This is a genomic window from Moorena sp. (genome assembly GCF_982860115.1).
Genome location: NZ_CEYLVT010000002.1, coordinates 57,672 through 106,444 on the forward strand (window position 1 = coordinate 57,672; position 48,773 = coordinate 106,444).

Annotated in this window: 38 protein-coding genes and 2 tRNA genes (1 of these 40 only partly in view); 25 read left to right on the plus strand and 15 right to left on the minus strand. The window is 43.8% G+C overall.

From position 1 onward, the window contains the following. Positions 1-51: the start of a single-stranded-DNA-specific exonuclease RecJ gene (gene recJ, locus AC4II3_RS00765; RefSeq protein WP_488010345.1), read on the minus strand. The gene continues 2,028 nt to the left of window position 1, outside the view; the window shows 51 of its 2,079 coding nt (coding positions 1-51); the start codon lies at positions 49-51; its stop codon lies beyond the left edge, outside the window. Between the two features lie 341 nt (positions 52-392). Here recJ and AC4II3_RS00770 point away from each other — a divergent pair, with 341 nt between their 5' ends. After that, entirely contained in the window at positions 393-863 is a 471-nt protein-coding gene (locus tag AC4II3_RS00770; RefSeq protein ID WP_488010346.1) for a GNAT family N-acetyltransferase, read from the plus strand. Here the strand turns inward: AC4II3_RS00770 and AC4II3_RS00775 are convergent. The 6 genes from AC4II3_RS00775 to AC4II3_RS00800 all read right to left on the minus strand — a co-directional run bounded on the left by AC4II3_RS00775 (position 823) and on the right by AC4II3_RS00800 (position 5,598). Then, a complete protein-coding gene (locus tag AC4II3_RS00775; protein WP_488010347.1) occupies positions 823-1,821 on the minus strand; it encodes a sensor histidine kinase in 999 nt (332 codons plus the stop codon). The genes AC4II3_RS00770 and AC4II3_RS00775 overlap by 41 nt on opposite strands. Positions 1,822-2,214: 393 nt before the next feature. Beyond that, a complete protein-coding gene (locus AC4II3_RS00780) occupies positions 2,215-2,817 on the minus strand; it encodes an L-threonylcarbamoyladenylate synthase (protein ID WP_488010348.1) in 603 nt (200 codons plus the stop codon). A gap of 102 nt (positions 2,818-2,919) precedes the next feature. Next, a complete protein-coding gene (gene prmC, locus AC4II3_RS00785; RefSeq protein WP_488010349.1) occupies positions 2,920-3,867 on the minus strand; it encodes a peptide chain release factor N(5)-glutamine methyltransferase in 948 nt (315 codons plus the stop codon). After that, complete coding sequence (locus tag AC4II3_RS00790) at positions 3,864-4,631, minus strand: Tic22 family protein (RefSeq protein ID WP_488010350.1); 768 nt, start codon at positions 4,629-4,631, stop codon at positions 3,864-3,866. Before AC4II3_RS00790 ends, prmC begins: the two co-directional genes overlap by 4 nt. A 308-nt stretch (positions 4,632-4,939) precedes the next feature. After that, positions 4,940-5,013: transfer RNA gene (locus AC4II3_RS00795), tRNA-Pro, on the minus strand. 63 nt (positions 5,014-5,076) lie between these two features. Continuing rightward, positions 5,077-5,598, minus strand: coding sequence for a GNAT family N-acetyltransferase (locus AC4II3_RS00800; RefSeq protein ID WP_070392308.1), 522 nt, complete (start codon positions 5,596-5,598; stop codon positions 5,077-5,079). Positions 5,599-6,622: 1,024 nt separating this feature from the next. On the opposite strand from AC4II3_RS00800, the gene AC4II3_RS00805 reads away from it, so the two are divergent. The 15 genes from AC4II3_RS00805 to ispE all read left to right on the plus strand — a co-directional run bounded on the left by AC4II3_RS00805 (position 6,623) and on the right by ispE (position 22,647). Next, complete coding sequence (locus tag AC4II3_RS00805) at positions 6,623-7,348, plus strand: hypothetical protein (RefSeq protein WP_488014589.1); 726 nt, start codon at positions 6,623-6,625, stop codon at positions 7,346-7,348. A gap of 92 nt (positions 7,349-7,440) precedes the next feature. After that, positions 7,441-8,352, plus strand: a complete 912-nt coding sequence (locus AC4II3_RS00810) for an alpha/beta fold hydrolase (RefSeq protein WP_488014591.1) — start codon at positions 7,441-7,443, stop codon at positions 8,350-8,352. A 386-nt stretch (positions 8,353-8,738) separates the two neighbouring features. Beyond that, the gene (locus tag AC4II3_RS00815; RefSeq protein WP_488014593.1) at positions 8,739-9,743 is read left to right on the plus strand and encodes an RnfABCDGE type electron transport complex subunit D; all 1,005 of its coding nucleotides are present in this window, start codon (positions 8,739-8,741) and stop codon (positions 9,741-9,743) included. 94 nt (positions 9,744-9,837) lie between these two features. Beyond that, positions 9,838-11,151 (plus strand): DUF2330 domain-containing protein, encoded by a 1,314-nt coding sequence (locus AC4II3_RS00820; protein WP_488014595.1) that lies wholly within the window; start codon positions 9,838-9,840, stop codon positions 11,149-11,151. A gap of 577 nt (positions 11,152-11,728) precedes the next feature. Further along, positions 11,729-12,622, plus strand: coding sequence for a hypothetical protein (locus AC4II3_RS00825; RefSeq protein WP_488014597.1), 894 nt, complete (start codon positions 11,729-11,731; stop codon positions 12,620-12,622). A 486-nt stretch (positions 12,623-13,108) separates the two neighbouring features. Next, positions 13,109-13,588 carry a DUF4079 domain-containing protein gene (locus tag AC4II3_RS00830; protein ID WP_488014599.1) on the plus strand — a complete coding sequence of 160 codons (480 nt, stop codon included), beginning with the start codon at positions 13,109-13,111 and terminating at the stop codon, positions 13,586-13,588. Beyond that, positions 13,588-15,948 (plus strand): ComEC/Rec2 family competence protein, encoded by a 2,361-nt coding sequence (locus AC4II3_RS00835; protein WP_488014601.1) that lies wholly within the window; start codon positions 13,588-13,590, stop codon positions 15,946-15,948. Before AC4II3_RS00830 ends, AC4II3_RS00835 begins: the two co-directional genes overlap by 1 nt. A gap of 119 nt (positions 15,949-16,067) precedes the next feature. Then, positions 16,068-16,154: transfer RNA gene (locus AC4II3_RS00840), tRNA-Ser, on the plus strand. Positions 16,155-16,342: 188 nt separating this feature from the next. Further along, a complete protein-coding gene (locus AC4II3_RS00845; protein ID WP_488012671.1) occupies positions 16,343-16,732 on the plus strand; it encodes a DUF3119 family protein in 390 nt (129 codons plus the stop codon). Positions 16,733-16,801: 69 nt separating this feature from the next. Next, positions 16,802-18,043, plus strand: coding sequence for a DUF3086 domain-containing protein (locus tag AC4II3_RS00850; RefSeq protein ID WP_488012669.1), 1,242 nt, complete (start codon positions 16,802-16,804; stop codon positions 18,041-18,043). Between the two features lie 221 nt (positions 18,044-18,264). Then, positions 18,265-18,936 (plus strand): glycerol-3-phosphate 1-O-acyltransferase PlsY, encoded by a 672-nt coding sequence (gene plsY / locus AC4II3_RS00855; protein WP_488012667.1) that lies wholly within the window; start codon positions 18,265-18,267, stop codon positions 18,934-18,936. Positions 18,937-19,280: 344 nt separating this feature from the next. Continuing rightward, positions 19,281-19,646: a dihydroneopterin aldolase gene (folB, locus tag AC4II3_RS00860; protein ID WP_488012677.1), complete on the plus strand. Its 366-nt coding sequence runs from the start codon at positions 19,281-19,283 to the stop codon at positions 19,644-19,646. A gap of 37 nt (positions 19,647-19,683) precedes the next feature. Further along, positions 19,684-20,649, plus strand: coding sequence for a CBASS cGAMP-activated phospholipase (locus AC4II3_RS00865; protein ID WP_488012665.1), 966 nt, complete (start codon positions 19,684-19,686; stop codon positions 20,647-20,649). Positions 20,650-20,879: 230 nt separating this feature from the next. Continuing rightward, complete coding sequence (gene rsmA, locus AC4II3_RS00870; protein ID WP_488012663.1) at positions 20,880-21,728, plus strand: 16S rRNA (adenine(1518)-N(6)/adenine(1519)-N(6))-dimethyltransferase RsmA; 849 nt, start codon at positions 20,880-20,882, stop codon at positions 21,726-21,728. Further along, positions 21,697-22,647: a 4-(cytidine 5'-diphospho)-2-C-methyl-D-erythritol kinase gene (ispE, locus tag AC4II3_RS00875; protein WP_488012661.1), complete on the plus strand. Its 951-nt coding sequence runs from the start codon at positions 21,697-21,699 to the stop codon at positions 22,645-22,647. The genes rsmA and ispE overlap by 32 nt, the downstream gene beginning before the upstream one ends. A gap of 108 nt (positions 22,648-22,755) precedes the next feature. On the opposite strand, the gene mrdA is transcribed toward ispE, so the two are convergent. After that, positions 22,756-24,534 (minus strand): penicillin-binding protein 2, encoded by a 1,779-nt coding sequence (gene mrdA / locus AC4II3_RS00880; RefSeq protein WP_488012659.1) that lies wholly within the window; start codon positions 24,532-24,534, stop codon positions 22,756-22,758. 535 nt (positions 24,535-25,069) lie between these two features. Between mrdA and AC4II3_RS00885 the strand changes: the two genes are divergently transcribed. The 5 genes from AC4II3_RS00885 (at position 25,070) to AC4II3_RS00905 (ending at position 30,428) form a co-directional block, all read left to right on the plus strand. After that, positions 25,070-26,224: an ABC transporter ATP-binding protein gene (locus tag AC4II3_RS00885; RefSeq protein ID WP_488012675.1), complete on the plus strand. Its 1,155-nt coding sequence runs from the start codon at positions 25,070-25,072 to the stop codon at positions 26,222-26,224. A gap of 221 nt (positions 26,225-26,445) precedes the next feature. Further along, positions 26,446-27,570, plus strand: coding sequence for an ABC transporter substrate-binding protein (locus AC4II3_RS00890; protein WP_488012657.1), 1,125 nt, complete (start codon positions 26,446-26,448; stop codon positions 27,568-27,570). A 313-nt stretch (positions 27,571-27,883) separates the two neighbouring features. Further along, positions 27,884-28,747 carry an ABC transporter permease gene (locus AC4II3_RS00895; protein WP_488012673.1) on the plus strand — a complete coding sequence of 288 codons (864 nt, stop codon included), beginning with the start codon at positions 27,884-27,886 and terminating at the stop codon, positions 28,745-28,747. 701 nt (positions 28,748-29,448) lie between these two features. Continuing rightward, entirely contained in the window at positions 29,449-30,294 is an 846-nt protein-coding gene (locus tag AC4II3_RS00900) for an ABC transporter permease (protein ID WP_488029485.1), read from the plus strand. Continuing rightward, the gene (locus tag AC4II3_RS00905; protein WP_488029487.1) at positions 30,261-30,428 is read left to right on the plus strand and encodes a hypothetical protein; all 168 of its coding nucleotides are present in this window, start codon (positions 30,261-30,263) and stop codon (positions 30,426-30,428) included. Before AC4II3_RS00900 ends, AC4II3_RS00905 begins: the two co-directional genes overlap by 34 nt. A gap of 38 nt (positions 30,429-30,466) precedes the next feature. Here AC4II3_RS00905 and AC4II3_RS00910 read toward each other — a convergent pair whose 3' ends face one another. The 3 genes from AC4II3_RS00910 to AC4II3_RS00920 form a co-directional block, all read right to left on the minus strand. Next, on the minus strand, positions 30,467-31,408 hold the full coding sequence (locus AC4II3_RS00910) for a polysaccharide pyruvyl transferase family protein (RefSeq protein WP_488010956.1): 942 nt from the start codon (positions 31,406-31,408) through the stop codon (positions 30,467-30,469). A 46-nt stretch (positions 31,409-31,454) separates the two neighbouring features. Continuing rightward, positions 31,455-32,069, minus strand: coding sequence for a Uma2 family endonuclease (locus AC4II3_RS00915; protein ID WP_488010958.1), 615 nt, complete (start codon positions 32,067-32,069; stop codon positions 31,455-31,457). Positions 32,070-32,281: 212 nt separating this feature from the next. Further along, positions 32,282-33,478, minus strand: coding sequence for a hypothetical protein (locus tag AC4II3_RS00920; RefSeq protein ID WP_488010960.1), 1,197 nt, complete (start codon positions 33,476-33,478; stop codon positions 32,282-32,284). Positions 33,479-33,700: 222 nt separating this feature from the next. On the opposite strand from AC4II3_RS00920, the gene AC4II3_RS00925 reads away from it, so the two are divergent. The 3 genes from AC4II3_RS00925 to AC4II3_RS00935 all read left to right on the plus strand — a co-directional run bounded on the left by AC4II3_RS00925 (position 33,701) and on the right by AC4II3_RS00935 (position 39,222). Continuing rightward, positions 33,701-35,347, plus strand: coding sequence for a hypothetical protein (locus AC4II3_RS00925; RefSeq protein ID WP_488010962.1), 1,647 nt, complete (start codon positions 33,701-33,703; stop codon positions 35,345-35,347). Beyond that, a complete protein-coding gene (locus tag AC4II3_RS00930) occupies positions 35,340-36,674 on the plus strand; it encodes a DUF1822 family protein (protein ID WP_488010964.1) in 1,335 nt (444 codons plus the stop codon). The genes AC4II3_RS00925 and AC4II3_RS00930 overlap by 8 nt, the downstream gene beginning before the upstream one ends. A gap of 73 nt (positions 36,675-36,747) precedes the next feature. Then, on the plus strand, positions 36,748-39,222 hold the full coding sequence (locus tag AC4II3_RS00935) for a CHASE2 domain-containing protein (protein WP_488010966.1): 2,475 nt from the start codon (positions 36,748-36,750) through the stop codon (positions 39,220-39,222). Between the two features lie 394 nt (positions 39,223-39,616). Here the strand turns inward: AC4II3_RS00935 and AC4II3_RS00940 are convergent, their stop codons facing one another. Continuing rightward, positions 39,617-39,805: a hypothetical protein gene (locus tag AC4II3_RS00940; RefSeq protein WP_488010968.1), complete on the minus strand. Its 189-nt coding sequence runs from the start codon at positions 39,803-39,805 to the stop codon at positions 39,617-39,619. A gap of 161 nt (positions 39,806-39,966) precedes the next feature. On the opposite strand from AC4II3_RS00940, the gene AC4II3_RS00945 reads away from it, so the two are divergent. Beyond that, entirely contained in the window at positions 39,967-40,539 is a 573-nt protein-coding gene (locus AC4II3_RS00945) for a helix-turn-helix transcriptional regulator (RefSeq protein ID WP_488010970.1), read from the plus strand. 88 nt (positions 40,540-40,627) lie between these two features. On the opposite strand, the gene hpsE is transcribed toward AC4II3_RS00945, so the two are convergent. The 3 genes from hpsE to AC4II3_RS00960 form a co-directional block, all read right to left on the minus strand. After that, the gene (gene hpsE / locus AC4II3_RS00950; protein WP_488010972.1) at positions 40,628-41,575 is read right to left on the minus strand and encodes a hormogonium polysaccharide biosynthesis glycosyltransferase HpsE; all 948 of its coding nucleotides are present in this window, start codon (positions 41,573-41,575) and stop codon (positions 40,628-40,630) included. A gap of 156 nt (positions 41,576-41,731) precedes the next feature. Continuing rightward, positions 41,732-45,046 (minus strand): choice-of-anchor I family protein, encoded by a 3,315-nt coding sequence (locus AC4II3_RS00955; protein WP_488010974.1) that lies wholly within the window; start codon positions 45,044-45,046, stop codon positions 41,732-41,734. Between the two features lie 1,653 nt (positions 45,047-46,699). Beyond that, complete coding sequence (locus AC4II3_RS00960; RefSeq protein WP_488010976.1) at positions 46,700-48,460, minus strand: esterase-like activity of phytase family protein; 1,761 nt, start codon at positions 48,458-48,460, stop codon at positions 46,700-46,702. Positions 48,461-48,773 lie beyond the last annotated feature (313 nt).

Consider the following 48,773-nt stretch of genomic DNA (forward strand, 5'->3'; position numbering starts at 1 on the left):
GTTGTGCACAGGTGTCGTGATCGAACAACAATAGCCCATACTACCACCCATACTATCAGTTATTGGATTTGACCGAGATAATTACAATAGGTTATAATCTTAACATTTTGTAATATTCAGCTCCCTGGGTTTGTCAAGCCAGAGATAACCTATCGATAGAGATATCTTTAACAGCTATCTGCAAACCCGTTTAATCCTGATTAATTGTCAATTTAAAATTGTTAATTAATCAGGATAAATTGTCTAGTTTCTAGTACTTAAAAGTAGTCAATAGGACAGGCTCTCAACCCTATTTTCCCTTAAACAGTTTTCATTAAAACTCCAGACTAACATCAGGAAAGTAAGTCAATTTCAAGGCACGTTTAACAAAATCAGAAGGAACTTTGGCAACTATGGATTACCGCCATATTCAGTTTTGCGATCGCAAATCTAAAATCGACTATTACCAGCTACAAAAATTGTTTAACCTAGGTGCTTTTTGGGCAAAAGACCGAAAAATCGAGGATTGGCAAGTTGCGATCGCTAAGAGTGATCCTGTCATCAGTGTCTGGGATAACCAGAAGCTGATTGGATTAGCCAGAGCGACCTCTGATGGAATTTATCGGGCAACCATTTGGGATGTCGTTATCCACCCAGACTATCGAGGGGCTGGGCTAGGGCGTAAGCTAGTGGAAACAGTACTCTCTCATCCTCAGATGAGCCGAGTAGAGAGAGTTTATCTGATGACCACCCATCAACAAAGTTTTTACGAACGCATTGGTTTTGAGCTGAACTCCAGTACCACAATGGTATTGTACAATCAGCCTCTAGCTACTCCAGTCCCTAGTAAGGCTCTACAATCTCAGGAATCCCCTGGGGTATAGAAACATGAAACCGGGTAAGATTCTCAGCAGAGGCATCATTGTCAGCTTCTTCACTGGGGACCGCTAATACTTCTATACGCCCCTGCATCACTTCCAAGAGTGTTTGAATCATCAACAAGGTCAGTCCAGATGAAGTGGATACCGTTTCACTGGGCTGTTTTGATTGATCTAGAGGTAATTGCAATAAATCAACAGCTTCAGCCCAACAGCTGATCGCACAGGGCATATCAATCCAGATGGAAACTGTTTCAGATTTAGAGGAGAGTGCAGTCCAAACTTTAATTTGACCACTGTTGATCTGAGTAATTCCAGTATCCACCATCATTACTAATGCTTGTCGAAAACGCCGTGGATCGACTAAAACGTGAATTTGGGGGTCAGGTGGAACTATTTCCAGCTGCAGATTGCGATTGGCAGCTTGCAAATGGGTCAGACGATAGAGGTCTTCAAACAGCTGCTTCAAAGAGACTGAGCAAATCTCCAAAACGTTAGTACCGTGTTCAGTTTTAGCTACAGCAGTCACCTCATCAAGCAGTTTAACCATAGTATGGGCAGAGGCGTTAGCCTGCTGCACAAATTCTCTCTCTTCTTCTGGAGACTCACACAGATCCGACAAAATCAACTGATGTAAACCAATCAACCGACTCAGAGGCGATCGCAACTCGTGGGAAGTTCGTGCCAAAAATCCGGCTTTAAACTGGCTCATTTCCATTGCCATTTGGTAAGCCAATTGATTTTGCTTGAATTCCTGTTTCAGACGCTGGATGTCTTCAGCATCAGTATCAGTTTGATGGCATCCAGAGGTATTTGAGTCTGTGCTTTCATGGAGGTGCGACCCAAGGCCGCGAGCAATCCCTCGCGGCCTTGGAAAGCGCACCTTTAAAAATTTCCTGAAGCGACTCCCCATAACTCCTAACCCAATGCCTACTAGCAAATAGATCAGATCCGTCTCACCCATGCTTATTAAGTCTTGCCACACTAAAAACGTCAGTCAACAGGTGCCCACCAAAGAGGTGCGACCCAAGGCCGCGAGCAATCCCTCGCGGCCTTGGAAAGCGCACCAAAGCGCGAATTTAATTCGCAACGGAAAGCGCACCTAACAAAATTGAAGGATAAAGAATGAAGGTTGAAGCTTATACTGCTGGAAATCGACAAGGATAGAGTTGGGTACACAACCAGGCTAAAAAAAATACCTGTTGCCAAGTAACCAATCGATAGAAGGTTTTCAGGATTCCTTCACAATTCAGAATTCCTTCACAATTCAAACTTCATACTTCACAATTCAAACTTCATACTTTTTTGTCAGATCTTTTTAAGGATAGCTAGTTTTTTTCAAAGGTGAGTAGAACTATTAAAACCCTGAATCGTCTAATTGAATCCCTCCAGCACGCAAAATTTCCCAGCCACTGCTTGTCCATTTAGCAACAGTAGACGGGACGCCAATCTTGTCTGGTTTGATTGCTTCTAACTCAGCTGGCTGGAGCGTCAATACCTCGGGAAACTGCACCTCAACCGCTGCCATTGTTTGTAAAGGTGGCTCGCCTGAGTAATTAGCACTGGTAGTTGCCAACGGACCAGTCTTGGACAAAATTGCGATCGCTACCTTAGAAGCTGGCACACGCACCCCAATCGTAGTCGGGTCAGAAGGATTCATAACGCTAGGTACTTTATCTGAAGCGGGTAACACCAATGTTAATGCTCCTGGCCAATACTTCTGAGCCATCTGTTCCCAAATCGACCTCTGTGCGGAAGTACCTTGAACATATGGCCAAAGAGACTTAGGGGATGCCCCCATCAAAATCAAAGGTTTGTCTTGAGGACGGCGCTTTGCCTCAAACACCAACTCTGACTTGTGCGGTAGCACTGCTAGTGCTGGGACTGTATCTGTTGGAAAACTTACCAGCTTACCTGAGAGAGCCCCAGAAATCAGGGTAGCCATAGAAACTTGGGTCATTGCTCACCAGCACACTAAAAAGTAGAAGCGATAACGTCAAAGGTAAACGTTGGCTGAAATTATCCAAAGCTTTTTACCTATTGGCATCGATGCATACCTTGTTTATACTTCATACTTTCTATAAGCTAGAGCAAAGCGGTCAATACCTGCTAAATCAGGAAATATCTGAATCTGAGAGTAACTGCCCTGGTTTTGCAGTAGTTGAACAACCTTGTCCGCTTGTCCTGCCATCATTTCAATTAACCAAACACCACCGGGGCACAGATAATCCCCAGATATTTCAATCAGCTGTCGGATACAGTCTAGACCATCCCTGCCGCCGTCGAGGGCAATATGGGGTTCATGGTAGTAGATTTCTGGTTGTAGCTGTTTGAGGGAGTTACTAGGTATATAAGGTGGGTTTGCCACTATACCACTGAACTGACCTTTTAAGGCTTCTAGAGGTGAATACCAAGAACCATGGTAGAACTTTATTTTTTCTGCCATGCCCAACTGTTGAGCATTAAGTTGAGCAATCGCAAGGGCTTCTTCAGTGCAATCAACGGCATGAATTGTCCCATGGGGAAATACCTCTGCCAGTCCACAAGCGATCGCTCCACTACCAGTCCCCAAATCCGCCCAGTGTCCTGATGATAAGTCAGGTTTAGAGCTCATAGCTACAGCATTGACCGCCAGATCAATCAGGGATTCAGTTTCTGGACGGGGAATCAGGACAGCTGGGGAAACTCTCAATGAGAAATTACGCCAAGGAGTGACCCCAGCTAGGTATTGAACTGGGCATCGCTGATGGATACGCCTTTGCCACAGTTGGGTAAGTACAGGTAGAGGTTGGGAAAGTTGAATAGTTGAGTTTTCAGTGGCTTGCCCTAACAAGGAACACTGTTGCCATGACTCCAAGCGTAGCACTAATGGGTCAAGCTCAGCTACCTCCTTTAGCAACCAGTCCACTTCAGCTGTAGGTACACCTGCCTCGGCGGCAGACTTGCAGGCATCTTGACGCCACTGCCAGAGTTCTTTTCCCGAGACCACCGACCCCTGACCCATAATCATTGATTTGGACGTTGGAGTTGATTTTGGGACAGACCTTGCAAAAATTTCAGGGATTCCTGGGATGGCACTAGTACGATTTTCTCTAGCTGCTGATCATTGCTCTCCTGTAAGGTTTGAATAACCCCCTCTAGAGGCACTACCTCTATCTTAACCTGGGAGTTAGGGTCTTGCTGCTTATAGCGGTTGACTATATTCTGTAATTGCTCTTTGTTAAAAAAGAACGGAATTGAAGAGACCCCATTTTGTTGAATAGTTAGGTATCCACTGTTGCTAGCTTCTTTGGCAACAAACAGCGGTACCCCCTGAAATGGCTTTTTTTCTTGACCATTTTGGTTCCAGATCGCTTGTGCCTGCTTTACCTGTTGTTGGTTTGGTATGTAGGCAAAATTTAAACCATTGGCAACAGTGCGATTCTTTTGATTTTGCTCATGAACTTCCCCCAAAGATACAGGCACTACTTTTACCTTGTTACCTAGTTCAGGATTCTCCTGCTTTAAACGCTGTACAAAAGCATTAGCATCTTCTTGGCTAATAAACACACCTGCCACTGAGGTAGTCTTCTTTTGATCTTGCTGATCTGGAATTGAGGCTACTAGTGGCGAACCTTGATTATCAGTAACTGCAAATACAGGTACAGGTCTCAACTTTTCTCTTACCTGCTCTTCGGTCAGAGCCAGTGCCGCTAAATTTTCCGCACTCACTGAGCCTAGTAAGGCACTCGCTACTAAACTTAATGTTGTGCCCCAACGGAACAATGATTTCATAGAAATTACCTCGAATTTTAACGAAGAAGAGCCTGTTACAACTAGAATACCCTGCTCACTGAGAGATCTGAACGCACCTCACTAACCTCTAGTAGAGGCAGAGATTCAAATCAAACTTGATCGATCATAGCTTGACCTGGCTTGTTAACTTAGCTGAGCAGTGGTGTTTAATCCCCCTGTAGCTAACTCTTATCAAGTTTGACTGTATCAAGTTTGACTGTACCTGACTGTATCAAGTTCCACTGAGTTTAGCCTGGTGTCTTGACTGATTTACTGATGGACTGATTTACTTATGAATTAATTTAAAATCGGGATGACAGGATTTGAACCTGCGACATCCTGCTCCCAAAGCAGGCGCGCTACCAAGCTGCGCTACATCCCGGATGCTACCTCTAAGTAGTATAACCAGTATAACTCACTTTTGGCGCTTTGTGTGTACTCCAGATTAATCTGGATACCAGAACATGCCTTTTATACCTTCTGGGTCAGGCATAAATCCCATTTTACGGTAAAAACTTACCACTTGAGGATCGGCAAATAAGGTGATATTGCTAATATCCTGGCTGCGCAATTTTTTGATCATATATCTCATCAAAGCTTTGCCCAGTCCCTTGGTTTGGAAATCTGGATGAACTACTACATCCCAGATTGTCGCATTGAAAGCATGATCAGAAGTGGCACGGGCAAAGCCAATTAAGCGCCTCGTGTTACCTCGCTGGTACCACATAGAAGTAACCAAAAAGCTATGCTGAATGGCTTTCCTAACTTTGCGCAGAGGACGGCGAGACCAACCAACAGCATCACAAAGTTCTTCCAATTCGTACAGGTCAATTTCTCGTGTTGTACTGAAAAATACCCGTGAGGTACCGTCGGTGCGATATTTTACACCTTCTACGGTATCTCCTTCAGGTCGTGTTTGAGGCAAAGCAGTGTCAGAACTGCTAAAGAAGCTTTTCCAAAAACCCATGCAGGTGTGACAGTGGCGTTATCATAATTTGGACTGGTAATGGTCTTCTTTCCCTGACGGCTCAGACGTTCTGGGTCTCGGTCAACCAGAGCCAGACTTAAATGTTTGTTTCAAAAAACAGAAAGTGATATTTGATCTATTGGTTTTATTCCACCAGGAAAACTATCATACCCGACCTACCTTGATCTGAAACTAATTCTTTGTGCAAACGATAATACCACAATTAAGCCTCCTATATAAATTCTTATCCTAGCATTCCCATCGGTCGCGCTCATTGAAGTCCCTTGGGTAAGATGCTCACGTCAGAGGGGGCACAGCTGTTTGCTGCCCTTGGGCGAATCTAAATCAACAACCGATGCAGTGGCGTGACGTGGGTTTCCACGGGGCAAACAGCGGTGCGTTCACGTAGTGTCTCCAAAGGAGAATGGCGGTGTTCCCCACACAGCCCCTCCCCACTCGCGCTTTGCATCCACAGGTGCCCTTGACCCGTGGCGAATTTAATTCTTAATGGTAAGAGCGCACCTAACAAGGAAAGTCGGCAAGCTACCGAAGGTGGGGAAGTTGGGGAAGATTAGTTAGACTAGGCTAATCAGCAGAATTGGTGAGAAATGAATCAGATCCGCGCTTGTTGTTGCCTAGGGGGACTGACAGAGTTTTGAGCAAGACAAAAGCCTCAAACCCAGACCAAACCCTTGGAAATACACCAAATAGCCAAAAAGGGCTCAAACCCAGATATATCAATAAATCAAGCAAATCAAGGTGCGCTTTCCAATGGGCGCGAGCAATCCCTCGCGCCCATTGGAAAGCGCACCTCAATGTTAAACTCTATCTATATATACATTTAAGGCTCTTTTCTCAGTATTTTTGTAAGTCCCCCTACAAGCTTACCGGGTTGTGTTAACTCAAAAAGCTTAGGTGCCCTTGACCCATTAAGAATTAAATTCGCACCTTTCGGCAAAGCCGACGCGGGGCGCGAACGGGCGCGCACCTTTTGATAAACAAGAATAGCCACCTACCCCTATCAATGACTGTGGGTTGGAAATCATCCCAACAAGAAACCCTGAAACGCTTCAACCGAGCGTTTCCTAAGTTCTATGAGCAGTTTGTTAGTAGTGAGATCCAACTCCACAACCTCAGACTTGCTTACCGACTCTATAAAACCCAACATGCTGTAATTGAGATCAAACCGGAAGGCTCAAAAAGTGTCCTGCACTTTGCTTACCGGAATGAGTCTTTTCTGCTCAGTGACATTTTTGGCGTTCTGACTGCCTATGGACTGACTATCCACAGTCTTAGTCTTTATGGTCAAATTAGTCCACCAATGCTGGTGTTTATGAAACTAGTGGTGTCTCGTAACCGGAAAGCGCTGACCCACAAAACCTCAGAAAATGTCTGCCGTGCCCTGAGAGAGGCTTTGGCAGGGCGCTTTGAGGTGGAACAAATGCTGGCAGTGGAATTTAATCTCGATGCTGGCTTGAAGCAGGTAGAAACAGAATTTTATGTAGACCCAGTGTTTCATCTACCAGCGCTGTTAATTGAGGCAAATAACCAACCTGGATTATTTTACAAAGTTATGTATGCCATCTGGCAAGAGGATTTACTGGTGGTCAATGCCAACTTGCTGGTCTGGCGGGGACGAACCAGGCTGATTCTTTACCTACTAGGCCCTAACGGAAACTTGATTCCCGATTATTTAGGTCAAAAAATTGCTGAAAGTATTCGGCGGCGATTACTAGGTCAAGTGTTTTAGTCATCAAAAGGTGACAAGCACAGGTGCGACCCGTTGTGATTAAAATCACTGACTAATTTCCTATCCGGTTAATTCTTCGATAAGATCAAGGTATGGCAAGCATTAACATCCTAGGAGTCTCCCATACTTACGAATTAACACCTCCTACCCAATCATCCTGCCCTGTGCTGGTTTTCATCCACGGCTGGCTGTTAAGCCGTAGCTATTGGCAACCTCTAATTTATACGTTGTCACAGCAGTATCAGTGTCTGATCTATGACCTGCGAGGATTCGGTGAATCCCAGTCCCAAATTCATAACACTCAAAGCCCAACATCAAACCGGGACTCGGAATCACCATTTCCTGAGACTGCTACTTCATCCACTGACCGCTATAGCTTAGCTGCCTATGCTCAGGACTTGGGCATCTTGTTAGAAAAACTGGGAATCGAACAGGCGTGGGTTATTGGCCATTCCCTAGGGGGTAGCATTGCTCTGTGGGGTGCCTATTTGCTGCCTCAGAGGATTGAAGGGGTAATCTGTCTTAATGCTGGTGGTGGAATTTATCTTAAAGAAGAATTTGAGCGCTTTCGCCTGGCTGGTGAGCAGTTGGTAAAACGCCGTCCCCGTTGGTTGTGTTATGTCCCTTTACTCGATTTACTGTTTACCCGGGCTCAGGTAGCGCATCCTATTTCCCGGAAATGGGGACGTCAACGGGTTATTGATTTTGTTACTGCTAACGCCGAAGCTGCACTGAGGACGTTACTAGATTCTACCACAGAAGCCGAGGTCCATCGCTTACCTCAGGTTGTTTCTCGACTCAAACAACCTGTTTATTTCATTGCTGGTACTCAGGATAAGGTAATGGAACCGAAATATGTGCGTCATCTGGCTAGTTTTCACAGTCTCTTTCAATCCTGTGGGGAAAATGTGATTGAAATTGCTGAATGTGGACATATGGCGATGGTGGAGAAACCAGAGACTATTGAGGATCAAATTCGTAAAATTTTGGCTAATTATAGTTAATTACAATGGGCAATACTCTGGCCATCTACCGGACATTTGCTTAATGTATAACCTAGATAATTCTCCATTGGTTATTAATGGAATAATTGAGTGAACTGGGTAATCGGTAATGAGTAATCGGTAACTGACCACTGATAACTGACCAGACTATACTTGAGATCATGAATTAACCAATCAAAAACAGTAGCTAGCATTTATCAAGGTATTTGTAAAGGGCTTTGGAAAGTATGTTGCGATCGCTCTCTTATCCTGGTGTTGGTAGCTGGTAAACATTTGTTGACCGCTGTTGCATTAGTCTTGGTAGAGTTAGCGTCTTTTTTTGTGTTAAACCTGAGCCATACAGAGCGCCCTAATTACTTTAACAGTCGGAGCAGAATGCGTAGATAATGTGGCAACAAGACCCCCGAAATAATCAAATTCTGTTTCTCTCGATCTTTCTAGTCTTGGGCATCAGCACTCGGGACTGGACACTAAGACCAGACTTGATTCTAGTCGTAATCATAAGCTGCCTACTAACTCAGTGGTTAGCAGCATTTCTTTGGTCAAATCCCAAACACACATCCGCAATCAAAAACCCTGGGTACCTTGGCCTCTCTTTCCTTGGCCTTCCTTCGGGGTTTAATCCCAAACTCGATTGTAAAACTACCCTTGAATCTACCCTTGAATGGTGCAAAATTCAAACCTTAGAAACAAGTCTTAATCTGCTGAGAAAACAACCAAATTGTCCCCAGGATAATGATGCTACTTTGGCCAGTTCTCCCAAACCGCCTTCCCTAAAAAGTGCTATGATTACAGCCTTAAGCTTGAGTCTGCTGCTGCGAGCTGATAACTATAGCACTATGGTTTTAGCTGGCTCCCTAGGAATTCTGAGTAAATTTATTTTCCGAGTAGAGGGCAAGCATTTTTTTAATCCAGCCAATTTTGGCATTATTGCTGTTCTTATCCTAACCAACGATGCTTGGGTTTCTCCGGGACAGTGGGGGGATGATGGTTGGTATGCTCTATTATTTGCGGGCACTGGCAGTATGGTGTTAAAACGGGTAGGACGATGGGATACAACGGCAGCGTTTTTGGGTGCTTATGCCGTTTTAGAAGGGATTAGAAATCTCTGGCTTGGCTGGAGTTGGGATGTATTTTGCCATCGTTTGATGAGTGGGTCTTTGTTACTGTTTGCCCTATTTATGCTAACCGACCCTCGCTCAATCCCCAATGCACCGATTAGTCGATTGCTCTGGGCGGTGTGTATTGCGTTACTCACTTTTATATTGCGCAATCAATTCTTCATGCCTACTGCTATTTTCTGGGCGTTGTTTGCCCTATCCCCTTTGAGCGTAATTTTGGATTTTATCTGGTCATCTACGAGATTTTCCTGGGATGATAGTGACTCTTAGGTGCGCTCTTACCATTAAGAATTAAATTCGCCACGGGTCGCACCTGTTGAATGACGTTAAGTAACTTAAGTTAAAGACAAAAAAATAAATAGAAATGAAAATTATTCGGGTTATAAGTACTATTTTTATAACGGTTTTCGTGAGTTTGTGCTTGGCTCAAAAAGCCTGGGGTTTTTGTGGGTTTTATGTTGCCAAAGCTGATACTAAACTATATAACCAGACGTCTCAAGTGGTAATTGCTCGGGATGGCGATCGCACTGTTTTAACCATGGCAAATGACTATCAAGGAGATGTTAAAGACTTTGCCATGGTTGTCCCAGTTCCTGTAGTGCTTCAGCGAGAACAGGTGAATGTAGGTGACCCTAAGATTATTGAACGCCTCGATCAGTTTAGTGCACCTCGACTAGTGGAATATTTTGACCCAGACCCCTGTGCCGATAACCGAAGGTATCTCGAAAGTCCGCCACTACCGCGAAGTGGTCCTAGAAGTGGCACAAGGGCAGCGGATGCTTATGATCGTAGTTTAGGTGTCACGGTAGAGGAGCGCTTCTCAGTTGGAGAATATAACATTCTTATCCTCAGTGCTAAGGACTCTAGAGGTTTAGAAACCTGGCTCAGACGCAACGGTTATAAAATTCCACGGGGAGCAAATCGGCTATTGCGACCCTACATCCGCCAGAATATGAAATTTTTCGTTGCCAAAGTCAATCTGGAGGAATTTGACAAAACTGCCTACCAACGGTTGCGACCCCTCCAGATGGCTTACGAGTCTCCCCGATTTATGCTGCCCATTCGCTTAGGGATGATGAATGCTACGGGTGAGCAAGACCTGATTGTCTATGTCTTATCACCCCGAGGTCAGACTGAAATTACAAACTACCGCACGGTGAAGATTCCTTCTAATACTGAAATTCCAGTATTCGTCAAAACAGAGTTTGGTGATTTCTACACTGCTATGTTCCAAACTGCTTACGAGAGTGAAGGTAAAAAAGTAGCTTTTCTTGAATATGCTTGGGATATGGCTAGTTGTGACCCATGTTCAGCTAACCCCCTCAATCGGGAAGAACTCCGGAAATCAGGTGTCTTTTGGCTAAACTCAGGAAGACCCAATAATGTTTATATCAGTCGCCTCCATGTTCGCTATACCCGTGATACGTTCCCAGAAGATTTGATGTTCCAGGAAACGTCAAACCGTGAATTGTTTCAGGGACGATATATCCTTCGTCATCCCTTTACTGGGAAAATGAGCTGTAGCGCAGGAGTTGACTATCAACAATCCTTAAATCGACGATTGAAACAGGAAGCTCAAACTTTAGCTGAATTGACTGGATGGGATATTGATGAAATCCGCAATAAAATCGATTTTCCTGATGTTAAGCCTACTCCTTGGTGGAGAAATCTTTGGTAAACCATGGAAATGGTTACTTGTTATAGGGTTTCCTAGTTAGCTTGAGCTAAAGTAACAGCCATGAGCAAACCCTACCGTAAGTGATCTTAGCGAGGGTTCTTTTAGTCTCAACAGTTACAGATTTTTTTGTAAACTACCATAGTGAATACCATCCTCAAGCATGTCATCAGGGGTGAATAGATTGCGGTTATCAACAAATCGAATGTTCTTGTTTTTATAACTTTCTCCCCTCAGCTGGCTAGATTAGCACTCACAAAGTTTTAGCTTACATTAACGACCCCCATCACGGATGAATCAATCCATCTGTTCGCTGATATTCCCCAACTAAAATACAGGGGCTTTAGCCATCACACTTGTAAAGCAATCTATATCTTAACAAAGATATGTAACACAATCATCATAAATTTGGTGGTTACTTAACATTTATCAATGATAACCTAAAAGTTATCTTAATTATTCGATTTTAGGGATAGTTATTGTGAGATACTTAGTAGTTGATATCAGCCTGTGGGGAGACTCATCCTCCGGCAATTTCGGTAATTTTTTTGAGTAGTCTATGAGCTTAAGGAGCTTTTGAATGTCTTCAAAGCAATTTACTAAATCCCAGGAAGCTCTTCAGGAAAATAACGATGGCAAAATTTTTACTACTAACTTAGGGTTTACTGCACTCTGCTTCTTAATTGCTTTAGCTGGATTTGGCTATATTCTTACCACATTACCCGGAATCGCAGAATCCCCGACAGACCCTTCTAGAACTTGTATAGTCCATGGTTGGAAACTGGGATTAATTATCACCCACGTTCTGGTTTTTGCCATCATCCCTCTGGCGATGAGAATTTTTTACAACAGTTTAAAAAACTTAGGACTGCCATCGAGAAGTATTTTTGCATCCCAACTGGGTCTAGCTTTTGTGATGGTGGCGATCGCTTCAGAAATTGGTTGGCACGTCACCCAATGCTGGTATTATCAAAACGATTTTACGATGTTGAATTTCATGTTTTATTTTTTCTTGATTTCAGCATTTGCGCTGTGGGCCGATGGTTTAGTGCAGAAGACTACTATAATCACCAATTTAATTAACATTGTGTTTGCCATCAGTCTATTAGTTGTTTCAATTTTGTACCCTTTAGGTTATCAAGCCGATAACGATAATTTTAAGATTCCTATTTATATTGCACTTACTCTAGTTTTGGGTGTGTTGACCTATCGAGGGTATAAAGTACTCCAAGATTGGAAAATTATTCTTTTCCCAATTTTTTCAGTTGGAGTCAATTTAACGTTTGTGTTTCTTCTAGATAAGTTTGGAGGGAATCCCTATACTGACCCACAAGTTACTTTTAATGCTTTATTTCATATCCTTCACGATTTAGTAGGAACCGAAGCTGGATTAGTCATTTTTACCTGGCTTGTTTATAGTAAAGGTATTGCTCAAAAAAACGACAAAGCTACCTTAGTGACAGAAAAAAAATAGTAAATACTAATTTTGATATATACCAGTTTTAAATTTCCCAGGGTAATCCTAGCTATTTAGTATTACTCATTTTTTTTTTAAATTATCATTATAAACAGAGTAGTGACAGTGGCAGGGTGAAGAAGTGAGGAGTTAGGAATGTCGGTTATTAATTATTGTAACTAATAAGCTAGTAAGTGTTCGCGTAGCGGAGGCTATGCCGAAGCGCTCTCTAGCAAATAGCTATCTCGAGGAGATCCGCTTACGGGTTTTCTTCAAAGTCTTCGATGCATAGTCTTAGTCATTTGTCAAAAAAAATAAATTTAGATGGCTTTGCCCTGGGGGCTAAAGCCCTGCGTCTCCTTTTAACCAGGGACAAATGTCAAGGAATCTAAACACCCCTATCTGGGCATGCTGAGAGTTTCTTGCCCAATCAAATTCTGAATATGCTACAAAGATGGTTACCTAAGCTAGGTCAACCTTAATCGAGAGGATAGTTTTAAACCGGTGGGAAATTTCAGTCAGCTCTTAGAACCAATCGCTAACCAATTTAGGATTTTAGGGCTTCCTGAGCCAGTGGTGCATTGGGGACACCCATTGATGATGGGAATTGTGGTATTGGTTATGGGTAGCTTTGTGGGAATAGCAGGATGGCGTGGCCGAGTAGTATCTGATCCTGAAATAGCTCTACAGAGTCGCAGTGATCATCGAAAAATAGCACCCTGGATGTTCATTTTTATCGCAGGTGGCTACACTGGTGGGGTTTTGTCTCTGGTAATGCAGTATCAGCCAATTCTAGAAAGCCCCCACTTTTGGACAGGATCAATCGTACTGATTTTGCTGGCTGCTAATGGGGTGATTGCCTTGACTGGCTTTGGCGGGAACAAAGCATTGGTGCGTACCGTTCATGCCTACTTAGGAAGTACGGCACTTTGCCTGCTATTGCTTCATGTTGTTTTGGGCTTAAAGCTAGGTTTATCGATCTGATGAAGCCTGCCAGTGGTACAGTAGTAAGTCTTGCTTATATTCTCGGCTTAGTTTCTACAGGGATTCTCAACTTACCGACTGGTGAGATTCCCTGGCAAGAGTACAGAGCTTTGGTAACAGGATTGGTTGTCACAGGGATAGTGGCTGCGATCGCATTCCCTAGGTTCTGGCGCACAGGACCAAAACCAAGATTATGGGTAGCAGCAGGACTAATCTCTGCCTTAGCGGTGGTCTATTTTCAATTCCGGGTACCACAACCAGAACTAAATGACATTAGCGAATATGTCCCCTCAACCAATAGCATTGCTCCAGAGCAACTGTTTAAAGTTGAAGGCAAAGTGGAGAGTATGCCTCGCCTGACCCGAACTCAGCGTACACAACTTTGGTTACAAACTACTCAGTTAACTGAAATTGAAAGTCGCGAAGATGGGGGAGCGGTCAGTCAAGGCGTGACCGGCAAGTTGTATGTGACTGTGCCATTACTTCAAGGAACTGGTTTATACCCAGGTCAGATAATTAGCGTAACTGGGGTTTTATATAAACCCAAGCCAGTGACTAATCCGGGAGCCTTTGATTTTGGAGCCTATCTTGCCCGTCAAGGGGCTTTTGCTGGTTTGAGTGGGCGTCAAATAAACTTTGATGAGGAAACTATTGACAAACCCTGGGGATGGTGGAGACTGCGACAACGTATTATCCGTTCCCAGGTTCGCTTATTAGGCTCTCCCACAGGTCCGTTAGTCAGTTCCATGGTTTTGGGGCGTCGTGCTGTTGATTTGCCCTACGATATCCGCGATCAATTTATTCAGGCTGGGTTAGCCTATACCTTAGCAGCATCTGGATTCCATGTCTCTTTGCTGTTGGGTTTTGTCTTAGCCCTTACCAGGAGTTTAAGCAAAGGAAAGCAGTTCAGTATTAGCTTGAGTGTACTTTTAATATACGTGGCATTAACTGGACTGCAGCCATCGGTAATGCGGGCGGCTCTGATGGGAGTGGGTGCCCTAATTGCGTTAGTGACTGCACGGAAAGTGAAGCCTTTAGGGTCACTCTTGTTAGCAGCAACACTTTTACTCCTATTTAATCCTTTGTGGATCTGGGATTTGGGATTTCAGCTGAGTTTTCTGGCCACCCTTGGATTACTAATCACTGCACCAGAGATTATCAAACGTTTGGATTGGTTGCCACCTGCGATCGCATCCCTAATTGCTGTGCCAATTGCAGCAGCAGTTTGGACTCTGCCCCTGCAACTGTATGTTTTTCAAGTTGTTGCCACCTACTCTATACCAGTTAGTGTTATTGCTACACCCCTAATTTCTATTATCACTTTGGGTGGAATTGTCAGCGCCTTGGCAGGACTAATTTGGCCAACAGCAGGAAGTAGCCTGGCTTGGTTACTGTATTATCCAACCCATGGACTGATGGGACTAGTGCAATTTTTCAATCAGTTGCCAAGCAGTTCTGTAGCGGTGGGCAAAATTTCCCTAGGGCAACTGTTATTTCTCTACGGGCTAATTGGTATAGCTTGCTTGATTAAATGGTTACATCCTCGTTGGTGGGTGATTAGTATAGTTGCTGTCACTGTGGTGGTGTTGCCCCAATGGCAACAAGCGTCAAAATTGTTTCAAGTTACAGTGCTAGCTACAGGAAATAACCAAATTTTAGTGATTCAAGACCAGGGACAAGTAACCTTGTTAAATAGTGGCAACCCTGATACAGTCAGGTTTACAGTGCTGCCTTTTCTTCAAAAGCAAGGTATCAATGATATTAATTGGGCAGTTGCTCTCGACAAGCAGCCCCAACTCAGAAGTGGTTGGGTTCAGGTTCTAGGTAGTTTACCGATCGAGACATTCTACGATAACACTGATTTACAACGACCATTGTCTCAGGCTCAAAATTGGAACAATATTGTCACCCGTAACTCTATCGCTAGTGCAGTAGCCTCTAGGGAGGGTAACTACCAACCAATTCCAGTGGGGGAAATACTCTCTGTTGGCTCTACTTCAATAGAATTAGTCAACACTGAACCACCAGTGTTGCTGATGCGCATCCTTGACCAAAATTGGTTACTCTTAGGAGATATCAAACCAGGCTTCCAAAAACAGTTAGCCAAAACCATCCGTTTCCCTGAGCTACAAGTACTTTGGTGGTCGGGAAAAAGTCTGAGGCCAGAATTCCTGGATGCCCTGCAACCGAAAATTGCGATCGCATCATCCAATGTCGTGGATGCCTACACCGCGAAGCTAATGCGCAATGCTAAGATGACCCTCTATTGGACAGGCCGTGATGGTGCTATCCAGTGGACACCGGATGGTGGTTTTAAGACTACTGTTGAAGATATTGAGATAGACATTGATGTTCCTTGATAGTGATTCCATCATTGATCACCCAAGAATGGCTGAATTTTCAAGAGCAGGCTTGACAAATTCCAGGGTTTTGTGTTCAAATTTCAGATGAAGTCTGGGGTGCGGTTTGACTAAATCATGGAGGGGTGTCCGAGTGGTTTAAGGTGGCAGACTCGAAATCTGTTATGGTGTCAAAGCCATCGGGGGTTCGAATCCCCCCCTCTCCGTACAAGGATTTAACTCAATTTTTGGTAAATCTTACTCATAAATGTGCTAAATACTGGTAGTAGGTAAGATCAGGTAACTGTCATCCCATAGAAGAAGTTGGGAAGATCGAAGAAGTTGGGAATATAGGATTAGAATTAAATTATATTCATATATTCATTCATCTTTATCAGCTCGGGATTTAAGCGAAGTGACTTCTGCTGATTATTCTCCAAAATCAACATCAACAGTTGAACTCTCTCCAAGTTATACACTGCCTATAGTGTTGATTATTGCTGCAGTGACAATAGTGCTCATACAACCCTGGGTAAGTTTAGCGATCGCCTTGTTGGGCTTCTTCTTGTTGTTTCAGGCCGTAACCATACGCCTGCAATTTACTGAAACCGCCTTGGATATTTATCGCTCCGAAACCCTGATCCGGCGTTTTCCTTATCAGGAATGGCAAAATTGGGAAATCTTCTGGACATCAGTACCGATTTTGTTTTATTTTTCAGAAGTCAAAAGCATTCACTTTCTACCAATTCTATTTGATCCAAAGCTGCTACGAACTTGCCTAGAAGAACGCATCCCTAAAGGATAACTGACTTACCTCAAAGTATAGAGTAGAGGTTAGGTAGTTAGTGAATAAGTTATTAAGAAATCAGTTTAAATGAATTCCGAAGACCCACAAAACCCAGAACAAGAGCAAGATAATAACCAAGCAGTTAAGGGATTAGATAATTCACAGGAGTCAAATTGGCCAGATCAAGATAGGGCTACTCCTAGAGATAACTCTCAAGCTCCCAACCTTCCTCCCATTTCTCTGACCCTATCAGACCATGACAAAGCTAAACCAACACAGTCGAGTGAGCCGCTTCAGGAGGATAAAGTTAGTGAAATTCAACTAGGGCAGTCTTCAGATCAAGCCAAAAAAATCGCTAACTTAGCTCAAACTGTGGCTGAACTTGAGCAAAAAGAACAGGAGTTGAGACAGAGAATTGCCAATCTGCAAAACCATGAACAGTCAATGGTTTCAAAGGAATTGGGAACCACCCAAGCAGTTGTGGAGCGGATGATACTTGAAGGTCTGACCGAACTGGAGCAACGCAAGCAAAAGTTGCAAATTTCTATTGAGCAACTAGAACGCCGCCGGGAACGGATTCGTGAAGAAATGCGCACCAGTTTTGCGGGTGTATCTCAAGAGCTAGCGATTCGGGTTCAAGGCTTTAAAGATTATTTGGTTGGCTCCTTACAAGACCTAGCTGCTGCTGCAGAACAACTGGAACTCTCCCAGCCGCCAAGGGAAGCACCACGGTCAGAATTAGAAGAAACCCCACCACCCCCGACCAGAGGCAACCCACAATTTGCCGAACAAGCATTTAAAGACGAAGTCCGACATATTCGTCAGCTGTTGGATCAATATCGCAAAATGCCAGATTATTATGGTCCTCCCTGGCAACTGCGTCGTACCTTCGAGCCAATTCACGCTGAAAAAGTTTCTCAGTGGTTTTTTTCCCAAGGTGGTCGTGGTGCGCTGCAAACTATGGGCAGCCGCTTACAAAATGTTTTAATTGCCTCAGCGGTTATATCCGTGTTGCGGACACTGTATGACAATCGCCTAAGTACTCTTGTGCTGGCCAACACCCCAGAACGACTGGGAGAATGGCGTAGAGGATTACAGGACTGTCTGGGAATCTCCCGCAGTGATTTTGGTCCAGAACGGGGAGTTGTTCTATTTGAAGATCCAATAGCCCTGGTTCAAAAAGCGGAACGACTGATCAAGCGGGATCAGTTAGCCTTAATCATTGTTGACGAAACCGAAGATAAGATCAGTCTCTCATTATTGCAATTTCCCCTATGGTTGGCGTTTGCACCTGACCCTCGGCAGATGTATACTTACGACGATTATTGAATTACTTGGTTTACTGGGTTTAATTTTCGCAAAACAGGCGCGAAACTGCTGCCAATCAGGAGGTTCAGCGAACTGAAAAATCGATGTAGTTGCTCCGACGGGGGTTTCCCCCACTTGCGCTTTACATCAAAACAGTTAGCAATGTTACAGCCGAGCTACCCGTCGCGGTGGTGATCGGGGAATTATTGCCGGATCTTGTCACAATCTTCAACATCACACCAATGGTACTTAACTTAACTTGGAGTGGGCTACTAATAATCTCAGCCTATTTATTAGGTTCCCTGCCTACTGGTTACCTAGCAGGACGCTGGCTTAAAGATATTGATATTCGCGAGCATGGCTCTGGCTCCACCGGTGCTACCAATATATTGAGAACTGTGGGCAAAGGACCAGCAGTGGTGGTATTACTGATTGATGCCTTGAAAGGAGTAGCAGCTATTAGTCTAGTCAATGGCTTTTATACCCTGACAGACGTTTCCCTACTGCCTGAAACCTGGCAACCCTGGTTAGTGGCATTGGCTGCGTTTGCTGCTATCTTTGGTCATAGTAAATCCATTTGGTTAAACTTCACCGGAGGTAAATCCGTTGCCACCAGTATAGGTGTTATCTTCACCATGTCTTGGCCTGTAGGGTTAGGAACCGTAGGTGTATTTGCAATAGTCTTGGCCATTTCTCGTATTGTCTCTCTCAGTTCCATTGCTGGTGCGATCGCTGTTTCCCTACTGATGTACCTTACCAAAGCTCCTCTTGCCTACGAGTTATTTGGTATTGCTGCTGGCATATATGTGATCATCCGTCACCGCAGTAACATCCAGCGTATAGTTACAGGTACCGAACCCCAAATCGGGAAACCCCTTTCTCCAGCAGTATCCTTAGAGACTGGAACAGACTAAGACTATAAAACACAAGTCCCTGGTTATGGATTGCTTGAGTACAAATCTAATAAAGGAGCGGACTTACGCAGCGGTGCGACCCCGCGCTTTTTGCGACGCGGTGCGACCCCGGTCGGGTTTCCCGACAAGGGTGAACGCGCACCAACAGAGCGAAGCGTGAAAGCGCACCAAGAGATATCGTTGTATGCTAGGGGTTGAATTGAGACAAAAATTCTGGTAGTAGATTCCAGCAATTCTCATTTTTAAACATTAGATTTGGAACGGGATTAGCCCAAAGTAGTAGCGCTAATCGCAATCGTTTACGTTGGTGATAGGAGATACATGAGGGAAAATTTCACATGATGATGGACTGTATTAAACTGAGCAATATTCGCTGCTACGGCTACACTGGCTACCTACCCGAAGAACAGACCCTAGGACAATGGTTTGAAGTAGACCTGACCATGTGGCTAGATCTAAGCCCTGCGGGAGAAAGTGATGATCTTAGCGATACCATGGATTATCGGCAAACTATTGATACTGTCAAGAATTTGGTTAAAACCTCAAAATGCGCCCTGATCGAAAAATTGGCAGTTCAAATTGCTAATGCCATCCTAGAATTCGATCAGGTGGAACAAGTCCAAGTGCAGTTAAGCAAACCTGGTGCCCCGATTCCAGATTTTGGAGGTAAGATCACCCTGGAAGTGACTAGAAGCCGTCACAATAGTTAGGAGGAATAATTCAACATCGTGGGTTTTTAGGGAGATCATGACTTTTCGCATACTCAGCTTAGATGGCGGTGGTATTAGGGGCGTTATCGCAGCAGTAATCTTGGCGGAATTGGAGAAAGAGATTAACCAGCCCCTCAACAAGTATTTTGATTTAATTGCAGGTACCTCCACTGGTTCAATCTTGGCTGCCGGAATTGCCACTGGCATCCCCAGTCGGGAGATGATTAGACTTTATGAACAGAAAGGGGAAAGGATTTTCCGCTACACCAGCCGTTTTTCACTAAAGCGGCTGAAGGTTATCCTTCAGTATGGTCTTTCTGCTCCTAAACACTCCAATCAGGGGTTAATTGAGGTGATGAAAGAACAGTTTGGGACGACCAAGCTTTCGGATATCTACGATTCACCTCGGCTGTTGATCACAGCCTACGACACCATTAGTCGCATGCCGATTATCTTTAAAAGCTGGCGTGAAGACAAAGATTATTTTCATGTTCCCTTGTGGGAAGCCTGTGTCTGTTCCGCATCTGCCCCCACCTATTTTCCAGCCCATCAGCTTAAGACTCAAAGCAAGACTTACTCGGCAATTGATGGTGGGGTTGGGGCGAATAATCCCTCAAGCTGTGCATTAGCTGAAGCGATCCGCTTAAATCATTCCCTTGAGGAAATTTCTATAATCTCCATTGGCACAGGAGCATCCAACCGCCCCATTCCTTGGGAAAAAGCTAGAGGCTGGGGATTGGGACAATGGGGATGGCAAGGACGATTGATTGAAGTGCTATTTGATGCTCCGTCTGACATTCACCGGTATATTACCAAAGAGTTGATGGATAGCTTAAAATCCGAGGATGGAACAGTTTCTCGTTACCTGCGTCTACAACCGGAAATCACTAATGACACAATGGATGATGCGACTCGGAGCAATATTGCGAAGTTAAAGCGTGTTGCTAAGAATTACGCCTGGCAAAACCAAGGTTTGTTCCAGAACTTCCTGAAAATCCATTGAGGAACCTTGAAAATCTTGTTGGTCGGTTTACTACTGATAATTCAAGGAATTTGGTTACTTGTTAGTCGTTAATTAAAAACTAACATTTATGGTATCAAACCGATTAGACGTGATTAACTAAACTTGCTCTGATATCCTGTACAGTAGCATCAGTATTATACTTCAGTAATCGGTAACTACGCGCTTCGGTGGTCAATTGGTTACCAAATTGAGAAATATAAAATTGGGTAATGACCTTAAAAGCACGTAAAAAATTTTCTCAACATTGGTTGCGTAGCGAGGAGGCACTGAACCAAATCGTCACAGCCGCTAATTTACAAAAAAGCGATCGCATTCTAGAAATTGGTCCGGGTACTGGCATTCTTACCCAGCGGTTACTGCCTTTGGTTCAGTCTGTAGTGGCGGTAGAAATTGATCGAGACTTGTGCCGATTATTAGTTAAAAAACTCGGTAAGATAGATAATTTTTTACTGCTGCAAGGAGACTTTCTATCCCTAGACTTAGATACCTTGTTAGCTAACTTTTCTAATTTCCAAAAACCTAATAAAGTAGTTGCCAATATCCCATATAATATTACCGGTCCAATTCTGGAAAAGTTACTAGGTACCATCACTCAGCCAGCTGTGCCAGGGTTTGATTTAATCGTGCTGCTAGTGCAAAAAGAAGTAGCTCAGCGGTTATATGCCAAGCCCAGTTGTAGAGCATTTGGGGCATTATCAGTGCGGGTCCAGTATCTCGCCCAATGTGAATTGATTTGCGATGTCCCTGGGTCGGCTTTCTCTCCTCCCCCCAAGGTCGATTCAGCTGTGGTGCGGTTACATCCGAGCCTAGCCGAACCACCAGCTTCTGACCCCAGATGCTTGGAGACACTATTGAAACTGGGCTTTGGCAGCAAACGTAAAATGTTGCGCAATAATTTAAAATCTGTAATTGAACGCGATCGCATTACCCAATTGCTGGAACAATTAGAAATAAGCCCTCAAGCCCGAGCCGAAGACCTTAGTGTTGCTCAATGGATAGCCCTAGCGAATCAGATCACCATAAAGAATGCATTCATACTCCCTAAATGCCCCAGCTAAAATCAATCTGTATTTGGAAATCCTCGGTGATGCGGGTGATGGTTATCACGAACTCGCAATGATTCTCCAAAGTATCGAATTAGCTGATCAAATCGACATCCGTGCCATTGGTACACAGGAGATTAAAGTCCACTGTCATCATCCCGAAGTGCCAACTGATGAAAGCAACCTCGCTTATAAAGCAGCTGCCTTGATGTGGGAGGAGTTTCCTGAGTATTTTGCTAACTTGGGTGGTGTGGAAATTACTATCCACAAGCGAATTCCTGTAGCGGCTGGACTAGCTGGTGGTTCGACGGATGCAGCGGCTGTGTTAGTAGGAATCGATATGTTGTGGCAATTGGGATTAACCCACCCGGAATTACAACAATTAGCGGCACAGCTTGGATCCGATGTGCCGTTTTGCCTTGCTGGTGGCACCGCTCTAGCTCTGGGGAGAGGTGAGCGGTTGTCTGCCCTACCGGGACTGGATTCTCTATATGTGGTTTTGGGGAAATACCGCAGTCTGATGGTTTCTACTGCTTGGGCTTATCAGACTTATCGGGCTCAGTTTGGGGAAACCTATATCCGGGAGCCTGAGGACTTAGAATCCCGTGCTAATCGTGTTCATAGTGGTCCGATGGTTAAGGAAATTCTGAATAAGGATGGGGGACAGATTGGTAACCTATTGCGCAATGATTTAGAAAAAGTGGTGTTACCCAATCACCCCCAAGTCTTGGAACTACGGAAAGCCTTTGAGAATAGTGGTGCCATAGGAACCATGATGTCTGGTTCCGGTCCGACGGTATTTGCCCTGTGCGAGTCCCAGGAGCAAGCCCAGGAAATTCAACAGAAAGTAAGCATTGAGATTACTGACCCAGATTTGGAGTTTTGGGTAACCAAGTTATCGACTCAGGGGATTCAGATCATGTCAACACCTTGAGTCGTTAGTGTTGAGTTGGTTAGCCCTAACTTGGTTAGCCCTGAGTTGGTTACTCCTGAGTCGAAAGTGACTGACCAGAGTCTGTTGGTAATTAAACATAATTAATTACTATTTATGTTTAAAATAAGCCTCCATCACCTGGCGCACAATTGGTCCTGCCACTGAACCTCCACCGCCGCCGGAATGTTCCACAAAAGCAACAACCGCAATCTCGGGTTTATCATAGGGGGCAAAACCACCAAACCAAGCATGAGCTTTTCCAGGAGGAGCCTCTGCTGTTCCACTCTTACCAGCGGCAGGAGGTAACTCTGGCACCCTCAATGCCGCTCCTGTTCCCCCAGTCACCACAGCTCGCAATCCTCGGCGCAGGGTCTGAATCGTTGATGGCTTCATATTAATGGACACTCGCCCTTTGATGGCATCCTGATTGTTCTTGAGCAAGTGGGGTTTAACCCGATAGCCGCCATTGGCAACTACAGAAAACATCACTGAGGATTGTAAGGGTGTTCCTAGGGTAAACCCTTGACCAATAGACATATTTATGGTATCTCCTACGGTCCATCCCCAATTGTAGTTTTTCCGCTTCCAGGCATCATCCACTATCAAACCACGGGATTCGCCAGATAACTCAATACCAGTTTTTTCACCAAAGCCATATCTACGAGCCCATTCAATCAGGGTTTTACCCCCAACCCCTCGACCGATTTGACCAAAGAAGGTGTTACTGCTCCAAGCCATAGCACCCACAAATCCCATTGGACCAAATCCGGCTCGGTTCCACTCCCCAAAGGCATGACCACCCACATACAGGTAAGGATAAGTCTGTAAAACAGTTTTGGGAGAATACCGACCAGATTCCATACCCGCCGAAGCCGTGACCACCTTAAATGTACTGGCTGGAGGAAACCCTCGCATTGCCCGGTTGATAAACGGATTCCCTCTGCCTTGTAGCTTTCGCCAGGTTTCTGAGGTGATGCGAGTCGAAAAAATATTCGGGTCAAAGGTTGGACGAGAAACCATTGCGAGAACAGCACCGGTGTTGGGGTCCATAGCCACGACTGCCCCTTTGCGATCGCCTAATGCTGCCTCGGCTGCCTTCTGCACGTCTATATCGATGCTTATATGGATAGGTTTACCCGGTTTTGCCTGTTTCTGACCCAGAACTCTGACGACTCGTCCAGCACCATCAACTTCTACTTGCTGACCGCCCCATTCTCCCCGTAGCAGATGCTCATAGGACTTCTCCACCCCCATTTTTCCAACCACATCACCGAGGCGGTAGCCGTCAGGTTTACGCCGTTGCAGCTCTTCATAGTCCAGCTCTCCAGTGTAACCTAGAACGTGAGCCGATAGCTGTCCATGGGGATAGTACCGCACTGCATCAATATCCACCTCTATCCCCTGTAATTCATTGCTGTACTCAGCCAAAGCAGTAACTTGAGCGGGAGTAACACCACGGGCAATCCGAAGTAGGTAAGGAGAGTTATAGCCCGCTTGTTCCAGACGCTTTTGAATCTCAGTGTCTGGTATCTTCAAAATTTGGGACAGGCGTTTACGAGTTTGGGGCCATTGCTCCTGCCTCAGAACCAAGGGCCACACAAATACCGAGTGAGACAACCGATAGCTAGCTAATACTCTTCCCTTACGGTCAAAAATATTGCCCCGTATAGGTGGCTTGGGAATCAGGCGAATCCGGTTATTTTCTGCCAGCTGTCGGTTGCGTTCCCCTTGAACTAGCTGTAAATAGGCTAAACGGAAACCAATTCCCCCCAGCAAGAATAGGCTAATCAGTAGCATAATCACTACAGATTGGTATTTGCGTCCGACAGTGCGGGAATTAGATCGATATACTGTATACGAAGATAAGGAAGGCTGAATTAATGTCATCGTCAGAGGTCTGAGAATGGGGAATCGGACTTGGAGAACACGGGATTGGGCAATTAAGGCGAATAGTCACCTGATCAATGCAGTAACCTATTGGCTTGGATTCCCAATACGCCCCCCTTTTCAATTAAGAATTAAGGATTGACAATTGACAAGTAAACAACAGGACTCACGCCCCAAGCTTGTCGGTTAAAACTGGATATGGGGTAAACCCGTGACCGGGTGTAGTTAGCAGAATGGGAACATGCCCGATTAATTCCCCATAGCAGCCTAAAGCCGCCTCAAATCCTTGATTAAGGAGGCTCTTTACTGCCCCTGTTCTAATAGGTCATACCATTAGCCTAATACCTAGTCACGCCTAATACCCAGCAATTTACTTCCGCACCTCAGCTACTGGATCAGTGCAGATCCGTTTAGCTACCGCAGGAGTATTTTTAGGTTGGAGGATAAAATAAACCCAAGGAGAGAAACCGTGTTGCACAGATGCAGACAGACGATGCATGACTCTGGGGGCATCACTACTGCTGAAATAACCACCATGTTTCAAACGACTGTTAAAGAACCACGTCCGACTGCTACGACTACAGCTAAACTTGATGTTGAACTCCGCAAGGTTTTTAAAGTGTTCGACACCGAGACTGTTGTCCGTGGTGTTGACTTAAGTATCCGTCAAGGAGAATTTTTTAGCATTCTTGGTCCGTCTGGCTGTGGCAAAACTACAACCTTGCGTTTAGTAGCGGGATTTGAGATGCCTTCAGCTGGGGAGGTAATGATTCAGGGACGCTCGATGAATCATATTCCACCACACCGCCGACCTGTCAATACGGTCTTTCAAAGTTATGCTCTATTCAATCACCTGAGTGTATCCGAAAATATTGCCTTCGGTCTACGCCTAAAAAAGCTACCCCCATTGGAGGTTGAGGAACGAGTCAAAGCAGCCCTCAAACAAGTGAAACTGGAGGGATTGGCGAATCGGTATCCCCCTCAACTGTCTGGGGGTCAACAGCAACGAGTGGCATTGGCCCGAGCGTTAGTTAATCGACCAGCGGTGCTGTTGTTGGATGAACCCTTGGGAGCGCTAGATTTCAAGCTACGCAAACAGATGCAGGTGGAACTTTCAAATCTCCATCAAGACCTGGGGTTAACTTTTGTGATGGTGACCCACGACCAAGAAGAAGCCATGAGTCTTTCTGACCGTATCGCTGTGATGCGTGCAGGTAAAATTGAGCAAGTGGGTTCCCCCAGAGAAATCTATGAAAATCCTCGGACAACCTTTGTGGCGGACTTTATCGGTGATACCAATTTATTTAAAGGTCGTCTGCAACGGTCCGATGCCGACTCACTCGAAATTACCACCAAGACTGGTATCAAGATTGTGGTTGAGTCTCCATCCGTTAGAGAAGTCCTGGATAATTCTAATGTTCAGGATATTGTAGTAGGTGTACGACCAGAGAAAATTCGCCTGAGTCTTTCTCCGCCAACAGTAACAACAACAACAACTACTATGAATTGCTTTGAAGGACGTCTCAAACACGCGATGTACCTGGGTACTCATATTCAATGTGTGGTGGAGTTACTCAGTGGCGACTGTCTTAGAGTCATACTTGCCAACACCAATAACAAGTTACCAGACCCTAACACGACAATTTATGCTCGTTGGGCACCCACGGATTGTCGCGTGTTGGCGGAATAATTTAAAGATTTCGGTAGTTTTTGAGCCTAGTTTGCTGGCAAAATAGTGCTCAGTAAAGCAAGAGATTTTTAGTGGTTTACTAAATCAATTCTGGTGGATTAATTATCCTATCCATTTTGGGGTAATGGGTAATGGGTAATCGGTTTTGACCAAAATTATTCAACCTAACCTACTTCGGACGCCTGGGCAAAAACAAACGTCAACTTTCAAGCTTTTCAATTGTGCTTTCACTGGATCGACAACAATTCCTAAAACGCCCTACAAGGCGCAACTTTTTACAGGTAGCCACGGTTGCTGCCCTATCAGGTCTAACCCTCTCTGGATGTGGGTGGACTCTAGCTGAGGTGAGACCAACAACTACTTCACCAGGTGACAGAAATAAACTATTTATCTACACTTGGACTAACTATACCGATGATGAGCTACTAGACCGCTTTACCGAAATAACTGGAATCAAAGCTGTAGTTGATGTCTTTGATTCCAACGAAGCTATGCTTGCTCGACTTCAGGCTTCTGGGGGCGGAGCCTATAGCATTATCTACCCGTCTGACTACATGGTGCGGAAGATGGTTGAGTTGGATCTGTTGCTCAAACTGGACTTTGAACGCATCATCGGAATGGATCGACTGTTTTCTAAGTTCCTCAATCCTATATATGACCCCAACAATTTGCACAGTATTCCTCTGAGCTGGGGAACAACGGGTTTGATTTACAATTCCAAAAAACTATCTGAGGTACCGGAGGATTGGAGCTATCTTTGGCAATATAAAGACAAATTATCGAGACGGATGACTTTGCTCAACGATGTGCGAGAAGTGATGGGTGCCACTTTGAAAATGTTGGGTTACTCGTACAACTCTACCAATCCCCAGGAGATCAAAAAGGCCTATGAAACGTTGGTGGAGTTAAAACCAAGTATTGCTTCATTTTCTTCTGATTCTTGGCGATCGCAAATCCTGAGTGGGGATTTATGGATTGCGATGTGTTACTCCTCTGATGCTGCTGAAATCATGGTAGAAAACCCAGATTTGCAGTATGTGCTACCGAAAAGCGGTTCTTCCTTGTGGACCGATACCTTGGCAATTCCCAAAACAGCTCCCAATCTTGAGGGTGCCTACGCTTGGATTAACTTTATGTTAGAAGCAGATGTTGCTGCTCAAATTTGTGAACGGTTGAGCTTCGCCACACCAAACCAAAAAGCCTTTAAGCTATTGTCCCGTGACATCCAAGAGGATCCAAGTTTGTTTCCAGAAGAATCAGCGTTAGAACGTTGTGAAGGTCTTGCACCTGTTGACGAGGTTAGCGAACTTTATGACCGATACTGGACTCAGTTGACCAGTGGTTAGGGGTTATAAATTAGCCCTTTTCAACACCCTAAAGTTTAGGAAACTAGTACGGAACGGCAGCAATAAACATACCATTCAAAATACCTCTAAAAAAGGGCAAAACGCTATTCAAAACTGCTATATTTAACAAATTAATTCATTATTATAGTGATAAAATTATAAATAATTAATCACATTTTTAAGAGTTTTAAATCTATTAAATATCAAATATAGCATTTTTTAATAAAAATGCTATAAGTCTTGGAATAATGACTAAGAACTAATGATAAATAACACTGAAAGCGTTACTGAGAACATTGCTGAATCCCCAGTTATGCAAGATAAGAGACACTTACGATGGCAGTGGTTAGAACCCCTAGGATTGCTCAGTCCAGCAGGTATATGGTTAGCTTTGTTGTTGGTGCTGCCAACCCTAGTGATTTTTGAGCTAAGTTTGGTACCCAACATTAGACCAGGAGATGTGGTCAATCCCTCTGGTATTGATAATTATTTGCGGGTATTTGATCCAGTAATCTTGCAAGTGATGGGGCGATCGCTTTTTTTGGCCATGGGAACCACTGTGATTTGTCTTCTGCTAGGATTTCCTGTGGCTTATTGGATTGCTCAGCTAGCACCCAAGCGGTGGCAAAATTTACTGCTGTTGGGTTTTATCTTACCGTTGTGGACATCATCTCTACTGCGTTCTTATGCCTGGATTACCATTCTGCGACCGACTGGGGTTCTCAATACAGTACTGACTAGTTTTGGACTACCAGGGTTGGATTTGCTCAATCGTAGTGCTGCTGTATTGATTGCCATGGCTTACAGCTTTCTGCCATATATGGTCTTGATTCTCTATGCGTCTATAGAAAAGTTAGACAAACGTTTGTTAGAAGCAGCAGCGGATTTAGGGGCAAATCCCTTTCAAACCTTTTGGAAGGTAACTGTACCTCAAACTCTACCAGGAATTGCCGCAGGTTCTTTGCTAGTATTTATCTCTGGATTAGGGGATTTTATTAATCCCGAATTGCTAGGGGGAGCATCGAGTATGACTGGAGCAAGATTGATTTATAACCAGTTTTTAGGAGCTACTCAAAACTGGGGATTTGGGTCAGCTTTGAGTATGATGTTAATTTTGGTGGTGAGTATCGCGATCGCACTTTTGATTAAGTATGGTGATCCCAAAGCACAAGCATAGCACTATAGAAAAGGGAGTAGGGAGTAGGGAGTAGGGAGTAGGGAGTAGGGTGTAGGGTGTAGGGAGTAGGGAGTAGGGTGTAGCTCACAGGGGTAGGTTTTTTACATTTGGGTAAAACATAGGACGACCCAGAGGGAGAGGAAAAGAAAAACAACGAACAAGCGATGCAGCGCGGTCTTGGGGAGGCAGCGCGGTCTTGGGGGTCTCCCCCGGAGACGAAACCTGATTACGTTGAGCCTTTATGGTTGCTAGGCTATGCAGAAAAGGGGTAAAACTTATTGATTAGCGATGCAGCGCGGTCTTGGGGGTTTCCCCCATGAGCGACTGCATCAAGACAAGGCTCAACTGTCTTACGGTAACTTCTAACCATGAGCGACTGCCGTGGTTTCCCCCACTCGCGCTTTGCATCAAGACAATGATGATTTTTAACGACAAATTAAGTATATTTTCTTATCCCCCACACCCCACACCCCACACCCTACACCCCACACCTGACGTCTTTGTAAAAAACATACCCTTGAAAGGTAGGGTGTAGGGAGTAGGGAAATTTGGATCAACAATTCTCACAATTTATACACGGATACCTATAAAAATAACAGGGTTGCATTCATAAAAATGGAAAATTTAAACTATGAACTTTACTTTAAATTAAGTAACAAGTAACAAGTAACAAGTAACAAGTAATAAGTAACCATTGACGAATGACAAATGAGCAACTCTACCATCAGCAGGAGGAGCTTCCCCTAGACATGGTAAATTCTCAACCAAAACTCCGGGTTTCTTGGCAGGGTATTTTCTCCCTGGTGATGTTCTTTTATATGTACTTACCCCTGCTGGTACTGACGTTTTATAGCTTCAATGACTCTAAATACAGTGCCCAGTGGCAGGGATTCACGTTTAAGTGGTACCTGAAACTATGGCAGGACGATAGTGTAAAGACCGCACTATTCAATAGTCTCACGGTAGCGCTAGTGGCCGTAGGGATTTCTGCGGTATTGGGTACCATGATGGCAGTCGGTTTAGCCCGTTACCAGTTTCCAGGGAAACGCTTGTATCGAGGGATCTCCTACTTACCCCTGATTATCCCAGATATTGCGATCGCAGTCGCAACTCTAATCTTTTTGGCAGTTATGGCTATTCCTCTTAGTCTGTGGACTATCATAGCAGCTCATATAGTTTTCTGTTTGGCTTATATTGCCATTGTTGTTTCCTCCCGTATCACCCAGCTTGACCCTCACCTAGAAGAAGCAGCCCTTGATTTAGGAGCAACGCCCCTACAAGCTTTTCTAAAAATATTACTACCGGAATTGATGCCAGGGATTATTGCCGGTTGTTTATTGTCTTTTGTCCTAAGTATGGATGATTTTCTGATTTCTAGTTTTACGGCTGGGGCTGGTGCAACTACCTTACCTATGGAAATCTTTAGCCGCATCCGCACTGGTGTTAAACCAGATATAAATGCTCTTAGTGTTTTGCTAATCCTGGTATCAGGGGCAGTTGCTTTTATCGCTGAATGGCTCCGTTATCGGAGTGTGGAAAATCGGTAATTGGTAATCGGGAATCGGGAATCGGGAATCGGGAATCGGGAATTGGGAATCGGGAATCGGGAATTGGGAATCGGGAATTTATAACTGATACAAGGTTAGTTTATAGTATTCCATTATATTATTTTATTCCTTAGTTCATCAACCCCAAAATTGATAATTCATCCTTGATAATTCATCCTTGATAATTCATCCTTGATTTCAATTTATCTAACCTTTCTTCTAATTCAGTGGTAAGTTGCTCGATCCGATGATCATTACTTAAGTAGGGAGAGGTAGTTTGAGCGATTCTGAATAGTTGAGTGGCGATTAATTGTTGTTTGTCACCCCAAAGTGTCTTGACTGAATGCAACTGATCTTGTTTGAGCCAATTAAAGCAAAAGTGAGCATAACGGATTGAGGAACGAATTCCCCGTGCTGTTCTAGGATATAAATCCCATAGAGGCATGATATATTGAGGTTGGTATTTCAAACCAACAGATAAGCACCAATCCTGCCATTTAAATGCCAAGATAGTTTGATTAGTGCAGATAGGAACCCAAGGAATTCGTAGCGCATCGGCTACAATTGCTCCATGCATGGCTTCTGTTAGTAAGATGTTGGTTTGGCTGATAGCAGATAATACTTGCTCGACAGGCAAACGAGGGTCAATATACTTAAAGCCGATTTGTTCACAGATTTGATGCCAGGCTTGACCGCCATATCTGGCAGATTTAGCATGGGGCATAACGGCAAATTGATGGATTTTTTGACTAGTTGGATGGAAGAGTCGTCTGACTAACACTGCTCCATCGGTAACGGCTAATTTAGGGGAAATGCCTAAGGCTTTGGCGGAGAGGGGTCCTCTTACACAGTAAATTGTCCAGGAATCTTGGAGTTTTGGTAACTCTTCATAACCGACTCCGGTACTAAAAATGATGATTCGGCGAGCATTGGGTAAACGCTTGGATAGTAAATTATTTAGGAGGGTACCAATTCCAACAAAGGCGGTGCTTTCATCGTCATTTAGTAAGTTAGGGATTAACTGTTTCCATAGCCAAGGGTTTAGATCATCGCCAAAGTTATTGAGACCACCAGGGAATCGTTTGGGTGAGTATTGGTAGTAGAAGAGTTTCATTATCCCCTAATATGTCGCATTTTTGTTCGGTAGAGCCACTAAAGGTTTATGTTCCGGCCTTGACCAGCTGGTCAACAGTCAGTTTTAGTTCTGGGAAAGTTGGTGATTCAATAGAATCACATCCCGTAAAGATTTGGCCTTCTTTATATTCATTATCAGCTAACTCGTATATCCAAACTGTAGGAATTTTAGGAGACCCAATGTATCGGGTTCCTCCTAGGGCTTTATAGTCAACAATCCAGTATTCTGGAATGCCAAATTTTTCGTATTCAGCCAGTTTAGTTAGATAGTCATCTTGCCAGTTGGTACTAACGACTTCCACGATTAACTTAGCTGATTTACCGATTGAGATACTTGATTTTTTTTTCCAGTATGGATCTTCAGCAACAGTTTGTTTATCCAAAACAATGATATCTGGTAAATAACCTTCTCCCTGTTGATAGGGTTTGACAAGACAAGTTCGAGGAATAAAGTAGGGTAGTGAAAGTCTCTCTATCTCGACATCGATTTTTCTGGCAATGAGAGCTGCTACTTGTTCGTGCAAACCGGTGGGACGCATAGCTACAATTCTACCCTGACGAAGTTCATAGTTTCCTCCATCCTCTGGATACTGTTCTAAGAATTCGTCAAAGGTTAATAGTTTTGATACTGCTTGAACCATAGTTGGGACTGGTTAATAAGTACTATTGGGTTAGTATCTAGTTTAAGTATAGCGTTTTATAATGATAGGTGAAACTATTTGTTGTTTTAAAAGGGCTGCATCTATACTCCCTATTCCATAAAAACCAGCGATTTAAGTACATCAATAAATTTATAAATTCTATATCATAAGGATACCAAACCCATTTACCAAAATCCATTTACCATCGACTTTTATATGGAATTATTGCTAGCCAATAAAACTCTTGTTAGTTTATCTTTAACTCGATTTCCCTGAAAGCCAATATAACCCTGTCCCAAGGTAATCTGTTGAGACCAATGAGATTGATTGCACCAACGATAATAAGCAGGTAATGCAATAGTTTCTAAGAAATAACGCCACTTCTTCGTAGTACTTGAAGGGGTGATCGCTTTGGCACGAATTCGACCATTTTTAACCATAGCGATACGTAAATCGGGCTCTTCTTTCAACCGCTTAAGGGCTGAAATTAACGCCCTAGGGGTAGCCACTTCCAGATAGTCTAGTGGGCTATAGCGTTCTGCTTGATAAGCAGCTTCACATCCGAGAATAGCAGGAACCCCTGCTAGCCAAGCATTGTAGAGTTTGGTAGCTGGTTTGGTCAGGTAATTGCGGTAGAGGCAGGCTGTGTGATCCTCAAAGCTACGCACAGCGACAATAGCATCAATCTGACTGTAGTCATGCCAGCGATTGTCTAGGTTGCTATAGTCATGCCAATGATTGCGATTGATTACTGGTTGCCAAGATAACCCCAGTGCTTGGAGTTGTTGTTGCCAGGAGGGATGCTCTAACTCTAGGGCTATATTATTTTCATGACCAAAGAAGGCGATGGTTTCAAAGCGATCGCATCGTGCTGGATGGCGCTCAATTAACCCTGGCTGAGTCCAGTGGGGTAAATAGTAACTATTGCGCAGATCCATTGTTTCCAGAGGATTTTGTACCACATGGAGTTGAGCATAGGGATAGGGTCTTTGTTCAGCTTTAATACAAATGAGCAATAACTTTGGTCCTGGCTTGAGCTGGTCATTGTGAGCTCGTAAGCAATTGCGGTGGATCAGGACAATCCCCTCTCTGGGCAATTCTGCTACTAGTTCGCAAGGGAAACCATTGGCTTTCAGGCGCAGATAGGTTTGTAATGTCCAGGCATAGATACCAATCCCAAAGCCTTTCCAGTTCTCATCGGCACTTTTGGGCATGGTGTCCGGCCATAAACCCTGAGGGATGTAGAAGTAAATTGGGGGTAATTTATTGGTCATTGATGGATAAAGACGTAATATCAAGTCAGGTTGAATACCCATCATGAGAGGTAAGGTAGGAAGTCTGGGGAGATGGGGAAGATTTTTCTTAAGGGTAATGATCCGGACATGATAGGATATCAAATCAATTTTCAATTTAATTGACTAATAAATATATGCTTTATAGGGTAATTGGTAATTGAGTAAACGGATTACCCTAACCCAAAAATCCAGGAACTATTTAATAAGTGATTAATGGAACTTGATCTCAAGTTTGCATTTATCTTGTGATCAAAAAAAGCTGAATTATAGCATATCATCTTTTGGAAAAAATTACCCGTTCGGGTACTGCAAACCTAAGGATTTGTATGAGACAATATGGCACAGCTAAGCAAAAGTGTAAGGATGGTGCCTCTATCGAGATATTGGGAAATTTTAAGACTTGATCCTGCTAGTGTTGGGTGTGGTTACAAAAAACTGTTACTACCGCTAGCATGGGAGTTTTTTCAACAGAAGTGTCTAGAATTAGATGCTCCAGAAACGCCATGTTCCGTTCGCGGCAGCGTAGGGCAAAGCCCGAGAGGTGCGCTTTCCGTGATGCCGAGCAATCCCTTGACCGTAGGTCACGCTACGCGAACGCCATCATGGGTCGCACCTCAAGGTCACGCTACGCGAACGCATTTGTCGGTGGAGCAGCATCGGGATATTCAAACCTCCCTATACACCTGGTTTCACCCTGAGGAATCGTCTGGGTCAGCCATAAGTCGTGCTAGAGCAGGACTTTGTCTTCGTTGCTATGTCTCTTACCCAATCCTGAAAGCTTGCAAGAAACTGGCTAGTTTATATAGCGCTACCCATAACTTCACCTATCGGGATTTGCTGCCATTTGTGCTTGATGATGATGGTAAAGTGCTAATTATCTTAGATCAGGATGGTACAACTCAACTTATCCTGAATGGCGATAGGGAAACAAAAAAAATCGATTACCAATTTTTTACGGTTGAAGTATTACGAAAATATAACCTCAATTCCCCATCCAAGTCTAGGTTAGATGATTGGGTCTACTATCAAACCAAACAACATCCCAAACTTAAAGAGTTTTTATCGGAGCGGGGACTTTGTTTTCTCAGTGACTGGGCCCTGCTCAATCGAGCTAGACCAACACAATTGGAACAACTCTTGCCACGGGATCGCCATATCCTAGAAGCCTTTCATGCAGTCTACCGTAGGGACAGACGCCAACAGCCAACAAAAAAAGCTATACGTTGTCCAGATCCCACCCAGTCTCAACTGGAAGAAATGAGACACCTCTTGCAGGAAAAATCGGTAATTGTCAACTCTCTAGCACAGCTGAGCAATGAACTCAAACATCTGGCCAGAGTGCTAAGGCGATATGACATATGGATTCGCAGCGGATTTCCGCCATCGGAATCCCTAGAGGTGTCGGATTCGGATACTGCACGCGACCGAGAGTTACCAGACCCAAATTTCACTAACACTTTAGATGCGATCGCACGACAAGAATTACAGCAATTCTGTGGTCAGCAACTCATAGCTTGTTTGGATTTGGGGATAGAGCAAGGGCTAACTGACCGCATGACCAAGCTAGAGCGCAGTCGAAGTTATGCCCGTTTTGCATCAAAGCTTATACCAGGTCTTGAACTGATCTACTGTCACGGTAAATCTCAAGCCGAGATTGCCTCTATTTTAGGAATGACGAATCAGTCCCAAGTCAGCAGGGTGCTAAATCCAAAGGATCTGCTCAATCGGGTGCGGTTTTGGACAATAGACAAACTTTTCCACATTATTTCCCATGCAGCACATCAGTTTAATCTGGCAAGTATGTCTAGGGATCCAGACTATTTGAAAAACCTAATGGAACACCTAGAAGCTTTCGTGGATGCTGAAGTCTTCCAAGAAGCAGCTGCAGAAATTATGACAGGGAAAAACCGTTCTACTAATAGCCTATATACCCAGCGACTATGCCGCTACCTTGAGACACTGAAGCAGGAAAATCATGAGTAGTTATTCTGTTAATTCCACCGACCTCAGGCTTGTGCAACCAGAATGTATTTGGTTAGAATCCGAACAGTTTGAGCAAGCAGTACAAATGAGTAATCAAGTCATCTCAGAAGCATGCCAATGGCAAACCTATCTGAATGGACTAGCATTACTTAGTTTTACACAATGGTTAGAGGAAAAGTTAGCTAATATCTTGATTTCTGAGAATTGTTGTTCTTTACGACAACCTAAATACGCTAATGTGATTGAAGCGGTATGTAATCTTATAGTAGGCGAATTTAAGCTTTGTTTAATTACCAGTGAAAGTTTAATTGATGAAGTGGTTACTGTACCGATAGCCGCCATTGATTTACCAGACTTTGCTGCTCATTTCTATGTTGTGATTGAAGTGCAAGAAGAGCTAGAAACTGCTATTATTCGAGGCTTTATCCGTTACGACGAACTAGTTAATTATCGACAAGTTTTTAATTTACATCCTGAAGTTGATTGGACCTATAGTTTACCTCTGTCATTGTTTGATTCTGAGCCAAATCACCTACTATTTTATTTACGTTACTTGGATTCCGCTGCCATTGAGCTACCAGTAACTTCCCCTAATTCACTCCCTAGGCTATCTCTGAACCAACCTGACTTGGAAACATTAGAAACATTATTAGATCGCCTACAATATCCTGAGCAAACTCTTTGGCAAACGTTAACCTGGGAGCAAGGGCTGACTATACTCCAAAGTCCTGAATTACTGGATTTGTTATATCAGTGGCAACTAACTCCCCACAGAACAACCTCCCTTTCTATTCGGATTACAGAAGTATTTACCATCCTAACTCAAAAGGCTATCAATACACAGCAATGGTTGGAGGGTAAATTAGACGAATTTGCCCAAGGTTTAGGATTGTTCATCCCTGAACCCCTGACTGCAAATTCATCGGTATTTCGGTCAATTGATAAATTCGATAATGTAATTAACGAGCTTAGATATCAAGGAATGGACATTCCTCCCGAACCAGGTCGATCCTATCAGGACATTGATTTAGGTGAAATTGCTTTACGACTATGTGCCGTTACCTGGCCGATTGACTCTCCAATTCCTCCCTCAAAATGGTCATTCCTGCTAATTTTAGGAACCCAGCTGGGTACTCCTTTACCTCATGGATTCAAGCTACAAGTTAGTAATCTAAGGTCTATTATACATGAGCCTGTATCAGGGTTTGATGATCCATTTTTGTTTGCCCGTGTGGAAGGACGCTCAGATGAAAAATTTGTTGTGACTATTATCCCACCGGATAGTTCAGCACAGACCTTATATCCTTATGCATTCGAGCCTAGTTAAACAGCATTTTCAGTTATTGATTAAAAAGTAAACAGGGAAAATTAATGAAAATATCGGAGGATTGTTTTGGGTAATGGATACTGTTTTTGAACTTAAAATTTGGCAAAAAAAAGATAATAATTCTTGTTTTTTTTTGCTGCTATGGGATGACAGGAGAAGGCAGTTATCTGCCAGCATTAACTATTCCAATGAAATACAAAAATGTTATCAACGCTGGCGACAGCGCTACAGTAGATTTTACGAATTTCCGTCAGTGAAACCTATAGAAGATAGTGGCAGAATTAATCCTGGTTCAGGTGACCCATGTTATGATTTGATGGAGGCAGAAAGAGAGTTCGTCAATGCTTTCCAGCGTTGGTTAGGAGAAGGCGAGGTTCGTAAGATTCAAGAGCGGATTCGAGATGAATTGACTCGTGTTGCTCAAGTGATATCGAAAGATAGCAAGGGAATTGGTACTCACCCCAGTGTTGATATTTTCGTAGCTTGTGACTCTATAGAAATGGAACGGTTACCATGGGAAACTTGGGAACTTGCTCCTGAAGGCACACCCGTTGGTACAGTTCGCATTTTCAGAAGCGCTATGGATAATCCGGATCCCATTGCTTGTACTAAGCCCCTGACAGTTTGCGCTGCGACCCCGCGCTTTTTCAAAGGGATAGGGAAGGCACACCTTAGAAAAACCCGCATTCTAGCTATCTTCGGAGATGATCCCAGACTACCGTTGCAGGATGATTGGAAAGCTGTGCGATCGCTTAAGTCTATTGCTGAGGTCGAGCGAGTAACCTGGCAACCCCATGAAAACCATGTCGATATCAAAACCAAAATTGCTAATGCTATCTGTGATCAAGAAGGCTGGGATGTGCTTTTCTTTGCTGGACATAGCGATGAAACCACAACCACAGGAGGAAGACTTGCGATCGCTCCGAATATATCCCTGTCGATTAGTGAACTCGAAGAACAATTAACTCAAGCTAGGGAACATAGATTGCAGCTGGCTATTTTCAACTCCTGCAGTGGTCTGAGCATCGCTAACTCTCTAGTTAAACTTGGGTTACAGGTAATAGTGATGCGGGAACCCATTCGCAATGATGTGGCTCAGAGTTTTCTCCAGCAGTTCTGTAAGCCCCTAGCTGACCATAAAGATGTTTACGATGCACTACTCGAAGCCTGTCAACATCTTCAATCCGTAGAGAAATTTGCCTATCCCTCTGCCTATCTGCTTCCCTCTTTATTTAATCCTCCCGGTTTGATTCCCTATCGCATTGAGCGGTTTGATTGGAAGACAATGCTGCAGCAGTGGTTACCGACAAGACCAGAAGCGATCGCATTAGGAACAGTTTTACTGCTGAGTGTCATCCCAGCTATTCAAGTCGAATTATTGTTTGACATCCGAGCATTAGTTCAAGCGGCCTATCGTAATTTGACGAATCAAATACCAGAGAATTCCATAGCGCCTGTTTTGTTAATTGCTATCGATCAGGAATCCCTAGATCAAGCTGATGAAGCAATAGAAAGCACACAAGGTAAGTTGATTGATTCCGAATACTTAGCCAAGTTGGTAAGACACCTATACGCCTTGAATGCTCAAGTAATCGGCATTTACTACAATCGGCATATCTACCAACCTAGATACGAAAAGCTAGATCAAGCGATTCGCTCTGCTGTGGAAAAGCATAACACTTGGTTTGTGCTAGCAGCAGATGAACAAGATAAATTTGCTAGTCGCAAATGGAGTTTAGAAGGGTACATAGACTTTGATCCTTGGACTATTGAACAGCCTCTAAATCCCACCTGTATCGAGTCATGTCCGTTTGCTTATCAGCTAGCAGTAGCTTATCTGCTCAATCACCAGTCATCTGCAGATAGTTTACCCCAGCCAACATTAAACAGTACAGTAGATTTTCAGTCCCAAGTCAGTGATTATCTAAAGCAAAGAAAGACTGACAATCAAGGGCTGATTGCTTTCAATCAATCTGCTCCTCCCTTTGGATTAGCTTCTATTATAGACTTTTCTATTCCTCCTAGACAAGTCTACAAATCTATCACAGCTAAGGAACTTCTCAATTTTCCTGTGCCTAATCCAGAACTCCAACAGCATGTGATGCAGCAAGTTGTTATCATCACCAATGGTGAATACAATGACACCGAAGATGACTTTTACTTTCCGTCAGTTGTTGAATATTGGTGCCATTACTATCAACCTGTTGAACAGGAGCTACAGAAGTGCCTGGAAGTATTAACTAGAGGAGAAGTATTTGCTTATATGGTTCACCATATAATCCGGCAGCATCGGGTAGTTTTGATTCCTGACCAGTGGGTAATTTTCCTGGTCGCATTTCTAGGAAAATTGACTACTATTATTTGGCACAAACAACTAGGAAAACAGCGACATAAACAGATATTGATATTAGGGAGTATAACAGGACTATACGGATTACTTGTATTGCAGGTTTATATTTCAGCATTACTATTGATTCCTTGGTTTTTACCGTCAATACTAGTTTGGTTTTACTATAGTTTTGCTATCCAAAAACCTTACTTAAGGTAGGAGGTTGTTTTGAATAATATCTATTCCATGACTAAGCTAATCTCAAAACTTACGAATACTAATACCCAAGTGCCAATGACTCAAACAGAAAAACGTCCAGGAGACAGACAAAAGAGACCATGGTGGAAGAAGCCCTTAGATAAGTCGAATGTTCAACACATTTTTAAATCGACAGGTAATGAATTTGATCAATACGATAGATTGACCTTAAAGTTACTCATGATTGTCATTATCCTTCTGAGTCTTTTTATACTCCCTTTTCTAACTCAGTTTCTAGATTTTCAATGAATGACACTAGTGCTGAGCTAAGCTATCAGCTTAAGCGCTACGCGAACAGCTATCAGCTATCAGCTATCAGCTATCAGTTATCAGCTATCAGTTATCAGCTATCAGCTTATGGGTTAGGTCCGATGCGTCGTTCGCACAGCGTGGCCAAACGCGCCCCGCGTGGCCTTTTGGCCAAGGCCAAAGCCTGTCCCACAAGGCTGACCACTGACCGCTGACCACTGAACGCTGACCACTGACCACTGACCACTGACCACTGACCGCTGACCGCTGTTGGCGTAGCCTGCGCTTCGCGCATATGCTTACAACTCAACACTGACGCCCTCAAATGAACAAGTGATACCAGAACTGCAAACTTACTGCATAAGCTCAAAGCCTCTGCACCTATGGATTTTAGTAGGGACCTGTAGTAGGAACCTGCTCTGTTGCCGATTCGTAACGTTCACATAGGTCTAGAGGATGAATACTCAGGCAAGACAGTTTAACGGTGTTCTCTTACAAGGGGTAGTAGAAGGATTAATGGATGGTGTCTTGATTCTGAACGCTCAGGGAGAGTTAGTTCATAGCAATTGTTATGGTCGCTTTATTTGTGCTCAACTGGCAGTGGATAGGTCAAAATTTAACCTTGTTCCCAAAGAAATCAAGCGTGTTTGCCAAGCTGTGCTCGACAGCTGTGAGTTATATCCAAATCAGCCAATAGTTATCGAGTCTGAAATTATTACTGAACGCTCAACATCTTTTCGGATTCGAGCCGTTAAGCTCACTTTAGACTCTTTTGAAAATCCCTGCATTTTAGTAACACTAGAAAATCACGATCAATATGCTGAGAGTTTAGCGATCGCAGAGGTGAATAAATATAACCTTACTCCTCGTGAGGCCGATGTTTGGTTACTACGTCGTGCTGATTACAGCTATCAGGAGATTGCTGATGAATTGCGCATTACTCTTAACACGGTGAAGAAGCACTTGAAAAATATTTATGCTAAAATAAAATTTTACCAACTGAAACAGGAATTTTTAGAGGCAAACTAAATTAGTTAGATAGCAAAGGGAATAGGGAATAGGGAGTAGCTCTTCCCCCTATTCCCTATTCAGACATGCCAGCATTTTGCTTTATTATTTATGACTGATTTCCAAAAATCCAATGATAAAATGGACTAAACAAGCTATTCAAAAAAAGTTCCAGTTCGCAAGCTGCTACTAAATCTGTCTTGAGCTGTTGGCGATATCTAATCAGGTGAAGCATAGTCTTGCCCAAATCATTGATTAGGTAAACTAGAATCATAACAGGCTTTTGCCAATGTTTAAAGCGCAACATGCGAGTGGGATACCGACTTAAGCCAACACCTCGAAATAATTTTAATAAATAGTCTTTTTCCAAACGCCATTTTGGGATTTGATGATCAATACACATTTGAGGGTTATGCCAAATTTCCCAACCGGCGTTTTGAATATAGGATAAGGTTTCTATATCTTCTCCTTTAGCAGATAGGGATGTCGCACACACCCCCTTGAGCCAAGGCTGTTCAGGAACATTATTTAACCAGGCTTGCTTACGAATCACTAACCCCGCACCCACAGGAAACAACCCTTGACGAGGCTGATAACAAAATGGCTTTTGACCTCGTTCTATGATAGCGAGAAAACAAGCAATTCGCTTAAAGTTTTCCGGTGGATTAACTTCATAGTCTCCATAAATTTGACTACCATAAGCACCAGCTTGGGGATGGGAATGACCAAAATTGTAAGCAGCACTAACCCAATCAGAAGTAGGTAGATTATCATCATCTAAAAAACCAACATACTCACCTTTAGACTCCTGGATAGCGCGGCGTCGGGCAAATGCTATCCCTTGTTTTGGTTCAAAGTAATATCGGATCGGATAAGCTCCTGGATGGGATTGATACTCCTTAACAATTTTGGTGGTATTATCAGTACTATTATTATCAATAATCAGGATTTCCCAAGAAAAATGGTCGGTTTTAATTTGATACAGTAATCGTTTGAAAACTTTAGGTAGACGAGTTTCGCCGTTATAGGTACAGATAGCAACTGTGAAATCAATCATGGGTAGTCAACCAGTACAGTCCCTTTTGAATGCGCGAATGTAGAATTAAGAATTAAGAATTTGTAATTCTACTTCTGCATTCTACATTCTGCATTCTGACAGACAACCTACCCTACACCGAATCGCTTTGGGCGAACAACCTTCAACTGCTCTGCCTTAACCAAGCAATATAAAAGTCGTAGCAGCACTATCAATCAGGGTTTCAGCTTGCACGTGATTCAGGATTGCCAAGGTTTCATCACCGAAGCTAATCACAGCGTTGTTGCCTTCCTGACTAACAGATAACTGACCAAAGGTTAACCCATCTGCTAAAGCGATGAAGTCTTCACCGACTAGGAAATCTGCAATTGTATCAGTTCCTTCACCAGCGGCCAAGATGAAGGTATCACTACCATCACCACCAGAGCCATTATCACCAAATAGGGTATCATTGCCAAGACCACCCCGCAGTAAGTCATCCCCAGCATCACCCCAGATTTGGTCATCACCGTTCTGACCAAACAGGGAATCATTACCGGCTTTTCCACCAATGCGATCGCTTCCAGCACCCCCGTAAATTACATCATCCCCTCCAAGGGTATTGTCAGAGGAACGGCTGTTGAAGTCACCTCGTAACACATCATCTCCATTACCCCCAAAGATAGTATCATTACCTAAACCACCAGCAACTGTATCATTTCCAGCTCGGGCAATGATTGTTTCATCAGCTTCGGTGCCAACTAGTTCATCATCTAGTGGGGTTCCCGGACCGGGGTTGACTGAAAAGACAGTAATGGTTTCACTGTCTTCTTGAGCCACTACCAGCAGGGGTTCACCATTGGGGCTGTCTTCTACAGGAATAAATGTTAGCCCCTCAGGCTCACGGTCTACTGGATCATCTGGATTGCCACCATTATCATTGGGCAGATATTGGACAAATTCAGGAGCCGTGGGATTAGTGACATCGTAGACAATCACGCCACCTATTCGTTCGAGGCCGATAAACGTGTAAGTGCGATCATTAATGACCCCGGTGACAATTCCTTCCGGTTCTGGTCCTTGATTGTCACTGCGATCGTCAAAGGTATCAGGAGTGCCGCTAGAATTAAATAGTTCAGGAACTTGCTGAGCTGTAATTTGTTCAAAGTCATCACCACTATCAAATACTAGGTTGCCAAACTGATCCCAAATTGAGAAGGAGCGCCCACCGTAGGCGAATAGCTGGTCGAAATCACCATCATTATCCAAATCCCCATCAATAGTAGATACTCTCAAACGACCCAGTTGAGACTCTTGTTGCAAGGTTTCAGCATTCGGAAACGCATCTGGGTCGAGGGTCAAGTTTGCAATCCGTTCCTCTTCATCCCTGATATCCCCTTCATTGGCAGTGACGTAGTAGGTTTGACCGTTTGCCTCAAAGGATGCGATCGCATCCGGTTGGTATAGACCGAAAACCGGCCAATTTTGGATGTTGATGCCATCATCCTCATTACTGGCATCGAGGGCATTGTTTTCACCCAGGTCGATCAGACCTAAGACCACAGGAGTTGGATTGGGGTTCAGAGGAACCGAGCCATCCACCGGAATCTCCTGTTCGAGTACTCCAAAGTCATTGTCATTGAGTACAGCCAGTTTGCCATCATCCAGTAGCGCTAGACCTTCTGGTTTATCACCAGCAAGATACCCAATCGAAGGCAGGTTTGTGACCTTAATCTTATTGACCGCCTCAATACCAAGAGCATCTAGGTCATCTGCACTCAGCTGCTCCAGAGTAGAGCCAGTAGGTAGTGTCGGGGCATCGGGAGCCAGTAAATTAGTGGCTGCTGTCAGGTCTATTTGGAAGATGAACTTCTTGGCTGTATCACCAACTGCCGAATCTCGCTCAATGACAAATAATTTGCCATCTTCAGCATATACCGCATCACCAATCTTATCTACTCGTCCCCCACTACGGAAAGCAGGGTCTTCGAGCAAGTAAACATACTCGGCAACGGCATTCCCTGTGGTAGTATCAATTCCGAGGATGCGAATCACATCCGAGCTATCGGAGGTAGCACGGTCTGGATTCTGTAAAGGAGTTTGAATAAAGGCGTAGAGGATATTCTCGTCTGGATCCAGAGCTACAGCCTCAAAGCCACGGTTACGGCGGCGATTGGCGTACTCCTCAGGTAAGGACTCAGTGCCAAAAGTTCCCACTGCTGCACCAGCCAAGGCAGCTGTTCCTTGGGGAACAAAGCGGTCAATCAGGACACCATCGGTATCAAAGTGGTAGATAGCTGGACGGTACTCATCCACCATCCAGAAGGTGCCATCAGCAGCGATTACTACTCCTTCCAGGTCAGCACCAAACTCATCTAAGGGCAGCAAATTGCCAGATAAGTCTACTGGTTCTTCATCTACCCCTGCAATATTGGGTAGTCCTGTGATTGGTGTGGTGCTATCTTGACGGGTCAAGAAAATGGTTTCGGTAATGGCGATCTCCCCAGAGCTGGGATTTAACTCAAAGCGGATCACTTGAGCTTGGTAATCCGGTAAGGCAAAGGGTCGTTCGTTACTCCCATCTCCATCCACATCAGTGGGTTCACCATTGGGTCCCCGGTCTGGAACCGTGACAAACTTCAAGTTGCCAGTTGCTGGATCTGTCCCTTCGTAGAATAAGCCAGACAGTCCGCCGAGTTTAATCTCCTGACCCCCTTCGGTAGTACCAAGTACAGGCAAGTCATTGAACTCAAATAGCTCTACGGTGGGCTGACCTTGGCTGTGGTCTTTCGCACCCAGAGGTAGGATATCCACAACTGTAGCGGACTCCAGGTCTACCACCCCAAAGGCATTGTTTTCCTGGAGGTTGACAAACGCTGTAGTACCATCGCTTGACACAGCAATGAACTCTGGTTCCACATCCTCAGCAACAGTCTTGTCTGGGAAAATACGTACACCCTTTGCCCGGAATTCCGCTTCACGTCCATTGAAGGCGCTGAAGTCTGCTGTGGCGACATTGTCTTGGGTTATAGTTGCTATCCCACCGGACACATCAATAATACTGATCGATCCTTCAGGATCAATGCCATCATCCGCTACTCCTTCATTAGCAACCAGTATTTTGGTGCCATCAGGGGTAAAGGTGAGCATATCCGGTAGGGGTCCCGCTTGCACTACCTTTAGGGCATTGGGGTCAGCCGGATTGTTCCGAAACGCAGCAATATCTATAATTGCTACCTTTCCCGGATCAGTAGAGGTGCTAGCTTCTAACGCTAGCGCCAGTAAACCATTGCTATAAGCTACGCTATTTGCCCCGTCAACGCCAGGTATTAAAGAAGCCAAATCAATGGGTGGTATTGCCTGAGTTGGATTGCTCGGATCACTGAGGTCTAGCACTTGCACCTCAGTGCTACCAGACACTACAAATAACTCTTGACCTATTGGATCGTAGGCGGTAATTTCAGCGCCAATCTCACTAGAAAAGCTGCCAATTTTCTCTAATATATCTGCCACAAATTTCTCCTAGGTAGTAGACGACGAGTACCTATAACAGTTATTAGCTATCAACTTTTTTAAAGTTTTATAGCAATGATTATGTACTCACAACCCTGTTGCGAAGGAACCACTTCGCGAACAGCAAAATGCTAAAGTTTTAATTTATACCAAAGAATAAAGCTGATTTTTTTGGGTTATTTTTTTTGTATTGGTTGCTAAATTAAATAGGTAGTTTATTAACGTTATCACTAAGGTCTTTTAGTGTTGACTTTTCTTTAGGTTAATGATTGATAATCAACCCTTAAACCTCAGGCTATTACGTTAATTTTCTACCTACTTAGTTAGGGGTTGCGTCTGAACTATACAGCTAGTCTTAACAATTAACCTGTCTTGATGCAATAGCGAGTGGGGGGAACCCCCGCAGGTCGGCGCTGCATCGCTTAACCTTGAGATAGTGTGGCGATGGCTGAATAACGCAAATTCTCATAACAGCAAGCTAGGCTTGTAACTAGCCTGATGATAGTTATCACCTTGATTCCAGGGGAGTATGAGCATGTAACTTTATAATTCAGCCAAATTAATACAGACTTTATTTATCTAGTTACCCATAACTTTTATCTGGATTTCAAGGGACTCTAGCTAAGCTGATATTCAATAGATTATCAAGTAGATTTTACCCTTTCCCTGTCTTGATGCAATAGCGAGTGCGGGTTCCACCCATGACGGCTTAGGTGCGCTTGACCAGTGGCGAATTAAATTCGCCACTGGTCGCACCTCTGCATCGCTGATGTCATTGAAATCACTAGTTCAGCAACAGCCACTTAAGGTTTTGTTGAATTTTACTTTCTTGGATTTGATACTCTCCCATTAGCAAACTAAATCCCAATCATTTGTCTTTGATCTAAGCAACTGGGCTATAGATGCCCGCTGGCTAAGCACCGTCTTCAGAGATGACCAAAGGAATGTGGGTAGCTTTAACCTCTAAGTCGATCCTATTGGTCAGACTAATTGAGCCATAGGTTACTTGACTCAATAGCTTTTTGGTTTTTAATAAGACTATACTATAAAAGAGTCTACTCTAGTAACCTTTACATAATCTTACAGAATTTGGTCTTTTTGTTACGTCACCTTTACTTAAAATTTACACAATTAGCTACAGGTTTGGGTTTGGATTCACAATTGGGTGGGTGTAGGGTCTTACCCTCTTTTACAAAGCTCTTCACACTCTCTCCTCCCCTTACTAATCCCGATTAAGAATTAAATTCACCACGGGTATAATCTAAAAGCGATGCAGCAAGGAAACAGGAAGTTTCCCGCACTCGCTATTGCATCAAGATCCTGAGATCCACTATCCTAATCCTAAGATATTACCCCTTTAATTAAACGTTCTAAAATTTAGCAGTATAAATTCAGACTATTTGATTCATAATAATTTGAATTTATAATTATTATGATGATTATTGTTTAACAACTAATTCTAGCTATTCCACGTTGTCTATGATTCAGTAACTAGTTTTATAAGGGAACAGGGAACAGATAAGTCAGGAGAGGTAATTATTATAATGTCTCGATTCTTGATGCAAAGCGCGAGTGGGGGAAACCCCCAAGACCGCGCAAATCACGCTAATTACCCTTAATACAAATCTCCCCTACTCCCTAATTTGAGAATTGCTATAAGATAACAAAATCGCTTTCAGTAAGGGTTGTTACTCCTAACACTACTGCTAGGGTTTCATCTCCAACATTGATTAGAGAATTATTACTATCGGAGGTGATAGACACTTCACCAAAGCTCAAACCATTGCCTAAACTAATGAAGTCAGTGCCCAGCTCGAAGTCTGTAATGGTGTCAGTACCTTCCCCAATCTCTAGGACAAAGGTATCACTGCCACTACCATTAGAGAAGTTATCTCCAGTCAGAGTATCATTACCCAGACCACCAGTTAATAGGTCATCCCCAGCATCACCCCAGAGTTGATCATCCCCGAAGCCACCATAGAGGGAGTCATTACCAGATTTCCCGCCAATGCGATCGCTTCCTGAACCACCGTAGATAATATCATCACCACCAGCCTTACCACCTACGGACTTGCTGTTTTTATCTCCGCGCAGGATATCATCACCATTGCCACCAAATAGGATATCATTACCCAATCCGCCAGCAATGGTATCATTTCCATCAAAGCCATTGATCAGATCAGCATCAACAGTTCCAATCAACTGGTCAGCCCCTTGAGTACCGTTAATCTCGGAGGTAGTTTCTACTATTGCTGTCGGGGATTGGATAGTATCGAGGTCTAACCCAAATGCTAGGAATTGGGTAATCTGGTTATCATTGAAATTGTTATCGCTCGCAACAATTAGGGATTGTCTGCCATCAGGTAAGGTTGGACCAAATGCGATCGCTTCACTATTGTCCAGACGAATGCCTAAGTCATCGAAATCCAACAGTAACCGTTTCTCAGCAACTTGCTCAACCTCCAACAGTTTACTATCTGGGTCAGTGGGGTCACTCAAAAGGTTATCAACATCACTGATATCTGTAGCGTCTTGGAGGCGGACTTCATATAGCCTGAGATTATTACCGACACCAACGGCAAAGGATCGCTCTAGGGCTAGTAAGGTTCCACTATTATCTAGCGCTAGTAATTCTACTAAACCATTGTCAGCAAAACTACCAGGGGGGTCAGGCTGATTGGGAATTGTGTCAGTGATGTAGAGGAATTCTTGAGCCGGTGCCCCAGTTTGTAAATCGTACTGTAAGATCCGAACAGGGCTTTCATCTTCTAGTGTCGAAGCCGAGCCATCCTGAATCAGAGCATTCTCTACTGCAGTATAAAGGAAGCGCTCATCTGGGGTAATGGTCAGACTTTCAAAGGCAAGATTGTTACGAATGCCCTTTGTTCCATCAGAGGTAGGTAAGAACTTATCCGGTACCGTCAGCTGATTAAACTGTTGTCCTGCTAGAGAGAATTCATTGACGAAGGGATTAAGAAGATTATTAGCATCCCCTTCAGAGGAGATAAACAAGGTTCCAGCACTAGTAAAGGCAATGCCTTCTGGATCAATAGCCCGTTCTGGGAAAGGCTCACCGCTAGCATTCCGTAGAGTAGTGACACCTGTAAACCCGACATCACCATCGTCTAGACTACCATCACTTAAATCAATATCAATAGTATAGAAACGAGCGGGAGCATTTTGGCTGCGGTCATCAGACAGACCATAGTAAATACCATTAGCTGGATCGTAGGCTAAACCAGAGATACCGCCAACTTCTGTATTCTCAAACTGCAATCCAGTATTAAAGCTAACCTCTCCGAGGAAGTTAATACCAGTGACAACCTTCGAGTTACTATCTACCACTGTCGGCTCTACCTCAACATCAACATATACTAAACGGTGATCAGAACTGGGAAAGGGGAAATCACCCACTAGCTCAAAGGCAGGGTCATCACTTTTCGGCCAGAAAACCGTTGCTTCAGTTTAATTTCATAAAATCCTGGAATTAACGATACTAAAACTCTCGAATTTAGGGTTTTGATATCTAGAGAGTTAGAAGCAAATAAACTAGCCAAATTATTGTGTCAGCTAATGCGCTACCTCACAGGCTAGAAGCCTGTGCCACCCTACTTGAGCTGCTATCACCTAAGACGCAATTTTTACCAACCTTAAACAGCATTGGCATTGGTTTATAGCAAAAAAAGGGATGGTTAGGACATAATGGGAACATAATATGGAGTGTAGC

Bases quoted from the DNA above. Each gene is read 5' to 3' on its own strand.
- AC4II3_RS00770 (WP_488010346.1), top strand. From the start codon at position 393: ATGGATTACCGCCATATTCAGTTTTGCGATCGCAAATCTAAAATCGAC.
- AC4II3_RS00775 (WP_488010347.1), bottom strand. From the start codon at position 1,821: ATGGGTGAGACGGATCTGATCTATTTGCTAGTAGGCATTGGGTTAGGA.
- AC4II3_RS00780 (WP_488010348.1), bottom strand. From the start codon at position 2,817: ATGACCCAAGTTTCTATGGCTACCCTGATTTCTGGGGCTCTCTCAGGT.
- prmC (WP_488010349.1), bottom strand. From the start codon at position 3,867: ATGATTATGGGTCAGGGGTCGGTGGTCTCGGGAAAAGAACTCTGGCAG.
- AC4II3_RS00790 (WP_488010350.1), bottom strand. From the start codon at position 4,631: ATGAAATCATTGTTCCGTTGGGGCACAACATTAAGTTTAGTAGCGAGT.
- AC4II3_RS00800 (WP_070392308.1), bottom strand. From the start codon at position 5,598: ATGGGTTTTTGGAAAAGCTTCTTTAGCAGTTCTGACACTGCTTTGCCT.
- AC4II3_RS00805 (WP_488014589.1), top strand. From the start codon at position 6,623: ATGACTGTGGGTTGGAAATCATCCCAACAAGAAACCCTGAAACGCTTC.
- AC4II3_RS00810 (WP_488014591.1), top strand. From the start codon at position 7,441: ATGGCAAGCATTAACATCCTAGGAGTCTCCCATACTTACGAATTAACA.
- AC4II3_RS00815 (WP_488014593.1), top strand. From the start codon at position 8,739: ATGTGGCAACAAGACCCCCGAAATAATCAAATTCTGTTTCTCTCGATC.
- AC4II3_RS00820 (WP_488014595.1), top strand. From the start codon at position 9,838: ATGAAAATTATTCGGGTTATAAGTACTATTTTTATAACGGTTTTCGTG.
- AC4II3_RS00825 (WP_488014597.1), top strand. From the start codon at position 11,729: ATGTCTTCAAAGCAATTTACTAAATCCCAGGAAGCTCTTCAGGAAAAT.
- AC4II3_RS00835 (WP_488014601.1), top strand. From the start codon at position 13,588: ATGAAGCCTGCCAGTGGTACAGTAGTAAGTCTTGCTTATATTCTCGGC.
- AC4II3_RS00850 (WP_488012669.1), top strand. From the start codon at position 16,802: ATGAATTCCGAAGACCCACAAAACCCAGAACAAGAGCAAGATAATAAC.
- plsY (WP_488012667.1), top strand. From the start codon at position 18,265: ATGGTACTTAACTTAACTTGGAGTGGGCTACTAATAATCTCAGCCTAT.
- folB (WP_488012677.1), top strand. From the start codon at position 19,281: ATGGACTGTATTAAACTGAGCAATATTCGCTGCTACGGCTACACTGGC.
- AC4II3_RS00865 (WP_488012665.1), top strand. From the start codon at position 19,684: ATGACTTTTCGCATACTCAGCTTAGATGGCGGTGGTATTAGGGGCGTT.
- rsmA (WP_488012663.1), top strand. From the start codon at position 20,880: ATGACCTTAAAAGCACGTAAAAAATTTTCTCAACATTGGTTGCGTAGC.
- ispE (WP_488012661.1), top strand. From the start codon at position 21,697: ATGCATTCATACTCCCTAAATGCCCCAGCTAAAATCAATCTGTATTTG.
- mrdA (WP_488012659.1), bottom strand. From the start codon at position 24,534: ATGACATTAATTCAGCCTTCCTTATCTTCGTATACAGTATATCGATCT.
- AC4II3_RS00885 (WP_488012675.1), top strand. From the start codon at position 25,070: ATGTTTCAAACGACTGTTAAAGAACCACGTCCGACTGCTACGACTACA.
- AC4II3_RS00895 (WP_488012673.1), top strand. From the start codon at position 27,884: ATGCAAGATAAGAGACACTTACGATGGCAGTGGTTAGAACCCCTAGGA.
- AC4II3_RS00900 (WP_488029485.1), top strand. From the start codon at position 29,449: ATGACAAATGAGCAACTCTACCATCAGCAGGAGGAGCTTCCCCTAGAC.
- AC4II3_RS00905 (WP_488029487.1), top strand. From the start codon at position 30,261: ATGGCTCCGTTATCGGAGTGTGGAAAATCGGTAATTGGTAATCGGGAA.
- AC4II3_RS00910 (WP_488010956.1), bottom strand. From the start codon at position 31,408: ATGAAACTCTTCTACTACCAATACTCACCCAAACGATTCCCTGGTGGT.
- AC4II3_RS00915 (WP_488010958.1), bottom strand. From the start codon at position 32,069: ATGGTTCAAGCAGTATCAAAACTATTAACCTTTGACGAATTCTTAGAA.
- AC4II3_RS00925 (WP_488010962.1), top strand. From the start codon at position 33,701: ATGGCACAGCTAAGCAAAAGTGTAAGGATGGTGCCTCTATCGAGATAT.
- AC4II3_RS00930 (WP_488010964.1), top strand. From the start codon at position 35,340: ATGAGTAGTTATTCTGTTAATTCCACCGACCTCAGGCTTGTGCAACCA.
- AC4II3_RS00935 (WP_488010966.1), top strand. From the start codon at position 36,748: ATGGATACTGTTTTTGAACTTAAAATTTGGCAAAAAAAAGATAATAAT.
- AC4II3_RS00940 (WP_488010968.1), bottom strand. From the start codon at position 39,805: ATGCGCGAAGCGCAGGCTACGCCAACAGCGGTCAGCGGTCAGTGGTCA.
- AC4II3_RS00945 (WP_488010970.1), top strand. From the start codon at position 39,967: ATGAATACTCAGGCAAGACAGTTTAACGGTGTTCTCTTACAAGGGGTA.
- hpsE (WP_488010972.1), bottom strand. From the start codon at position 41,575: ATGATTGATTTCACAGTTGCTATCTGTACCTATAACGGCGAAACTCGT.